Here is a 56,059-nt window from a genome sequence, read left to right on the forward strand (position 1 = left end):
ACCCAAGCAATTTGCTTGCTTCGAGCTGAAAGGCGAAAGAGCACCAGATTGCGGTGTGTGAAGACGAAACGAACCGAAAGTTCGATGTTCACAAAACACCTAGCTGTCACATACCCAATTTGCTGAAGCGAGGCCATCTGGTCACGACTCAGTACCCGAATTTCTTGACGACCATAGAGCGTTGGAACCACCTGATCCCATCCCGAACTCAGAAGTGAAACGATGCATCGCCGATGGTAGTGTGGGGTTTCCCCATGTGAGAGTAGGTCATCGTCAAGATTAAATTCCGAAACCCCAATTGCGAAAGCAGTTGGGGTTTTGTTTTGCCCGCAGGAAAGTTTCTTCAAGCAGATTCAAACAAACGCCTGCCCGGAAAAGCCTCGAGGCAAGCGCTGGAGCCCTGCCATTGCACTCAATCGCTCGATCCATTCATTCCGCCAGTTCGCTGGGCCGTGAGAGGCTTTTGCTTGCCGTGCGATGCGTCGAGCCGCATTGCGTTGATCTTTTCTTGCCTGTTTGAAGGCGTCGGTATTACGGCAACTGCGGCACTTCACGCGAGTGAGTTCTTTGCTCGACGTGAGTTGTTTGCCTTTATGGCCGCAGGCCAGATGCCCATCGACGCTGAAGTGGGTAACCATGAAATGTCTCCTTCGCGACATGTAAACGTTTGACAGTTCGTTTACAGCACCGTTCTGCGACTGGTCAGGCACACAAAAAAACACCCGCATGCGGGCGGGTGAGAGAGGTAATGCGCAAAGGAGTCATTCCAATGTATGCGCACAGATGTGATGGTTATGTGAAAGGAAATCCGTCATTGCAGCCAGAACAAGAAAATGCCGCACAGGCAACATCGCGGTGACGCTTGTACCACCGCTCATAAGTTCCGAGACCGGCGTTATCTGAATCGAGGCAACGGCCGATCGACAGGTTTAAGCGCCGACAGTGTGTTGCGAATCAGCGGGGCATCCTTCTCGATGTCATTCAGGCGATCACGGATGCGCAGGGCGGTCGGGTGCCCGCCTTGGTGGTCAACCCAGTCGGCGATCTCTTTGCAGGCAGCTGCGAGTCGCGCCTGTCGGGCGTCGAGCAGGGTGAGGAGGGTGGTGATGGACTCTTTTTCGGACATGGAACACCTCCGTTCAATGAAACCGCTGAGCGGCAGCAAAAAGCCCGCGAGTTGCGAGCCTTCTGCCGTTGGGGCGCTGCTCCTTCAGCTGGTTTCAGTATAGACCCGCTTCTGTTTGGCATCAGCCGGAAGACTCGCGGGCCGGAATGGGTGAACTGACTGCGTTGAGCCGATTACATTCGCGTCGCGCATCCTCTTCGGCGTCGTAGCCATCACCGATGAAACCATTTGTGCGTGTATCGCAAATGCGGAACCAGCCAATGGCTTCGGCGGGATCATGCTGGCTGTCACTGGCGCGTCGACCGTGAATGATGATCTTGTTGCAACGCTTCACGACGAAAATGTCTTCCATGGCGTCACCGCAGCTGATTCGTGTCACATCAACTATAGAAGCCCTCTGCAATCGTGCAAAAAATAGACAGGTCAACTCGTCGGTTGCAAGTTCCAGCCTCCGGCATGCCAATGCAAATCATGGGTTGGGTTTAACGCGCGTAGAAACGCCTGGTCGTGGGAAACCGCGACAATTGCGCCGGGAAATGTCTGCAAGGCCTGCTCGAAAGCTTCTACCGATGCCAGGTCAAGATGATTGGTCGGCTCATCAAGCAGTAACAATTGCGCCGGCACCTGACGCCACAACGCCAGGGCAAGAGCGGCTTTCAAGCGTTCACCGCCACTGAGAGAGGCGCAAGGCAAGGTGACGCGCTGCGCGTTAAGTTGCAGGTGTGCGAGATAACTGCGCAAGGTGCCTTCGTCCAACGGCGTTTGCTGCGCTTGTAGTTGTTCAACGATGGATGTCCGATCATCCAGTAGCGTTAGTTGCTGATCGAGAAAAGCAAACGGCACGTGAGTCATGCACTCACCTGACACCGGCGTCAGCTCACCGGCGAGCATGTTCAGCAGGGTTGATTTGCCGCAACCATTGGGGCCGCTGACGGCAATGCGCATCGGCCCGTGGATGGCGAGGTTCAGCCGGGTCGAGGGTGCGTCGTGCGGTAGCCACGGCAGGCAGGCATCGAGCAGCGTGCAGACTTGCCGGGCACTCGGGACAACGCTGCCCGGCAGGTTGATCAAGACCTCGTTGTCAGGCTCGACGTGTGCATAGGCATCGCGCACACGGGTGTCCAGATCGGTTTTGCGAGCCTGATGGCCGAGGCGAACATGCCCCATGATTTCCTTCGCAGCGGCTTTCATCGCTGCCCGCTCGAAGCCGGCAACATTAGCAGTTTGCGCATTACGTCGGCTGCCGGCGGCATGGCGCTGGATCGTATCGTGCTCGCGCTGCAGCCGCGAACGTTCGCGTTGGCGTTCGGCGCGGGCTTGATCAAGTTGTGCTTGCGCCGCTGCCCGGTGGGTTCGGCGCTGCTGCGTGAATTCTGAATAGCTCCCGGTGAAAACTGTCGCGCCCAAAGGTGTGAGCTCGACGATTCGCTGCATTCGTTCCAGCAACTGCCGATCATGGCTGACGACGATCAGTCCACCGCGCCATGCTTCAAGCGTGCTCATCAGCCATTGCCGACCATCGCTGTCGAGATGATTGGTCGGCTCATCCAGCACCAGTAACTGCGCTTGACTCAACAACGCGCCGATCAGATCGATCCTGGCCTGCTGGCCGCCGCTGAGCGCCAAGGTCAGATCGGTAGCCGCGATGTGGGGTAGCCCGGCGTCATCCAGTAACTGCCGCAAGCGATCCGGCAAATCCCAGCGCTCACCAATAAGGTCAAAATCATCGGCACTGGCGCAGCCCAGGTTAAGTCGCTGCAACGCCGCGAGTATCGGCGCCGCGCCTATTGCCTCTGCCACCGTTTGCCCGGGTGTGGTCACGAAGGCTTGCGATACGTAACTCACCGAAGCCGAATTCACCACTGTGCCGGCGGTAGGCTGCAACTGTCCGGCTATCAGTCGTGCGAGCACGCTTTTGCCGATGCCGTTGCGACCGACGATGGCGGTTGGCAGATAATCGAAGTTCAGATTCAGTGCATTGAAAATCGTCTCGCCGTTGGCGAATTGAAAACCCGTTTGATTCAGGGAGACGAGTGCAGGCGTACGCGAGACGTGAGTCATTGGCACCTCCGGAAAAATGTCGTAAAAACTGACAAGTGCCATTGAGCGGCTTGTCGCGATTACATTTTCAGAGAGCCGGGTTGTTCACTTCTGCGATCATCCTGAGGAGGGAAAGGTGGCTAGCCTAGAGGACGAAGCGCTGTCGATCAAGTCGCGTCGGTCACTTCACTCATTCGTTCAAGAAACATCGCCAGTGCCACTTCCTCGGCGCGCAGGCCTTTGCGCATGCGGGGGCGTGGTAATTCGGCGAGGGCACCGAGCATGAATTTTTCCACCACGGCCGGGTGGATGTAGCACTTGCGACATACCGCCGGCGTGTTGCCCAGCTGCTTGGCCACGCCTTTGACCATTTCCACGACATGCCGTTTGGCTTCGGTCTCGGACTCATGTTTGAGTTCGCGCAAAACCGCCAATGCCAGGGCACTTCCGGCCCAGGTGCGATAGTCCTTGGCGGTAAAGTCGGCGCCGGTCAGGGTTTGCAGGTACGTGTTGACGTCGGAAGAGCTGACGGTGTGCCGTTCGCCATGTTCATCCAGATACTGAAACAGGTTCTGACCGGGAAGCTCCAGGCAGCGCTTGATGATGCGTGCCAGACGGCGATCCTTCACGGTGATCTGGTGTTCGATGCCACTCTTGCCGCGGAACTGGAACAGAATCGCGCTGCCGTTGACCTCGACATGGCGACTGCGCAGGGTGGTCAGGCCGTAAGAACGGTTGTCCCGCGCATACTGCGTATTGCCGACCCGGATCAGAGTGGCGTCGAGCAGGGTAATCACCGTGGCCATGACTTTGTCGCGACTGAAACCGGGCGCCGCCAGCAGCGCTTCCAATTGCTTGCGCAGCTTCGGTAACGCGAGACCGAACTCGCGCAGCCGCGAGTATTTATCGGCATCGCGCACTTCGCGCCAGCGCGCGTGATAGCGGTATTGCTTGCGACCGCGGGCATCGCGCCCGGTGGCTTGCAGATGACCGCGCGGGTCCGGGCAAATCCACACATCGGTATAGGCCGGTGGCACCGCGAGGGCGTTGATGCGTTTGATTTCGTCCGCATCGGTAATGCGCTGACCCGACGGTTCAAAATAGTTGAATTTGCCGCGCAGCTTTTTGCGGGTGATACCGGGCTGCGTGTCATCGACGTAATGCAGATCGGATGGCAGGGCGTCGGTCAGCTCGGTGTCGGGCATGGCAGCTTCCTTGGATGGCGGCAGTCTGTAAAACGATTGACCGCACACCCACGCCGTCGTGCCGAATAATTTAAGCGAGTACCGCGACAGCCTTGATTTGCGCCCAGAGTTGCTGGCCCGGATGCACGCCCAATTGATCGCGGGAGAACCGCGTGATGCGCGCCAGCAGCGGCGTGCCGCCAGCGTCGAGGCGGATCAGCACATGGGCGGCATTGTCTGCCGCCTGCTCACTGACCACCGTGACCGGCAGACGATTGAGGATGCTGCTGAACTCGCTGTTTTGCAGGCTCAGGCTGATATCTCGCGCGTGTACCTTGCAACGCAAGGCCTGGCCGACCGACATGGGTTCGTGGGTCACGCGGATGTTCATTTCGGTGGCCGGCAGTTGCAGGCTCAACAACTGGTAATCCGCATCGTAGGCACTGACCTGGCCCTCGATGATCACGCCGGCGTCGTCGCCCATCGCCATCGGCAGATCGAGACGGGCGAGGGTTTCGCCGATCGGGCCACTGGCCAAGGCTTTGCCATCGCTCAGTAACACCAGATGATCGGCCAGACGGGCAACCTCGTCCTGTGCGTGGCTGACGTACAGCACTGGAATATCCAGTTCGTCATGCAGACGTTGCAGATACGGCAGGATTTCGTTTTTGCGCTGACTGTCGAGCGCCGCCAGTGGCTCGTCCATCAACAGCAGTTTCGGGCTGGTCAGCAGTGCCCGGGCGATGCCGACACGCTGACGCTCGCCGCCGGACAGATGTTGCGGATGACGCTCAAGCAAATGGCCGATGCCCAACAGTTCGGTAGCTTGCGCCAGGTCGACCCGCCGCTCGGATCTGGCGATGCGCTTGAGGCCGAACTGCAGATTGGCGAGGACCGACAAATGTGCAAACAAACTGGCTTCTTGAAACACGTAGCCCAGTGCGCGTTTGTGCGGCGGGACAAAAATGCCCTTGTCGCTGTCTTGCCAGACTTCATCGTTGATCCGGATAAAGCCATGTTCGGCACGTTCAAGACCGGCAATGCAGCGCAGGCAAGTGGTTTTACCGGATCCGGAGTGGCCGAACAGCGCGGTGACGCCACGCCCCGGCACATGCAGATCGACATCCAGGCTGAAGCCAGAATAAGCAAGTTGCAGACGTGCATCGATCATCAATCAGCTCCAGCCCGCGCGGGTCTTGCGGCTGGAGTACAGCGCCAGCAACACCAGAAACGAAAACACCAGCATCGCGCCAGCCAGCCAGTGAGCCTGGGCATATTCCATCGCTTCGACGTGGTCGTAGATTTGTACAGAGACGACACGGGTCTTGTCGGGAATATTGCCACCGATCATCAGCACCACTCCGAACTCACCGACGGTGTGCGCGAAGCCGAGAATGGCCGCGGTGACAAAACCGGGGCGAGCCAGTGGCAAAATCACGCTGAAAAAGGTGTCCCACGGATTGGCGCGTAATGTCGCGGCCACTTCCAGTGGGCGAGTACCGATCGCCGAGAACGCGTTTTGCAACGGTTGCACCACGAAAGGCATGGAATAGATCACCGAACCGATCACCAGTCCGGTGAAACTGAAGGTCAGAGTGCCAAGGCCCAGCCACTGAGTGAACTGGCCGAGGAAACCGTGCGGCCCCATCATCAGCAATAGATAAAAGCCGATGACGGTGGGTGGCAGCACAAGGGGCAGGGCGACGATGGCCCCGATCGGGCCGCGCAACCATGAGCGGGTGCGCGACAGCCACAGGGCAATCGGGGTGCCGACAACCAACAGGATCGCAGTGGTCAGAGACGCCAGTTTCAGGGTCAGCCAGATCGCCGCGAAATCGGCACTCGTCAGCGACATTTAGAGTTGGTAACCGTAAGACTTGATCACCGCAGCGGCTTTCGGGCCTTTGAGGTATTCAACCAGGGCCTTGGCTGCAGCGTTGTCCTTGCCTTTGTTGAGGATGACCGCGTCCTGTTTGATCGGGTCGTGCATGCTGGCTGGCACGATCCACGCCGAACCGCTGGTGACTTTGCCGTCCTTGTAGATCTGCGACAGCGCCACGAAACCCAGCTCGGCGTTGCCGGTGGAGACGAACTGGTAGGCCTGAGTGATGTTCTGGCCTTCAACGATCTTCGCTTTGGTCGCTTCGGTCAGCTTCAGTTTTTCCAGCACTTGCGTGGCGGCCAGGCCATAAGGCGCGGCTTTCGGGTTGGCAATGGACAGGTGCTGGTACTCGTTCTTCTTCAAAACTTCACCTTTGGCATCGACGTAACCGTCCTTGGCCGACCACAGCGCGAGGGTGCCGATGGCGTAAGTGAAGCGCGAGCCCTTGACGGTATCGCCTTCTTTTTCGAGTTTTTCCGGGGTGGTGTCGTCAGCCGAGAGGAACACTTCGAACGGTGCGCCGTTCTTGATCTGGGTGTAGAACTGTCCGGTAGCGCCGTAGGCTGCGACCAATTTGTGACCGGTGTCTTTCTCGAAGTCGGCGGCGATGGCCTGGATCGGTGCGGTGAAGTTGGCAGCAACAGCCACCTGCACTTCATCGGCCTGGGCAGCGCCGATGGTGAATACGGCGAGCAAAGAGGCCAGGCAGGTAGGGGCAAAACGTGAGGCACGAATGGTCATGTAACGGCTCCGTTGTTGGCAGGTGCAGGCGGCAGTTATTGTTGGAGGTGGGCTGCCTATGCGAGGGGTGAAATCGCTATATAGAGAAATATATAGCGAAATGCCGCCAAACAGGAAGTGCTGGCAAAAAATAGGGTGAGGCATTTTGTCCTCACCCTGTTCGATTTCAACGGCGCGTCAGCTTCGCCAACGCCCCGTCGGCCAACTGCCGAGTCAGTTCGGCGCTGCTGAGATCCCGGCCCAGCGTGAAAGCCTGGCCGGCCCAAAGGTTGGCAAATTGCGCATCATCTTTCGCTCGCAGCGGCATCAGCGCACCACCGGCCAAAGGAAATGCCGGCGCTTTCGGCGACATCGGGCCGAGTTCGCGCATCACGCGGTTGAGAATACCCCGCGCCGGGCGTCCGGTGAAAATGTTGGTGACGGCTGTTTCACTGTCCTTAGCCGTGCGCAGCGCCTTGTGATGCGACGCGCTGATTTTCGCTTCCGGGGTGAACAGGTACGCGGTACCGACCTGTACCGCCGAGGCGCCCAGCATGAATGCCGCGGCTACGCCTCGAGCATCGGCAATCGCGCCAGCGGCAATTACCGGTACTTTGACCGCGTCGACGATCTGCGGCACCAGCGCAAACGTGCCGACCTGGCTGCTCAAATCATCACTGAGAAACATTCCTCGATGGCCGCCAGCCTCATAGCCCATGGCGATAATCGCGTCGCAGCCGTTCTGTTCCAGCCAGATAGCCTCATCGACGGTGGTAGCAGATGAAAGGATTTTCGCGCCGGTCGCCTTGACTCGATCAAGCAGGGATTTTTCCGGCAGACCGAAATGGAAGCTCACCACCTCTGGCCGAAACTCTTCCAGTAACTCGCACGCTGCCGCATCAAATGGCGCCCGATTGGACACCGGAGTCGGTGCATCGAAGTCGACGCCCAATTCGCGATAGTACGGCTCCAGCAGGTTCTTCCACTCAATCGCGCGTTGCTCATCGGCGGCGGGTGGCTGATGGCAGAAGAAGTTCACGTTGAAGGGCTTGTCGGTGTGGGCGCGAATCGTCTTCAGCTCTTCACGCAGTTGTTCAATGCTCAGCATCGCCGCCGGCATCGAACCCAGGCCACCGGCGTTGCACACGGCGATTACCATGGAAGAATTCGTGGCACCGGCCATCGGGCCCTGGATGATCGGCAGTTCAATACCGAGCAGATCGAGAATGCGGGTGTCTGGCCATTGGCTCATTGAAGCGGTACTCCGAACGATGAAGCGGGGGCAGGGAGGCAGAGCCGGTTTTTTAACAGTAAAACCGGACTCAGGGCCACTCTGAAATTCAGAACACCGCGCGGTGCTGGCTGTCAGCGCCGATGGAGGCCATCTCCGCCGCCGCCAAAGGAATGGCCGAGACCACGGGAAACACTCGGTGAATTCCGGGATTGGCGGAAAGTCGAGTGTGGCAACGTGTTGCGATGTGATATTTGAATGGCATGCCCCCTGCAATCCATCCACGAGAGCCCATCATGTTCAACGGTATTTTGATCAATAAAGACGACAGCGGTTATCGCGCCACCCTGCAACAGATCAACGAAGAACAGTTGCCCGAAGGCGATGTGACGGTGCGCGTCGCCTACAGCACGCTGAATTTCAAGGATGGGCTGGCGATTACCGGCAGCAGCCCGGTGGTGCGCAAGTTTCCATTGGTGCCGGGGATCGATCTGGCAGGCACTGTCGAGGTCAGTTCGCACCCTGACTATAAGGTCGGCGATCAGGTGCTGCTCAACGGCTGGGGCGTGGGCGAGAGTCATTGGGGCGGTCTGGCGCAAAAAGCCCGGCTCAACGGCGACTGGCTGATTCCGCTGCCCAAGGCATTCTCTCCCGTACAGGCCATGGCTATCGGCACGGCCGGTTACACCGCCATGCTGTGCATTCTGGCGCTGGAACGTAACGGCGTGACGCCGGAGCAGGGCGAGGTGCTGGTGACCGGCGCGAATGGCGGTGTCGGCAGCTTCGCCATCGCCCTGTTGAGCAAGCTCGGCTATCGCGTGGTGGCGTCCACGGGCCGGGTGTCCGAGCACGAATATCTGAAGCAATTGGGCGCCAATGAAATCATTGATCGCGCAACCCTGTCCGAGCCGGGCAAACCGCTGGCCAAGGAGCGCTGGGCGGCGGTGATCGACTCGGTCGGCAGCCACACGCTGGCCAACGCCTGTGCCAGTACGCGCGCGGAAGGCACGGTGGCTGCGTGCGGCCTGGCTCAGGGCATGGATTTCCCCGCATCGGTTGCACCGTTCATTTTGCGCGGTGTCACCTTGGCCGGCATCAACAGCGTGACCCAGCCCAAGGCGCGCCGCCTGCAAGCATGGGATCGGTTGGCCAGCGATCTGAACTTCGCCTTGTTGCCATTGATCAGCCATGAGATCGCTCTGAGCGATGTCATCGATGCCGCACCGAAATTGCTCGCCGGGCAACTTCGCGGACGGGTTGTGGTTGACGTCAATCGCTGACAAAGTGAGCGCCATTGCGGCTCTGTGCGGCCGCACTTCTATAGAGGGAGTGGCACTTTCAATGGATTTGAAACGGCAACAGATCGAATCGTTCACGGTTTCAGGCGTGCGCGTACGCACGACCAACGCAGCCGAACACACACCCGATACAGCGAAAATCGGCCCGATGTGGGGTGAGTTTTTCAGTAAAGGTCTGGCCGAAGAAATTCCCGGCAAACAAACCGGTTCGCCGGTTTATGGCGTGTACTCGGCTTACGAGTCGGATGCTTCGGGACAGTTCGATGTCACGGCCGGCGTCGCGGTCAATAATCCGGCCGAGGGACTTGAGTCGATAGTAATCGAAGACGGCGACTATCTGGTCTTCGAAGCGCAGGGGCCATTGCCTGACGCAGTGATCTCGACGTGGGGCAAAGTCTGGAGCTTCTTCGAATCCAATCCGCAGATCCAGCGCCGATTCGTCACTGACTTCGAGGCCTACACCGGCCCCGAATCAGTGTCGGTCTACATCGGCGTGCACTAAGGCTGCGTCTCGCGCTCAAGCAGTTGCCGTTTACGCTCGACGCCCCAGCGATACCCGGAAAGATTGCCATCGCTGCGAACCACGCGGTGGCAAGGGATCGCCACGGCCAAGCAGTTCGCGCCGCAGGCCTGAGCCACGGCGCGCATCGACGTCGGTGCGCCGATGCGTTGGGCAATCTCGGCATAACTGGCGGTGCTACCAACCGGGATTTCCCGCAGCGCCTGCCACACCCGTTCTTGGAACGCCGTGCCGCGTACGTCCAGCGGCAGGTCCAGGCCAATGGCCGGGGCCTCGATAAACCCTACGACTTTGGCGATCAACTGCTCAAACCCGGAATCGGCACCAATCAGATTGGCTTTGCGGAATTGATCCTGCAGGTCGCACACCAGTTGGTGCGGATCGTCACCCAGCAGGATCGCGCAAACCCCGCGTTCGCTTCGTGCTACCAGAATGGCCCCGAGCGAGCATTGCCCGACGGCGAAACGAATGTCGTTGTTCTGCCCGGCAGCGCGGTAGTCGCCGGGCTTCATGCCCAGCAACTGATCGGCGGCCTCATAGAAGCGGCTGTTGGAGTTGAAGCCGGCATCGTACAGCGCGTCGGTCACTGAACCGCCGTCCGCCAGACGTTCACGCACTCGGCGTGAGCGATGAGCCGCTGCGTAACCTTTGGGCGTCAGCCCCGTCGCGGCTTTGAACACCCGATGAAAATGAAACGGGCTCAGACCTGCTGTTTCAGCCAACACATTGAGTGCGGGCAACGTTTCGGCAGACTCGATCTGGCGGCAGGCTGTCGCCACCGTGGCGGCGTGCTGCGCCGCGACAACCGTTTGATCCTTGCTGGCCCGTTTGCTCGGGCGATACCCGGCGGCTTCTGCCTCAAGGGCGGTGTCGAAAAACTCCACATTCTGTGGTTTTGGCAAGCGCGCAAGGCTGCTCGGACGGCAGTAGATACCAGTGGTTTTCACCGCGTAGACAAACTGCCCGTCCGCCCGCGGGTCGCGCGCAAGCACGGCAGCCCAGCGTGGATCGTCTTCGGTGTTGAGAGTGATCGACAGCGTTTTCATGAGCGTTAATCCGTTGACCTGTTTGATTCAGGTTAATCCGCGATGCTGGGCACAACACTCCGGGCCTTGCGGTCAAACTTTCCAGGTTCATCCAGCGACACGAAAGGTCAGATTGATCCGTTGTTCGCCGAGGCGCGGGTGCCGGCCCTGGCGGATCGGCAACACACCATGAAAGCGCAAGCGATCAACGCCGCCCCAGATCACCATATCGCCATGCAACAACGGGATCCGCCGGGTCTTGTCGCTGCGAGCGAAACCGCCGAACAGGAACATGGCCGGCAAGCCCAGCGACAGCGAAACGATCGGCGCTGCGTAGGCATTTTCGTCTTTGTCCTGATGCAATGACATCTTGGCGCCGGGGACATAGCGGTTGATCAGGCAGGAATCAGCCTTGAAACCTGCAAACCCGGCTTCCTGCGCCGCCGAGTGCGCCAAATCGGCAAACACCAGAGGCATCTGCGGCCAGGGCTGTCCGCTGAGCGGATCAACGCGCGAGTAACGATAGCCGCTGCGATCAGTGATCCAGCCCAGTTCCCCGCAACTGCTGGTGCCCACGGACATACTGAATCCGCCCGGTGTGACCATGTGGCGGAGCGGGGCTGCGATGAGAATGCTGTCCAGCGCTGGCAGCAATTGATCGATCAGCGGCAGCGCAAACCCGCGCAGCACCCACGATTGTTCGCCAATTTGCTCGGCGCGGGGCTGCTGTACAGGTTCGTTGCCGGCGAACAGATCGAAAGTGTGCGGGTACATGGCGGTCATTGGGCGTCGTGGAAGATGATGCCTAGGGTATGCCTTTTTCCACTGTGCAGGCGACTGACGCCATGACGCAGCGTCACCCGGTAGTCGCCACGCCCGCCCTGAATCGGGCGCTGATTCACGGCAAAAATCACTGCGTCGCCTTTCCTCAGGTCCAGCACCTGCGGCCGGGATTGCATGCGCGGACGTTGCTCGGTCAGCACGAACTCGCCACCGGTAAAGTCTTCCCCCGGTTCTGACAGAAGAATCGCTACTTGCAGCGGAAACAGCAGTTCGCCGTACAGATCCTGATGCAGGCAGTTGTAGTCCTGTGGACCGTATTGCAATAGCAGTGGAGTAGGGCGTACCTGGCCGGCGGCATGACAGCGCCGAAGAAGTTCGTCATGGCTCGGCGGGAAACGAGTCGCCAGGCGCATCCTTTCATACCAGCGGTTGGCTACTGCCACCAAGCGCGGATACAGCGCGGTACGCAGGCGTTCCACGGCGGTCGGGAGGGGATAGCTAAAATACTTGTACTCGCCGCGACCGAACCCGTGGCGGGCCATGATGACCTGCGATCGAAACGGTTCGGCCTGCGGATACAGCGCGCTCAGGCGATCACAGCTCTCGGCCAGCAGCAGATTGCGAATGATGGCGCAGCCGTCCTGATCCAGCTGCTGTTCCAGGCTCGCCCAATCGAGCGAATCCAGCCGGGAGGGTGACATCGACATGCTGACTCCGTTGACTCAAGGTCGAGGCAGTCAGTCTATGCGGGCCCTTGCGGCAGAACACTCCGCCGCTTGCGGTCGAATTCGTTTCGGTGCGTTACAGCGCTTTGCTGACGGTGATTTCGCTGATCACATCAGTCGCGTCGTGGATCTTGGCCAGAGCATCCTTGGCCTCTTCTACGCTGTTGCTTTCCAGTTGTGCGAACTCGAAGCGGCGCTCACCGTTGAGTTTGTACTTGATGACGTATTTGGTCGTTTGGGCCACGGTCATTTTTCCTGTCTGTAAAAGGCGGGGCGGCTCAGCTGAGTTTGGTGCTGGAGCGGCGGATGATCTTGATCGAATGCGTCAGCGTTGGTTTGCGCGTCACGCTGATTGCTCGGCGGTTGACGGTGTCGATGGTGATGTTCCAGAAACCGGTACTCGGCGCAGTGATACGGGCCGGGAACGTGTCGAAAGCGCCGCCGTGGTAGGTGTGACGACCACCATTTTTGAAGCTGCGGAAGTTGGCGTCGTTCATCAGACGGATGTTGCACATTTGCGAGCATTGGATGACGACGATGTCGTCTTCGTTGAGGTGCTCGCGCTGGTGAATGAATTTCATGGGCGCCTCCAGAAGGGCTTTTTCTACAAAATCAAAACGATAGCTTGTAGTTGCGCGCAGTTTATCAGCCCGCACGGGTTATTATCTGGCCGTCGGGCGTCGGTTTGACAATTTTGAACAGATATTCGCAATTGGATGCGGGTTAAATGCAGAAGGCCCCGGAGAAAAACGGCATTTGTGCTGTCGGACGGTCTTTAACGGAGGTTTTGTATGAAGTGGGGTGTGGTGTGTCTGCCGTTGGTTTTAGCAGTGGGTGGTTGTGCGAGTGTTTCCGAGATCAATGAAACGCTACCCACCATGAGCGTGATCTCCGGCAAAAAACCCCAAGAGTATGCGCAGTGCCTGACTGAAAAGCTCGCCAACAGCCGCGGCGCGCTGCAAATGCAGCCGCACAAGGACGGCGTTCGCGTGATTGTCCCGGGCAAACTGTCGTCAGGCCCGGCCGCCGTGTTTGATATCGAAGATCGCTCCGGTGGCAGCGCGATCAAGCTGCATGAGCGCATGTCCAATGTGCCAGTGCGCCCGCGTGATGTGCGTAACGCCGCCAACGCCTGCATTTCCGGCTGATAGACTACAGGTCATCAGCATCAGTGCCGTCACAGTCATGCTGTGACGGCATTTTTATTTCTGGAGTCGCGATGAAGCGAGAGCAAGTACGAGAGCGCCATGTAGAGGGCCTGATCTCTGCCACCCATGTCATCCAGAACCCGGCGAATTCGGGGGAGTGGATCGTGTTTTTCAAGAAAAGCGCCGGGCGCAGTTATTTCCTGGTGGACGATAACGACGAAGTCGAGTCATTCAATCGGCTCGACGATCTGATCGAAGTCGTACGCGGGCTCGGGATCAAGTTCGCTGAAATCCACATGTAGCGTCTATTTGCAGACCACCACCACGCTGCGGTTCTTGTAGTTGCCGACATCGACGCCCAGGGTCTTGTCGCTTTCCTTTGACGCCGGCGTGCCGTCAGTGCCGACGATGCGATAGCCGGTGCCGGCGCATGAGGCATCCGCCTTCTCGTAACAGGTGGCCCAGGAATTGGCTTCGCCGGAGCAATCGATGCTCAGGCCCTGTTCGCCGTTGTTCAGGGTGGTCGGCTGGGAGGTGGCACAGCCGCTCAGTGCCAGTACCGCAATCAGTGGCAAAAATTTGTTCATGTTCATGGTTTGTCGTCTTCAGCGTGGGGGACTAGACGCTCTGACAGCGCCAGTGTGAAAAGGTTATAGCGATTGGCCACTTGTTTGCACATGAGCACAAAAAAGCCCTGCGCAAGGGCAGGGCTTGAGCATGTGCAGCCGATCAGTCTTGATCTTTGCCACGGCGTTTTGCCGATGCCGGGGTGTCGGTGAACACCGCTGCTACATCAGTCGCCATCTGCTCGCTGTCGAAAGGCCCTGCGATGTGTTCGCCATTGGTAGTGGTCAGCGTCCACTTGCCGTCCTTCTTGTCGATCACATACCCGTTGACGATTTTAACTGCGGCCATCTATCTGTCTCGTTCACTGGTTCAAAGGCGCCATGATACCGGCAAATGCTCGCATTGGGGGGCGATGAGCGTATGGTGATCCTGTCTGGTGGCATCTTTGAGCTACGCTGATTTCGCGGTTCACATTCGCCGATGGAACTATCGGCGAGAATATTTCTCTATGTTGGCATCGGTTAGCCAGTGCGGGGCATTGTAAGGTGCACGCCGCCTGATTAGACTGCGCCGAAACTCGTACACACAGCCCTTTCAAGGACTTATATGATCAAGAAATGCTTGTTCCCAGCAGCCGGTTACGGTACTCGCTTCCTGCCAGCGACTAAAGCCATGCCTAAAGAAATGCTGCCGGTGGTAAACAAGCCACTGATCCAGTACGGCGTTGAAGAAGCTCTGGACGCTGGCCTGACTGAAATCTCCATCGTTACCGGTCGTGGCAAGCGCGCCCTGGAAGACCACTTCGACATCAGCTACGAGCTGGAAAACCAGATCAAAGGTACCGACAAAGAGAAATACCTGGTCGGCATCCGCAAGCTGCTGGACGAGTGCTCGTTCTCCTACACCCGTCAGACCGAAATGAAAGGTCTGGGCCACGCGATCCTGACCGGTCGTCCGCTGATCGGTGACGAACCGTTCGCCGTGGTGCTGGCCGACGACTTGTGCGTCAACCTCGAAGGCGACGGCGTGCTGACCCAGATGGTCAAGCTGTACAAGCAGTTCCGCTGCTCGATCATCGCCATCCAGGAAGTCGATCCACAGGAAACCAGCAAGTACGGCGTCATCGCCGGCGAGATGATCCGTGACGACATCTACCGCGTACACAGCATGGTTGAAAAGCCAAAGCCGGAAGACGCACCGTCGAACCTGGCGATCATCGGTCGTTACATCCTGACCCCGGACATCTTTGACCTGATCGAACAGACCGAGCCAGGCAAGGGTGGCGAAATTCAGATCACCGACGCCCTGATGAAACAAGCCCAGAACGGCTGCGTCATGGCCTACAAGTTCAAAGGCAAGCGTTTCGACTGCGGTGGTGCTGAAGGCTACATCGAAGCGACCAACTTCTGCTTCGAGAACTTCTACAAAACTGGCAAGGCTTACTAAGAGCGCTTGATCCGGTTGTAATGAAAAGCCACCTTCGGGTGGCTTTTTCATTTTCCGCCCCTATATGGATAGCAGTGCTTGCCCAATGGATGACGGCGGGTATGCTGATCGCCTGCCGAGGAGATAGAAATGGCCTACGATTTTGACCTTTATGTGATTGGTGCCGGTTCCGGCGGTGTGCGGGCTGCACGGTTTGCGGCCGGTTTTGGCGCGAAAGTGGCGGTGGCTGAGAGCCGTTATCTGGGTGGTACTTGTGTCAATGTCGGCTGCGTGCCGAAAAAACTGCTGGTGTACGGCGCGCACTTTGCCGAAGATTTTGAGCAGGCATCCGGTTTCGGCTGGAGCCTGGGCGAAGCCAATTTCGATTGGGCGACGCTGATTGCCAACAAGGATCGCGAGATCAATCGCCTCAACGGCATTTACCGCAACCTGTTGGTCAACAGCGGCGTGACCTTGCATGAAGCGCACGCGAAGATCACGGGCCCGCACGAGGTTGAGGTGAATGGCGAGCGCTTCACCGCGAAAAACATTCTGATCGCCACCGGTGGTTGGCCGCAGATTCCGGAAATTCCGGGGCGCGAGCATGCGATCGGTTCGAACGAAGCGTTTTTCCTGAAAGAACTGCCTAAGCGGGTATTGGTCGTGGGTGGTGGTTACATCGCGGTCGAATTTGCCGGGATCTTCCATGGTCTTGGCGCAAACACCACACTGCTGTATCGCGGTGATTTGTTCTTGCGGGGCTTCGATGGTTCGGTACGCAAGCATTTGCAGGAAGAGCTGACCAAGCGCGGCCTGGATCTGCAGTTCAATGCTGACATCGCGCGAATCGACAAGCAGGCCGATGGCAGTCTGAAAGCCACGCTCAAGGATGGTCGCGTGCTGGAAGCGGATTGCATTTTCTACGCCACCGGTCGCCGTCCGATGCTGGACAATCTGGGGTTGGAAAACACCGATGTGCAGCTCACCGACAAGGGCTTCATCAAAGTCGACGAGCAGTACCAGACCAGCGAGCCATCAATCCTGGCGCTGGGCGATGTGATCGGTCGCGTGCAATTGACGCCAGTGGCTCTCGCCGAAGGCATGGCGGTGGCACGACGCTTGTTCAAACCGGAGCAATATCGTCCGGTGGATTACAAGATGATCCCGACCGCAGTGTTCAGTCTGCCGAACATCGGCACGGTCGGCTTGACCGAAGAGGAAGCGCGCGAAGCCGGCCGCGACGTGGTGATCTTCGAAAGCCGCTTCCGGCCGATGAAGCTGACCCTGACCGAATGTCAGGAAAAAACCCTGATGAAACTGGTAGTCGACGGCAAGACCGATAAAGTCCTCGGTTGCCACATGGTCGGTCCGGATGCCGGCGAAATCGTCCAGGGACTGGCGATTGCGCTGAAGGCTGGCGCGACCAAGCGTGACTTCGACGACACAATCGGAGTGCATCCGACGGCCGCCGAAGAGTTTGTCACCATGCGTACACCGGTCGGCGCTTAAGCGTCTTTCGGTTTGGCCGAGTCTGGCGCTGCCGCGATGGTAGCTGCCAGGCGCTGGCTTTCTTCCAGGCTCGCCTGAGTGTTGCTCAATTCCTTTTTCAGTGACTGATTCAGCAGCGTTTGTTCGTCGACGCTCTGTTTGAGTGTCTGGCTTTCCAGCGTCGCCACGCGCAGCCGTTCCTGGAGGAGGGTGCGTTCGCTATCGACGCGGGCCGCTTGTTCGAGCAGTTGATCCTGACGCTGATTGCTGTGTTTGAGCTGGTCCTGCATCAGGTTCAGTTCGCGCTGGGTGCCACGGTTTTCCGTGAGCAGGCGTTCGTTGTCGCGGTGCAGTTGAGTGATTTCGTCCTGGCGTACCAGTGCACTTTGTTGTGCCTGACGCAGTTCGGCCTGAATCTGCTGCACTTGTGCTTCGTGGCGGCTCTGTTCCTGCTCGCGCTGTTCTTTGGTGGCGTTGCGGTAATGCTCCAGCGCATCGCGGGCATGCAGGTGCTTTTCTTCCAGCGACCGGATCTGCTCGTCCTTGTCCTGCAAGCGCAATTCAAAGTCTGCCAATGCCTGATTCAGACCAGCATTGCGGGTCTGTTCGGTCTGCAGCATCGAACGGGTGTTGCTCAGCGCCTCGGACTCGCGCTCCAGCGCGGCACCTTGAATGTCGTGCTCGTGTTCGAGCTTTTCCAGCGCCTGGCGAGTCTGTTTCAGCTCCAACTCCAGAGCCTCGCGCTGCTCCTCAAACTGTTCACGAGCCTGTTCAATGGGCTCTTGCGCCTGTTCTTTCAAGCGCTGAGCGAGGCGAGAGACGAGGGCGGCCAATTCATCATCGATGGGCTCTGCCGAAGCTTCTATGGGCTGAGCGCCGTCATCCAGCTCCTTCAGATAGCGATGGATCGTGGTTTTCGAGCCGGTATTGCCCATTTCAATGCGTACTGCATCGATGCTCGGGTGTTCGCCGCGGGCGAGGATCGCGGTGCGCGCGATCTGCACCAGGGCTTTGGTAATGCCGCCACGGGCCATGTGAACTCCTACGTTTACGTACTGTGGTACATGCCACTAAAGTACGCAGTGTACCACGCTGAAAATAAAGTTAAATCTTTGATATAAAAGACGCGGGATATACTGGTATTACCCAGTGTCAGGCGGCAAAATGCGCTTCTGCATTCTTGAATCAGTACGCCTGCGAGAAAACTGCCCATGAGCGATCTGGATCGCTATCTGCAAGCCGCCACCCGTGACAACACCCGCCGTAGCTATCGCGCCGCCATCGAGCATTTCGAAGTGAAGTGGGGAGGTTTCCTGCCGGCGACGGCCGATAGCGTCGCGAGGTATCTGGTGGCGCACGCCGGAGAGCTTTCAATCAATACGCTGAAGTTGCGTCTGTCGGCGTTGGCGCAATGGCACAACAGTCAGGGTTTCGCCGATCCGACCAAAGCGCCGGTGGTGCGCAAGGTGTTCAAAGGCATTCGCGCATTGCATCCGGCGCAGGAGAAGCAGGCCGAACCTTTGCAGTTACAGGATCTGCAACGAGTGAATGACTGGCTTGAACATGAAGCGCAAACCGCCAGAGAGCAGCAGGACCGCCCGTTACTGCTCAAGGCTTACCGTGATCGTGCATTGATTCTTCTGGGATTCTGGCGTGGCTTTCGCAGCGATGAGTTGTGTCGTCTGCAAATCGAACACGTGCAAGCGCACGCCGGCAAAGGCATTACTTTGTATTTGCCACGCAGCAAGGGGGATCGGGAAAACCTCGGGCAAACTTATCAAGCCCCGGCGCTGCTCAAACTCTGCCCGGTGCAGGCCTACATCGACTGGATTACCGAAGCGGCACTGGTGCGCGGCCCGGTTTTTCGCAGCATTGACCGCTGGGGCAACCTGAACGAGGAGGGGCTGCACGCCAACAGCATCATCCCGCTGCTGCGCCAGGCGTTGCAGCGCGCCGGCATTGCCGCCGAAAACTACACCAGCCATTCGCTGCGCCGCGGCTTTGCCACCTGGGCGCATCAAAGCGGCTGGGATCTGAAATCGTTGATGAGTTACGTCGGCTGGAAGGACATGAAGTCAGCCATGCGCTATGTTGAAGCCAGCCCCTTTCAAGGGATGGCTCGGATTACGGATAAACCGGCTTCGCCCTAGATATCGTTTTCTTCTATTAATACAGTCAGCTAATAGCGAAAACAAATCAGCAGCATCAGGTTTGCCAATGAGCCATCCGTCGAGTGAGTGGGTAGGATTCACCCCATCAACTTCACAACCCTGACGGAGAGTCATCAATGCCTATCATCAACAGCCAAGTAAAACCGTTCAAAGCTACCGCATTCAAAAACGGCGACTTCGTTCAAGTCTCGGACGCTGACCTGAAAGGCAAGTGGTCGGTCGTGTTCTTCTACCCAGCCGACTTCACCTTCGTTTGCCCAACCGAACTGGAAGACCTGGCTGACAACTACGCTGCCTTCCAGAAACTGGGCGTGGAAATCTACAGCGTTTCCACCGACACCCACTTTGCCCACGCTGCCTGGCACAACACTTCGCCAGCCATCGGCAAAATCGAATACACCATGATCGGCGACCCGACCCACGTCATCTCCCGCAACTTCGACGTACTGATCGAAGAAGCTGGTCTGGCTGACCGTGGCACCTTCGTGATCAACCCTGAAGGTCAGATCAAAATCGTTGAATTGAACGATGGCGGCGTTGGCCGTGACGCTTCCGAGCTGCTGCGCAAGATCAAGGCCGCTCAGTACGTTGCTGCTCACCCAGGCGAAGTTTGCCCAGCCAAGTGGAAAGAAGGCGAGGCCACTCTGGCTCCGTCGCTGGACCTGGTCGGCAAGATCTAAGTCCGTGACACGCAACTCAGGGCGGGACTCCGCACCTACTTAAGTACGCTGCACCGCCCAATAAAAACGCCCGGGCGAGATTCGCTCGGGCGTTTTTTTTCGCCTCAAATTTATTCAGGAGATCGCCCGTATGTTGGACGCCAATCTTAAAGCCCAGTTGAAATCGTACCTGGAACGGGTCACCCAGCCGATCGAGATCGTTGCCTCCCTCGACGACGGTGCGAAATCCCGTGAAATGCTGGAACTGCTGAAAGACGTTGCCAGTCTTTCGAGCCAAATTACCCTGATCGACAGCGGTGATGATGCGCGCAAGCCATCGTTTTCGATCAATCGCCCCGGTGCTGACATCAACCTGCGTTTCGCCGGCATCCCGATGGGGCACGAATTCACCTCCTTGGTGCTGGCCCTGCTGCAAGTCGGTGGCCACCCATCGAAGGCAAGTGTTGAAGTGATCGAGCAGATCCGCTCGCTCAAAGGCGAGTTCAGCTTCGAGACTTACTTCTCGCTGTCGTGCCAGAACTGCCCGGATGTGGTTCAGGCACTGAACCTGATGGCCGTGCTCAACCCGAACATCCGCCACGTCGCCATCGACGGCGCGCTGTTCCAGGACGAAGTCAACGATCGCAAGATCATGGCCGTGCCGAGTATCTACCTCAACGGTGAAAACTTCGGTCAGGGCCGCATGGGCCTTGAAGAAATCCTCGCCAAACTCGACACCGGCGCCATCGAGCGTCAGGCCGAGAAAATCAGCGCTAAAGAAGCGTTTGATGTGCTGGTGGTCGGCGGTGGCCCGGCCGGTGCGTCGGCAGCCATCTACGCGGCGCGTAAAGGCATTCGCACTGGCGTCGCCGCCGAGCGTTTCGGCGGTCAGGTGCTCGACACCATGGCCATCGAGAACTTCATTTCCGTGCAGGAAACCGAAGGCCCGAAACTGGCCACCGCGCTGGAAGAACACGTCAAACAGTACGACGTCGACATCATGAACCTGCAACGCGCCGATAAGCTGATCCCCGGCAAAAATGGCGAGCTGCACGAAGTCCGTTTCGCCAGTGGCGCGACCCTCAAAGCCAAGAGTGTGATTCTGGCGACCGGTGCGCGCTGGCGTGAAATGAACGTGCCGGGCGAACAGGAATACCGCAACAAAGGTGTGGCGTACTGCCCGCATTGCGATGGCCCGTTGTTCAAAGGCAAACGCGTTGCGGTGATCGGCGGCGGCAACTCCGGCGTTGAAGCGGCCATCGACCTGGCCGGTATTGTGTCGCACGTGACGCTGCTGGAGTTCGATGTGCAGTTGCGTGCCGATGCCGTGTTGCAGCGCAAGTTGCACAGTCTGCCGAATGTTACGGTGATCACCAGTGCGCAAACCACTGAAGTCACGGGCAACGGTGAGAAGGTCAACGGCCTGCGTTACAAGGATCGCAACACTGACGAACTGCGTACGGTCGAGCTGGAAGGGATCTTTGTGCAGATCGGTCTGCTGCCTAACACTGACTGGCTCAAAGGCACCATCGAGCTGTCGCCGCGTGGCGAGATCATTGTCGATAACCGTGGCGAGACGTCGATCCCGGGGATCTTCGCGGCCGGCGATGTGACCACCGTGCCGTACAAGCAAATCGTGATCGCAGTGGGCGAGGGCGCCAAGGCTTCGCTGAGTGCTTTCGATCACCTGATCCGCACTTCGGCTCCGGCGTAAGCGTCAGCCGTTGAAATGAAAAACCCGTGAGCGATCACGGGTTTTTTGTGCCTGACACAAATCCAAATGTAGGAGCGAGCCTGCTCGCGAAAGTGGTGTGTCATTCAGCGATCATGTTGGCTGAACGGACGCCTTCGCGAGCAGGCTCGCTCTTACAGGGGGATTGTGCTGTCAGTTACAACGGCGTTGGCTGGATGATTTCGACCCAATAACCATCCGGATCCTTGATAAACGCCAGGCTCTTCATGCGGCCATCGGTCAGGCGCTTCTGGAAGTCGCAGCCCAACTCTTCAAAGCGTGCGCAGGCCGCGACAATATCCGGTACCGAGATGCAGATGTGGCCGAAACCACGCGGATCCGTATTGCCATTGTGATAGGCAAAATCAGCATCGTTTTCCGTGCCGTGGTTATGCGTCAGCTCCAGAATGCCCGGGATCGACTTCATCCACTCGGTGCGGGCAGCGGCATCGGCCGGGATCTGCGCTTTGTCGACCAGGGCGAGGAAGTACAGGCTGAACTCGGCTTCCGGGAAGTCGCGCTTCTCGACCAGCGAGAAGCCCAGTACGCGGGTGTAGAAATCCAGGGACTTGGTGATGTCTTTCACACGCAGCATGGTGTGGTTGAAAACGAAGTTGCGGGTTGCGCTGTCTGGCGTGGCGGTGACGCCGGGGAAAGTGTTCAGTTCGTGCAGGCTCATGGGCCCTCCAATAACTATGGGCGAGTGAATGGGCGCAATGATACGCATGCCTGCCGGCATCGCCAAATGAAAGGGCGGGCTTGCCCTGCGCCCGGGCGGGGGTTCAGACTTTATGACTCAATCCGCGAGTGTGTCCGGCAATGATCCGACTGTGCCAAACCCCGTTAGTTTTCTTTGCTTTGTGGCTTGTCTCGACTGCGGTGCTGGCCGATGCGCCGGGCATCACTTGGCCCGCTGGCTGGGAGGTCGAGGCGTTGCCCGATACGTCTGCACAAGTTTCCAGGCAACGCGCGGTCAAGAACGATGCCGATGGCAATCAGGTCATGGTGATGGAATTGACCATGACCCGGGTCGAAAGTGATCATCAGGTCAACTTGCAAGGCGTGCTGCTGGAGATGCGTAAGTCAATCCAGAAGGACTTTTTTCAGGGCGGCTATCAAAGTGTCTGCAACAAGGTGCACGCAGCGACGCTTGGTTCTTTGCCCGCGCTGGAAACGACTTGTACGGTGACCGAGAATGGCCGGCACGTGTTATCGCAAACGCTCGTAGCGGCAGTCGAGGCGGATAAGGCTTATGTTCTTTCCTATGCCGGTCAGGCCGAGGTGTATAAGGCAAGCGCCGAGGAAATAACGGCGGCTAGAAACAGCTTGAAACTTTAAGCGTCTGTACTCTTCGCGCCCCGGTTAGATACCCGAAGGGATTAAGCACAAAGTTTAAGGTTGGGCTGCAGTCGCAACAGGATGCAGCAAAATGTTTAGGTATCTGGCTCAGAGACGTTACAGAAAAATCGCAACTTGCTCGATGAAATTCATTTCATTTGTTAGATATTGTCAATAAAAAAGCCCTGCATCATGCAGGGCTTCATGTTGGCGAGGGATTAACCGCGCAACCAGGAATCAACGGTAGCGGCACCGTATTGTTCCTTCCAGGCTTTCAGGCCACGGTGGTTGCCGCCCTTGGTCTCGATCAGTTCGCCGGTGTGCGGGTTCTGATAGACCTTGACCACGCGAGCGCGGCGGGTTTTAGGCGCTGCAGACGTTTGCAGAGCGGATTTAGCCGGATTCGGGTCGAGAATGGCGATGATGTCTTTCAGGCCTTTGCCGTAGTTTTTCATCAGCCCCTGGAGCTTTTCTTCGAATTCGATTTCTTTCTTGAGCCCGGCATCGTTCTTCAGCGATTCCAGCTGCTTGAGCTGTTCCTGAAGGGCCTTTTCAGCTGCACGAAATTCAGCGAGTCTGGACAATATCTTTACTCCAATAGTGTATTTGGCTGATACCAACCGCAAACAAAGCTATAAGCCAAGAGCCTTGTAGCGACTCGGTGATAATTGGCTCACCTGCCAATCTTTGCGCAGGCAAGAAAAATTGTAGTTGTTAATGCGTCTGGAGTAAATCCTGAAGTTGTCTTCATGTAACAACAGTGGTCTTTTGTATCAATTTGGTGCGGCTTGCCAGCCGGTCTGCGCTTAATTCCATTTAGTTAATGGTCACTTAATGCACTAATGAAGTCTGCCGCTGGCATGGGTTTGCCGTAGAGATAGCCCTGCAGAAAGTTGACGTTATGCGCGGTCAGATAATCGGCCTGTGCCTGAGTTTCGACACCTTCGGCAACAATGCCCAGATCAAGCTTGGCCGAGAGTTCGATGATGGTGTCCAGAATATGCCGTGAAAGCGCATCGATGCCGATCATGGCGACGAAACTCTGGTCGATCTTGAGGAAATCCACATTGAATTTGCGCAAGTAACCCAGGCTTGAATGGCCGGTACCGAAGTCGTCGATGGCGATCATCACTCCCAGGGCGTGCAGTTGTTCAAACAGTTGCCGAGTCGTGTCGGTCGGCTCGATCAGCTCGCGCTCGGTCAACTCCAGCACGAGATTGATGCTGCCGGGTGCAAAGGCTGCGAGAAACTCACGGCAGTCCTTCACCAGTTCCAGATCCTGGCAATGGTTGGCGGTGATATTGATGCCGATGTGAAAGGGCGTGGTGAAGCTCGATGATTGAGGTCCTAGCAACGCTGCGGTCTGCTGCATCAAGGCGCGGGTCATCGGCACGATCAATCCCGAATGTTCGGCAAACGGAATAAACAGATCCGGGCGCACCAGACCCTCCTTGGGATGATTCCAGCGCATCAAGACCTCGGCGCCCGACCATTTTTTGGTGTCGCCATGAACCACGGGCTGGAAGTATGGAATGAACTCGCCGGCCTCCAGCGCACGGAGCATTTCATGGCTCGGCGAGGTGGAACGCTTTTGCAAGACATGGCCGATCGCGCCCGAAATCACACCAAAAAAGATCAATAAGCTGAACAGCGGCGGGTAGGCGTCGGCCATGTAGCGCCAAGTCTCGCCCTTGGGAAAACCGGCCGATACGCTGAACGCATAGCGCGACGAGTTGAGCATGCTTTGTGCGACTGGCAGGGCGGGCAGGGCACCTTGATGGACTTTGCCATCAGCGGACAGCCAGTTATCGCCCACTTGCAGCAACAGCAGCGTCTGCCGGCCGATCAAGCGCAGCACGTTGCTCAGGTGATAGCCGTCCAGCGTTGTCAGTGCACCGCCGCGACCTTCGCTGAGCCGGTAGACCAGCAGCGCGGTATTTGGGGTTACCGGATTGCCGTTCATCAGCCACAACTTGCCCTGGGTATAGTCGCCCGCGTTAACGGCTTCCTTATAGTCGCCGAACAACGAGCTGCAATAGAGATTGTCGTCCCACACCAGATTGGTCGAACGCACGAAAGGGCGGCGAGTCACTTGCTCGCGCAGCGCCAGTTTGACGTCTTCGCACGTTTGTCCGGCCAGCGGCAACAGCTCCCGGGCGGCTTGCGCGGTGTTATCGAGCATCAACTCGAATTGGCGCAACGCTTCTTCGGCGGTGAGCTGTGAACTCTGCTGGAGCGTGCGTTCGGCCTGCATGTAGAGAATCATGCTGCCCAGTAACACCGGCAGCAGGCCGCTGAGCAGAGTTGCGGTTATGCGGGCGCTGTGTTTGCGGCGGGGTCTGATGGTTAACGGCATGGGCGCATCCTGTCGCGAAAAAGTGTGGCTCTCGAATGCAGCCGGGCACTGGCATGCCGCTGAATAGCAGGCGAGCCAGACGAGATGATAGATGGCGCAAGTGGCTTGCGCTGCTGATCGGCTCATTGAAGCTCTGGACATTGTCAGCGATGCGTGATGAACGGTGTGCAACAAACCCCTTGCACCCTCGCCAGAAAAGCGGATTTTATAGAGAGGGCAGACAACCCTATTTACGCTGTGTAGAATCGGGTTACGCATACAATAATAATCGTCTTCTGGCAGCAGAAGCCTCGCCCGCAAGAGCCTTGGGTCGACAATGAAGATATTCGGGTTTCAACTGATCTACGGTGACTTCCTCGCCCGCAGTGTGCGCGGCATCTCCTGTGCGCCACCCTCCGGTCTCAGCATTTACTGACAAATAACCCTGGTTAATTGATAAGAAATGATGAGGCGCCACCATGGCAGATTTATACGAAAACCCAATGGGCCTGATGGGCTTTGAATTCATCGAGCTCGCTTCGCCGGTCCCTGGCACCCTGGAGCCGATCTTCGAGATCATGGGCTTCACCAAAGTCGCGACCCACCGCTCCAAGAACGTGCACCTGTATCGTCAGGGCGCGATCAACCTGATCCTCAACAATGAACCGAACAGCGTCGCTTCGTACTTCGCGGCCGAGCACGGCCCGTCGGTGTGCGGCATGGCGTTCCGGGTCAAGGATTCGCAAAAGGCCTATAACCGCGCACTGGAACTCGGCGCCCAGCCGATTCACATCGAAACCGGTCCAATGGAACTGAATCTGCCGGCGATCAAAGGCATTGGCGGCGCGCCGCTGTACCTGATCGACCGTTTCGGCGAAGGCAGCTCGATCTATGACATCGACTTCGTGTTTATCGAAGGCGTTGACCGCAATCCGGTCGGTGCCGGCCTGAAGATCATCGACCACCTGACACACAACGTGTATCGCGGTCGCATGGCCTACTGGGCGAACTTCTACGAGAAGCTGTTCAACTTCCGCGAGATCCGTTACTTCGACATCAAGGGCGAGTACACCGGCCTGACCTCGAAAGCCATGACCGCACCGGACGGCATGATCCGCATCCCGTTGAACGAAGAGTCGTCCAAAGGCGCGGGCCAGATCGAAGAGTTCCTGATGCAGTTCAACGGTGAGGGCATCCAGCACGTTGCGTTCCTCACTGATGACCTGATCAAGACCTGGGATCAACTGAAGAAAATCGGCATGCGCTTCATGACCGCGCCGCCGGACACCTACTACGAAATGCTCGAAGGCCGCCTGCCAAACCATGGCGAGCCGGTTGATCAACTGCAATCGCGCGGCATCCTGCTCGATGGCGCTTCGGAGCAGGGCGACAAGCGTCTGCTGTTGCAGATCTTCTCGGAAACCCTGATGGGCCCGGTATTCTTCGAATTCATCCAGCGCAAAGGCGACGATGGTTTCGGCGAGGGCAACTTCAAGGCACTGTTCGAGTCGATCGAGCGTGACCAGGTGCGCCGTGGTGTGCTTGCCACCGAGTAATCCGCAACAGAAATGAAAAATCCCGGCCTGCAGTGATGCAGCGCCGGGATTTTTTTGCTTCACACAAACTCCCATATTTTGAGCCGTGCAAGGCTTAAGGCCGGCGTTGGCGCATCAAATGTTTAAACCCTTCAAACACCAACACCACTACAGCCAGCCAGATCGGAATGTAGGTCAGCCATTCTCCGGACTTGATGCTCTCACCGAGCAACAACGCCACACCGAGCAGCAACACCGGCTCAACATAACTCAACAAACCAAACAGACTGAACGGCAGCAAGCGGCTGGCAATGATGTAAACCACCAGCGCCGAGGCACTGATCAGACCGAGCAGCGGGATCAGCCACATCAGCCCGGGGTATTGATCGAACACGCCGAAGCCTTGCTCGCCACCGTGCACAAACCAGTAGGCGATCGGCAGCATCAAGGTCATGTCGACCCACAGGCCGCCGAGGTGGTCGGTCTTCAGATATTTGCGCAGCACGAAATACAACGGATAGCCGATCACGACCACCAGGGTCGCCCAGGAAAACCCGCCCACCTGATACAGCTCGTTCAACACGCCCAGACTTGCGAAGAACACCGCGACCTTTTGCAGGTACGACAGGCTTTCGCCGTAGGCAATGCGACCGGTCAGCACCATGGCCAGCGGCAACAGGAAGTAGCCCAGCGATACATCGAGACTGTAACCGTTGAGCGGCGCCCACATGAACAGCCACAACTGCACGCCGAGCAAGGCTGCCGAGACGATCAATCCGCCGATCAATTTCGGCTTCGCCACCATCAGACGCACCAGCTCCAGCACCCGCCGCCATTCACCGGATACCAGCATGAACACGGTCATGCACGGCACAGTCAGCAGCATCCGCCAGCCAAAGATTTCCACGCCGCTCAACGGGGTGAGCAGCGAGGTGTAGTAATACATGACGGCAAACAGCACCGAGGCTGAGACCGATAAAGCGATACCTTTAGACAAACTGTCCTCGCGGGTGGGTGATCAAACGGGGCGCGAAGGATACGTGGTTTTTGTGCTGAATATTGTTCGGATGCTCATTATTTACAACATCACTGAGTGCCTTTCAACGGATTGCCGAAACGCTTGAGGTACATTTCGCCAAGCTTATAAGAGGCATAGTCGGTTACGTGACCAATGTCACGATAGACCGGCAATCCGTCGATGGTTGTTACACAAGTGCCGTCCTCGCATTGCACTCCTTTCGGGTCAATCAGGATCAACGTGGGATATTCCGCCTGCAGATTGCTGAACAACTTCGCCAATACCGGGTCTTCACTGCCCGACCATGTCGACGAGGCGCAAAGACTGCTTTGTTCGGCACTGCCCATCCAGCCCCGCAACTTCACCTGTCTCAACAGGCATTCATTGATACCCGCCGGCATTGGCAGCGTGTTCATCAGGAAGATGGGGGTGGCGCCCGACGCTACAATGATATCCAGGGCATCGCGGATTGCTGCGCCAAGGCGTTGTTGGGATAGTTCCAGGCTGCGCGGATCATCCACTTCAGTGACGATATCCGCGCTGAGATAGGCCTCCCAAAATTGACCAATGATTACATATTGAAAATGGCTCTTCGTGATGAGGTCGTAGTAGCGCTGTGTTGCGTCGTGGCATTTTTGATACAGCCCGTTTTTATATTTTTTCGAGTCGTAGAGAAAGACCTTGGGCAACGCCAGACATGCCGGATAACCCTGTGAGAGCACCGAAAGGTTGGCGTCTTTGGCCAGCGTTTCAACAAACCCCCAGTAGTGGTTCGAAAATGAATCGCCCAAAAGAAAGGCTTTTGCGGTTGGCTGCACAGCGCCCATTACACAGCCTGGATCAGCTTCATCACTCACACCCAGGCATTTCTCCCGGTGGACGGGTACAGAAGCTTTCAAACCACTGAAGACGTAACTCGAATCCTCGCCAAATCGCTCAGGCCATCCCTCGTGCTTCTTGGCGTTAGAGTGAAGTAGCGACAGTCCGACCGCGGGCAGAATCATCAGCAGCACCAGGGTTTTGGTAAAGCCGGTCCTTGCCTTGCGAAATCTGTTTTCGATCAATACGAAGCAACCCCAGGCAGCCACAAAAGTGACAGCGAAGTAGACGACCTTCACCATCGGGGTGAGGGGTATGCCCATGTAACTGATGACGGCGAGGATCGGCCAATGCCACAAATACAAGGAGTAGGAGAGAGTGCCGACAAATACCAACGGTTTCAGCGCCAGTAGTCTTGAGGTGATGCTGGCATCGCCTATCCCGCGACAAAGCAGGGCAGCTGTGGCGATACACACCGCGATGGCGTAGTAGTTCGGAAAACCGGCGAGGATGTTTTCGCGAGTGGCGCAGTAGGCAATCGTGGCCAGCGACAACAGGCAAATCAGAGAGGCGCTCAGGCGATCAAGCTTGAACTTGTCCGTGCTGAAGATGACGGCGCAGGAGCCGATCATCAATTCGAAAACTCGAGCGGCGAAGAAGTAGTAATTTTTATCGGCAAGCGTTTCCGACAGATATGACGCGAGTGCGATGGCAGCCACGGTCAGGCCGAGGACGCTCGCCTTGAAAGCCTGTTTCGCCACATGGCGATGGAGCAACCATAGGCCCAGCGGCAGGACCAGATACCACTGCCATTCGATTGCCAGCGACCAGGTGTGCAGCAGAGGCAAGCTCGCCGCATCGGGCGTGGCGTACCCGGATGTCGCATTGGCAAAGTACTGGTTTGAGAGAAGTAAAGACGTGTACTTGGCACTTTTCAGAAAGTCGACATAGTCATCGGGCAAGTACAGCAACGTTGTGATGATCAGCGTTGCTATCAACAACGCAATTATCGCCGGTTGTAATCGCCAGATACGTCGGGTGTAAAACCCGGTGAAGCTGAACGTGCCGTTATCCAGCGATTTCATGATGATCGAGGTCGTCAGATACCCCGAGATGACAAAGAAAATATCGACGCCAATAAAACCGGAAGGGAATAACGAAAAACCACCGTGAAAAATCAACACCAGCAGAACGGCAATTGCCCGAAGTCCGTCAACATCCGCGCGGTATTCAATGGCAGGTGCGCCATATCCGCGAGCCGGAATCGCAGTGGCTAAAGGGTGTTGGCCCAAGCCCTTTTTATCGCCGAGTATGTTGAACCACATCGCGCGCAAAGGCTTCCACGCGAACTCCAGAGTGCGACTGAGCATTTATCTATCCTTGGCCTTGATCGAGTGTTCAACCGGTGGCTCACGGCTGATCGCACTCTTGTCCATTCAAGCGGCTGATTACAGGGGCTGAAGCAATATCGCCAGGCTTCTTCCATTCGAGGCCCTCTCATTCGCAAGAGGGCTGTGCGCAGGAGGAAACATCAGGCCCGATGGGGTTTGCGACCCGACACAAAATGGCTTACATCGTTGAAGCCCGGCGTCGAGGCATGCCCCGGCGTGACCAGCGAATCAATAAACGCCTCATCCTCCGCCGTGATCTTCACTGCCTGCGCCTTGGTATACGCATCCCACTGCGCCTCGGTGCGCGGCCCGACAATCGCCGAAGTCACGGCGCTGTTGTTCAGCACCCAAGCAATCGCAAACTCGACAATGCCAACGCCTCGTCCCTCGGTGTATTGCTGGATCTGCTGGGCGATGCGCAGCGATTCTACGCGCCATTCGGTTTCCAGAATGCGCTTGTCTTGACGCCCGGCGCGGCTGTTGGCGTCCGGTGTCACGTCCGGTACGTACTTGCCACTCAGCACGCCACGGGCCAGCGGGCTGTAAGGCACGACGCCCAGGCCATAAGTCTGCGCAGCGGTAATCTGCTCGGTTTCGGCCTGACGGTTGACGATGTTGTACAGCGGCTGGCTGATCACCGGGCGATCGACACCCAGTTGGTCGGCAATACGAATCACCTCGGCAATCCGCCAACCGCGGTAGTTCGACAGTCCCCAATAACGAATCTTGCCCTGACGGATCAGGTCACCGATCGCCGACACCGTGACTTCCAGCGGCGTGTTGTGGTCTTCGCGGTGCAGGTAATAGATGTCGAGATAGTCGGTGCCCAAACGGGTCAGGCTGGCATCGAGGCCATTGAAGATGTGTTTACGGCTCAAACCGCTGCGGTTCGGCACACCGTCCACCGGGCCGAAACCGACCTTGGTCGCCAGCACCCATTCATGACGATTACCGGCAATCGCTTCGCCGACGATCTCTTCAGAGCGGCCATTGGTGTAGACGTCGGCGGTGTCGATGAAGTTGATGCCTTGATCCCAGGCCTTGTCGATGATGCGCAGCGATTCCTCGGTGCTGGTCTGTTCGCCAAACATCATCGTGCCGAGTGTCAGGGTGGACACCTGCAACCCTGAGTGACCCAGTGTGCGATAGCTCATGCCGAAATCCTTTTGCCTGTGGGAAACCCTGATCAAATACCAGAAGCGTGCGACGTGGCAAAGTGAATTATCGGCTCAACGCCTGGCAGCGCTCCTGCAAAAACGCCTGCAATACCTTGACCCGCTCCGACACTTGCACCCGATGCGGGCAAAACAGGTTGAACGGCGCATGCTCACCTCGCCAGTCATCAAACAGTGTCACCAGGCGTCCGGCGCGCACGTCTTCGGCAACGTCGAGCCAGACCTTGTAGGCGATGCCATGCCCGGCCAACGCCCAGCGGCGGGCCACTTCGCCGTCGTCGCTGAGGTAGTCGCCGTGGACTTCAACTTCCAGCACCTCATCCGCACGACTGAACTGCCAGGTGTTGTATGGCCGACCGTTGCGCAGATAGAGCAGGGCGCTGTGTTCGCACAATTCGGCGGGGTGTCGGGGGGTGCCATGCCGTGCCAGATAGTCTGCACTGGCGCAGGCCACGCGGCGGTGTTGCGGCAGAATCGGTAATGCCACCAGTGTCGAATCGCTCGGCACTCCGAAGCGCAGTGCCACGTCCACGGTCTCGCGAAACAGATCGGAATGGCGGTCGTTGAGCAGCAATTGCAATTGGATGTTCGGGTGTTCGCGCTTGAACTCGTCCAGCCACGGCAGCAACACATTGCGTCCGAAATCCGACGGTGCCGCCAGTTGCAGCACGCCGCTAAGGCCTTCGGTCTGCTGCTTGAGCGCCTGCTCGCCATCGGCCAGTGTGGCCAGCGCCAAGCGCACGCTTTCCAGATAGCGCCGACCTTCTTCGGTCAACCGCATGCTGCGGGTGGAGCGGGCGAGCAGGCGGATACCAAGTCGGGTTTCCAGACGCTTCAGGGCAATGCTGGCGGCGGCCGGCGTCAGTTCCAGGGCGCGGGCAGCGGCGGAAATGCTCCCGGAGTCGGCCACGCGGACGAAGATCTCCAGATCGAGAATCGAGCTCATTGGTAAAAATCCTTTAAAGATCTTTGCGTTTTAGCGGGATTTTTCCGTGATTGGCAAGGGTAGACACTGCAATCAATGAATTACCACGGGAGATACGCATGACCTGGACATTCGATCATCTGGCGTTCAACACCGCTGACGGCCAGAGTTTGCAGGACAATTTCGCGGCGTTGCTCGGGCTCACGCCGGGCCGTCGGCCGCCGTTTCCGTTTCCCGGACGCTGGCTGTATCAGGATGCGCACGCGCTGGTGCATGTGATCGAGCAGCCGCTGCCGGAAAACACTGAATTGAGCCACATTGCTTTTCGTACCGATGAGTTGGCCGAAACAGTGTTGCGGCGGGTGCGCGAAAGTGGTTTGCCGTACCAGTTGGCACAGGTGCCGGGTGAGGGGATCGCGCAGATTTTCGTGCAAATGCCGGGTGGTCTGGTGATTGAACTGGATGCCAAAGTACAGCCCTCACCCTAACCCTCTCCCAGAGGGAGAGGGGACTGACCGAAGTGTTTGAGCGAGGTACGCCGACGTGCAATACCGAGTCGAACGCAGGTCTTGAAAAGCCCGCAGATCGGCTCCCTTTCCCCCTCGCCCCCTTGGGGGCGGTCCGACGTTTCGGGAGGGCTGGGGTGAGGGGGAAAAGATCCTCAGAACACCACAAAAAACCAAGCCGAAACCCCAATAAAAAACGGCCCTGAAAAGGGCCGCTCTTCCTTGCATCAACTCAAGCCCGCAATGTCCGCGTCATGCGCAACGCCAGCAAGCTGCCGCCGACAATCACCCCGGCCAGCAGGTACAACGCCGCATCGGTCGAACCGGTGCTGTCCTTGACCCAACCCACCAGGTACGGGCTAAGGAACCCGGCCATCTGCCCCATCGAGTTGATCAGCGCCAGACCACCGGCGGCAGCGCCTGCACTCAACATGGCGGTCGGCACTGGCCAGAACATCGGCAGACCGGTCAGCGCCCCCATGGTTGCAAGGGTCAGACCGAGAATGGCAATCGCCGGATTGGCCGCGAAATTCACCGCGATGATCAGGCCGATCGCACCCATCAGCATCGGCACCACCAGATGCCAGCGCCGCTCTTTGCGCAGGTCCGCCGAGCGCCCGACCAGCAGCATGAACACCGCCGCCAGCAGATACGGAATGGCGCTCAACCAGCCGATCACCAGGTTGTCGCTGAAGCCGAGGTTCTTGATGATCGACGGCAGCCAGAAATTGATCGCGTACACGCCACTCTGGATGCAGAAATAAATCAGGCCAAACGCCCAGATCGCCGGGTTCTTGAACACCGCAATCAGCGAGTCGGAAGTGGCTTTCGGCTTGTTCGCCAAGTCTTCGGCCTGATCGGCCTCCAGAACCGCGCGTTCATGCGGGGTCAGCCATTTGGCATTGGCGAAGTTGTCGCTGAGCAGGAAATACGCCAGTGCGCCCAAGACAACGGTCGGAATACCTTGTAGCAAAAACATCCATTGCCAGCCGGCGAGGCCGCCCTGGCCCGCAGCGAAGTGATTGAGAATCCACCCGGAAAACGGGCTGCCGAGCAAACCCGAGACCGGGATCGCCGACATGAACAGCGCCATGATCCGGCCACGGCGGAACGTCGGGAACCACTGCGAGAGATAGAGCACGACGCCCGGGAAGAATCCGGCTTCGGCCGCACCGGTAAACAGGCGCAGGGTGTAGAACTCGGTCGGCGTGGTGACGAACAACAGGCAGGTCGACAGCGTGCCCCAAGTGATCATCATCACGGCAATCCAGCGCCGTGGACCGAACTTGGTCAACGCCAGGTTGCTCGGTACGCCGCACAGCACGTAGCCGATGAAGAAAATACCGGCCCCGAGGCCGTAGACGGTTTCGCTGAATTTCAGCGCATCAAGCATCTGCAGTTTGGCGAATCCAACGTTGACCCGGTCGAGGTAGTTGAACAGGTAGCAGATGAAGATGAAGGGGATTAAACGCAGGGTGATGCGTTTATAAACGGCGTTTTTATCGTCTTCGATGGTCTGGGTAGCTGCGGCGCTCTGCGACATAGCGGCTCTCTCTTTATTATGATTTTTTGCGATGCAAAGGGTAACGTTGATCGCCCTGAGAGTCTCGGCCACCTTTGGCCGGATTGTCTTTGTGCCTGAGCACAGGGTTTTGCGCCAAGCCCTGTGCGGGTGAACAACCGTCCGTGCCTGTCTATAAGGATTTTCTCCGTTATGTTCGAACTCGATCACGACCTCGCGCAGGACATCGTCGACCGGGCCATGGCCATTTTGCCGTACAACGTCAACGTCATGGACAGCCAGGGGCTGATCCTCGGCAGCGGCGAACCGGAGCGCATCAACACTCGCCACGAAGGCGCGCAACTGGTGCTGGCCAACGGGCGGGTCGTGGAGATAGACGGGCCGACCGCCCAGCACCTGAAAGGCGTGCAGCCCGGGATCAACCTGCCACTGCTGCTCGATCAGCGTTTGATCGGCGTACTCGGTATTACCGGCGAGCCGGAACAACTGCGCACTTACGCCGAACTGGTGCGGATGACGGCGGAGATGTTGGTCGGCCAGCGCAATCAGCAAGCCGAACAGCAATGGCGACGGCAGCGTTGCGATGACTTGCTGGCGTTGCTGTTGAGTGAAACGGGGGACTCGCCACGTTTGCTCGATGAAGCGCAGCAACTCGGGCTCAAGCCGCAAATGACCCGAGTGCCGTATCTGTTCGAATTGGGGCCCGAACACGGGCCGGGGCAAACCGTCGATGCCCTGAGTGCCTGGCTGACGTCGCGCTTCCCGGACAGTTGGTGCGTGACGTCGGCGAAGTCGTCGTTGCTGTGGTGCCGGCCGGCGAGTCTGACCATCGAACATGATCGGTTGCTGGAAAAGCTCGACGCCTTGGGCTGGAACATTCTGCGCATCGCCGCGGGCGGGCAGGCGGATGGGCTGGCCGGATTGCGTCGGTGTTATCGGCGCGTGGCGGATTTGCTCGCCTATGGCCGCGAAGTGTTGCCGCACTCGCGTTTGCTGATCCTCAATCGCTACCGCTTGCCGGTGATGTTGTGGCGTCATCGCAACGATGATGCGCTGGACGAATTGCTCAAACCGCTGCGCAAAGTGATCGCCAAGGACGGCAACGGCCAGTTGCTGGCGACGCTGCGCAGTTGGTGTGACCACGATGGACAGAGTCAGGCGTGTGCTGATGCGCTGGGGATTCACCGCAACAGCCTGCGTTACCGGATGGAGCGGATTGCCGAGATCAGCGGGGTTGATCCGTTACGGCTGGAGGGGATGTTGGCCCTCTACCTTGGCGTGCAACTGCTACCGCAGACTGATCCGAATTAAGCGGGTGATGTCACTGACGCCATCGCTGGCAAGCCAGCTCCCACAGGGGTTTATGTGTTGCCCTCGATGCTGGGCACGCCTTTGAACCTGTGGGAGCGGATTGCCGAGATCAGCGGTGTTGATCCGTTACGGCTGGAGGGGATGTTGGCCCTCTACCTTGGCGTGCAACTGCTACCGCAGACTGACCCGAATTAAGCGGGTGATGTCACTGACGCCATCGCTGGCAAGCCAGCTCCCACAGGGGTTTATGTGTGCCCTCGATGCTGGGCACGCCTTTGAACCTGTGGGAGCTGGCTTGCCAGCGATGAGGCCGGGACATTCGCCATCCATTTCAGGGTTTTTGTAGAAATGAACAATAAACCCCCGCGCCATTTGTGCAGCGGACAGGCGTCAATGCGCATGCCGACTGGCAGCATGAGGGCATTCGAACAGGAGAATTCGCATGAAAATCGTCATCGCCCCCGATTCATTCAAGGACAGCCTGAGTGCCCAAGGCGTTGCCGAGGCCATTGCGCTGGGCCTGGCGCAAGTCTGGCCACACGCCACACTGGTCAAGTGCCCAATGGCCGATGGCGGGGAAGGCACCGTCGAATCGATTCTCGCCGCGTGTGAAGGCGAACTGCGCCGCACCCGCGTGCGCGGCCCGTTGGGCGTACCGGTTGACGCCGCATGGGGCTGGTTGCCGCACAACCACACGGCAATCATCGAAATGGCCGAGGCCAGCGGTCTGCAATTGGTGCCGCTGGGTCAGCGCGATGCGTGCATCAGCAGCACCTTCGGCACCGGCGAACTGATTCGTGCGGCGCTGGATGCCGGTGCGCAGCGGGTGATTCTGGCGATTGGCGGCAGCGCAACCAACGATGGCGGCGCCGGGGCGATGCAGGCACTGGGGGTGAAATTGCTCGACGCTCAAGGGCAAGCGCTGGTGCCGGGTGGTTTGGCATTGGCGCAATTGGCGCGACTGGATCTGAGCGAGCTGGACCCACGCCTGGCGCAGGTGCGTTTCGACATCGCCGCCGACGTCAACAATCCGCTGTGCGGACCCCATGGTGCTTCGGCGATTTTCGGCCCGCAGAAAGGGGCGTCGCCCGTGCAGGTCCAACAACTCGATCAGGCCCTCGGCCACTTCGCCGAGCTGTGCGCGCAAGCGTTGGGCAAAGACGTGCGCGATGAGCCGGGCAGCGGCGCGGCAGGTGGTTTGGGTTTCGCGGCCAAGGCGTTTCTTGGCGCGCAGTTTCAGGCCGGTGTCGAAGTGGTCGCCGAGCTGGTCGGATTGGCTGAGGCGGTCAACGGCGCAGATCTGCTGATCACGGGCGAAGGTCGCTTCGATGCCCAGACCTTGCGCGGCAAAACCCCGTTCGGCGTCGCGCGGATTGCCAAGCAGGCGCAGGTTCCAGTGATCGTGATCGCCGGGACCCTGGGGGAGGGCTATCAGGAACTCTACGCGCACGGCATCGATGCCGCATTCGCCGTGACCAGCGGCCCGATGACACTGGAAAAGGCCTGCGCCGAAGCGCCACGCTTGCTGCGCGAACGCGCCACCGACATCGCCCGCGTCTGGCAACTGGCCAGACACCCGTCCTGAACGGCACCGAGAACCTTGTGGCGAGGGGATTTATCCCCGATCGGCTGCGCAGCAGTCGCCAATCCTGTGTATGCGAAGTGCCTGAAGGGTTGTAAGGGGCCGCTTCGCAGCCCAACGGGGATAAATCCCCTCGCCACAGGAGCCGGAGAAGCTTCAAGATGTTTCATTGTCGTAACACCCTGAAAAATATTTGCTCTTGACCCACAATCTTCCTAAAGCCTGGCCGATACAGCTATCAGGCGCGCACAAAACTCCCTAATAACAGTGACGCCGGACCGAAGCCCGCCCCACGGGTCAGTGATCACGGCATGGATGCTCGTAGTTTCTATCTTCCGAGAGTCCAACTATGTCCTTGCGTAACCTCAATATCGCGCCCCGTGCCTTCCTCGGTTTTGCCTTTATTGCCTTGCTGGTGATCGTGCTTGGCGTGTTCGCCGTCAACCGCATGTCGGTCATCCGCCAGGCTTCAGTCGACATGGATTCGACGCAACTGCCCAGCGTGACGCAACTCAGCGTGGTGACGGAAAACGTCCTGCGCCTGCGGATTTTGTCGTTCCGCGTGCTGGTCAATCGCGAGGCCGCCGGTTTGCAGGAGGCGCAGACCCGCATTGGCGTGCTGGTCGACAAGGTGCGCAGTGCCCAGGCCGCTTACGCCGCGCTGCCGGCCGGTCCGGAAGAGCGGGCGCTGTATCAGTCTTTCGCGACGACCCTGGACAACTACCTGCAAGCGCAAAACCAGATGATGGACCTGTCGCGCCAGGACAAGCTCGACGAGATGCGCACCCTGATCAACACGCGGATCAAGGACGGCACCGACCAGATGGGCGAGCAGCTCAACAAGCTGATCGCGATCAACGCCGCTGACGCCAAAACCGCGTCCATGCAGGCGGGCGAGCATTACGACAGCGCCATCACTGGCATCGTCATCGTTGCGGTTGTCGCTGCGCTCGCTACAGTGTTGCTGGCGTTGTTGCTGACGCGCAGCATTGTCACTCCGCTGAACCGTGCCGTTGAGGCGGCGCAAACCATCGCCGGTGGCAACCTGACCAAACTCATCGAAGTCGATGGCAAGGACGAACCGGCGCGCCTGCTCGCCGCCCTCGCCGCGATGCAGACCAACCTGCGCAAAACCATTGAGCAGATCGCTGGTTCCGCCACGCAACTGGGCGCCGCCGCCGAAGAACTCAGCGCCGTGACTGAAGAAGCGTCTCGCGGCCTGCAACAGCAAAACGACGAAATCGAACAAGCCGCCACCGCCGTCAACGAGATGACCGCGGCGGTCGAGGAGGTTGCACGCAACGCCGTGTCGACGTCCGAAGCCTCGAACCAGTCGACCCACGCCGCCCGTGAAGGTCGCGATCAAGTGGTGAAAACCGTCGACGCGATCCAGACCATGACCCACGACGTGCAGAACACCGCGCAAATGATCGAAGGCCTGGCCGCGCAAGGTCGTGATATCGGCAAAGTGCTTGACGTGATCCGCGCCATTGCCGAACAGACCAACCTGCTGGCGCTGAACGCGGCCATCGAAGCGGCGCGTGCCGGTGAGGCCGGGCGCGGTTTTGCCGTGGTCGCGGACGAAGTGCGCGCACTGGCCCATCGCACCGCGCAGTCGACTCAGGAAATCGAAAAAATGGTCGCCGGCATCCAGAACGGCACCGGTGAAGCGGTTTCGTCGATGCAGCAAAGCAATCAACGCACCCAGTCCACCCTGGAAATGGCCCGCGCTGCCGGCGTTGCCCTGGAGCAGATCACCCAGTCGATCCACCAGATCAACGAACGCAACCTGGTCATCGCCAGCGCTTCGGAAGAGCAGGCGCAAGTCTCGCGTGAAGTCGACCGCAACCTGGTCAACATCCGCGATCTGGCCACGCAATCGGCCGCAGGCGCCAACCAGACCAGCGCCGCGACTCACGAACTGTCGCGTCTGGCGGTGGATTTGAACGCCATGGTGGCGCGTTTCGTGATTTGAGATACGGTGAAGGCTGGAGACTGCGCAATCAGGAGACGTACATGCGCTATTCAGCCTTGACCCAACGAATCGCCGGGGAGGGAGCAGCGGCCTGGCAGATTCACGACCGAGCGCTGGAGTTGCGCGCCGAGGGTGTCGACATATTGCTGCTGAGCGTGGGCGACCCGGATTTTGATACACCACTGCCGATCGTCCACGGCGCCATCGACAGCCTGCTGGCGGGCGATACGCATTATTCCGAAGTCCGTGGCCGGCTGGCGCTGCGTCAGTTGATTGCCGCACGCCACCGGCAACGCAGCGGTCAGGCAGTCGACGCCGATCATGTGATTGTCATGCCCGGAGCGCAGTGCGCGGTGTATTCGGTGGCGCAATGCTTGCTCGACCCGGGCGACGAGGTGATCGTCGCCGAGCCGATGTACGTCACCTATGAAGGGGTGTTCGGCGCTTGCGGCGCGACCGTGGTGCCGGTGCCGGTGCGTCCGGAAAACGGCTTTCGCGTCGACCCCGCCGATGTCGCCGCGCGGATCACGCCGAAGACCCGCGCCATGCTGCTCAACAGTCCCAACAACCCTTGCGGCGCGAGCCTGCCGCTGCTGATCTGGCAGGAACTGGCGGCGCTGTGCATTCATCATGACCTGTGGCTGATCAGCGACGAGGTCTACAGCGAACTCCTTTACGAAGGCCAACACATCAGCCCGGCGAGCCTGCCGGGGATGGCCGAACGCACGGCGACGATCAACAGCCTGTCGAAATCCCACGCCATGACCGGGTGGCGTATCGGCTGGACGATCGGCCCGAAATCGTTGGCCGAACATCTGGTCAATCTGTCGTTGAGCATGCTGTTCGGCTTGCCGGACTTTGTCCAGAAAGCCGCGGAAGTCGCGCTGGCTTCAGACCTGCCGGAAGTGTCGCAGATGCGCGAGGAATATCGCCTGCGCCGGGACCTGGTGTGCGAACGCTTGCGCGGGTGCCCGGGATTGCAGCCGATACGACCGGATGGCGGGATGTTCGTCATGGTCGATGTGCGCCAGACCGGATTGGGCGCGCAGGCGTTTGCCGAGCGGTTGCTCGAAGGTTACGGCGTGTCGGTGCTGGCCGGAGAGGCGTTCGGGCCGAGTGCGGCGGGGCATATCCGCCTCGGGCTGGTGCTGGACCGGGTGAAACTGGCGGATGCCTGTGCGCGGATTGCCCTGTGCGCGGCGCAGCTGTTACAGGCGCGCAGTGCCTGATGGTTTTGCAGCGTGTTCACTGGCCCCATCGCTGGCAAGCCAGCTCCCACAGGGTTTTGATGAACACTGAAGCATCTGTGGGAGCTGGCTTGCCAGCGATGGGGCCAGATCAGGCCATGCAGATCTCAGCCCTGCCAGGCAGGCAGCTCCCACAGAGTTTTGTGTCGCTCACCGATTTGATGAACACTGAAGAATCTGTGGGAGCTGGCTTGCCAGCGATGAGGCCAGCTCAGGCCATGCAGATCTCAGCCCTGCCAGGCCAATGGATTCACTAGATTCGCAGGTTTATCGCCAGCCAACGCCACCAGCAGATTCTCCACCGCACAGCGCGCCATCGCCTCCCGCGTTTCATGGGTCGCCGAGCCCATATGCGGCGTCGCCACCACATTGTCGAACTGTAACAACGGCGAGTCATGATTCAGCGGCTCACGTTCGAACACATCCAGCCCAGCCGCACGAATCCGTTGCTGGCTCAGCGCGTCGATCAGTGCTGCCTCATCCACCACCTTGCCCCGCGAGATGTTGATGAAAATGCTCTCCGGGCGCATCAGCGCAAATTGCTCAGCGCCGATCAAGCCTTCGGTCTGTGCGGTCAGCGGCAAGGTCAGACAGATGAAATCGGCTTGCTGCAAGAGCTCCTCAAGGCTGCGGTACTGCGCAGCAAACCGCTCTTCGACCGCCGGTTTGCGCGACTGGCTGTGATACAGCACCGGCATGCCGAAACCGAAATGCCCGCGCTGGGCCAACGCCTCGCCAATCCGGCCCATACCGATAATCCCCAGTGTCTTGCCATGCACATCGGTGCCGAAATGGGCCGGGCCGATATTGCGCTGCCACTGACCGCTGCGCACCATGTTGGCCAGTTCCACCACACGCCGGGCCGTGGCCAGAATCAAGGCGAAACCGGTGTCGGCAGTGGTTTCGGTGAGCACGTCGGGGGTGTTGGTCAGGAGGATCTTGCGCCGGGTCAGATAGTCGATGTCGTAGTTATCGACGCCCACCGAGACGCTGGCAATCGCTTCCAGCTGCGGCGCCAGATCGAGCAACGCGGCGTCGAGTTTCAGGCTGGCACCGAGCAAGCCGTGGGCGTGGGGCAGGGCATCGCGCAGTTGCATCAGGCCTTGGGCGTCGAGGCTTTCAATCAGCGTTACATCAAACTGTGCTTGCAGCCGCGCCATCAGCGCGGGCGAGAGTTTCTTGTACAGCACGACGTGTTTTTTCATGGCAAAAGTCTCTTCAGGAATGCGCCGGCACGGCACGCGTGGCAACGGCTTTGGCCACGACGCGATCACTGGCGCCGGGCTTGAGGAAAATTGTCAGCACCACCGACAGCAGCAGCGCGCCGCTCATCAGCAGGTACGAAGCACCCGGCGATCCGGTGGAGCTGTTCAGATAACCGACCAGATACGAGCCGCCGAACGAACCGAGCGCACCCATGCTGTTGATCAGCGCCATCGCGCCACCGGCGACGTTGGCCGGGAGGATCTCCGGAACGATGGCGAAGAACGGTCCGTAAGGCGCATACATGCAGGCGCCGGCGATCACCAGCAGCGTGTACGACCACCAGAAATGCTCGGCACCGAGCGCGTAGGAGCCGTAAAAGGCAATCGAGGCAATCAACAGGGGCGGCCAGACAAAGCGTTTGCGTTTTTGCAGTTTGTCCGAGCCCCACGAGACCAGGAGCATGCCGATCACCGCCGCCAGATAGGGCAGCGCCGACAGCCAGCCGGCCTCGATCATGTCCATTTGCGCGCCGGCCTTGAGAATCGACGGCAGCCACAACACGAAGCCGTAAACGCCGATGCTCCAGCAGAAAAACTGCAACGCCAGAATGATCACCTTCGGCGAACGAAACGCCTCGGCGTAGTTTTTCACCGCTTTGATGCCCACCTGTTCGGCGGCGAGGGCACTTTCCAGATCGTGCTTTTCTTGCTCGCTGAGCCACTTGGCCTGGGCCGGACGATCATCGGCGAGTTTCCACCAGATAAACGCCCAAAGCACCGCCGGCAGACCTTCGATGATGAACATCCAGCGCCAGCTGAAATGCTGCACCAGATAACCCGAAACCACCGACATCCACAGCATGGTCACCGGGTTGCCGAGGATCAGAAAGGTGTTGGCCCGCGAGCGTTCGGCACGGGTGAACCAGTGACACAGGTAGACCAGCATCGCCGGCATTACCGCCGCTTCGACCACGCCGAGCATGAAGCGGATAACGATCAGCCAATAGGCGTTGGAGACCACGCCGGTCAATGTGGCCAGGCCACCCCAGAGGATCAGGCTGACGAAAATCAGCTTCTTCACGCTGTGTTTTTGCGCGTAGATCGCGCCCGGCACCTGGAAGAAAAAGTAGCCGAGGAAGAACAGCGCACCGAGCAATGAGGACAGCCCCGGCGTGATCATCAGGTCGGCGGCCATGCCCGATGCGGCGGCGAAGCCGTAGTTGGCGCGATCGAGATACGCCAGGCTGTAGGTGATGAACACGATCGGCATGATGTACCACCAGCGGCGGGCGGCGAGGGTTGCAGTTGTCATGGTGTTGCTCCTGAGCTTGTTGTTTTTGTCGCAGCAGGTTCAATAAAGCGTTGGTCTGTCAGGGCCTCATCGCTGGCAAGCCAGCTCCCACAGGTTTTGTCTGCACCACGGTCAATGTGGGAGCTGGCTTGCCAGCGATGGCGTGTTCAAATTCAGCAACGAGTTCGGATCGGGTCGGCAACCCCTCCATATCCCCGCGACTCTGCACCGCCCGACTGCCAATCCAGTTCGCCCGTTGCACCGCCTCGGCAAAACTCTGCTGCTCCAGCAGGGCACTGATCATCCCCACCGCAAAGCCGTCACCCGCGCCCACCGTATCGACGACATGGGCTACCGGCACGCCGGCGACAAAGCCCTGATCCAGTTGCGTGCGGTAATAGGCGCCCTGCGGCCCAAGCTTGATCGCCACCGCTTCGGCGCCCTGATCGAGATAGAACGCGGCGATGTCCGCCGGGTCCTCGAAACCCGTGAGCAAACGACCTTCACTCAAGCCCGGCAAGACCCAGTGGGCGAGGGCGGCGAGACGGTTGATCTCGCTGATCATTTCGCGCTCGCTGGCCCACAGGCTCGGGCGCAGATTAGGGTCGAACGACACGCTGCGTCCGGCATGGCGCATGCGCGTCATCAGCTCCAGCGACATCTCCCGCGCCGAGGCCGACAGCGCTGGCGGAATCCCGGTGGCGTGCAAATGCCGGGCGCTCAGCAGGCTTTCATTGATCGACTGCGGCGACAGATGACTGGCCGCCGAACCGCGGCGGAAATACTCGACCTGCGGATCGCTGCCATCGTCGGTGCGGGATTTGAACTGGAAACCGGTCGGATGCTGGTTGTCGACCTCGACGTTCCAGCAATCCAGACCTTCGCGCGTCAACGTGTCGACGACAAAACGGCCGAGCGAATCGTTACCCACTCGGCTCAGCCACGCGACATCGAAACCCAGGCGTGAAAGGCCGATCGCCACGTTGCTATCGGCACCGGCAATGCGCTTGTGGAATTGCTCGACCCGCGCCAAGTCACCGCATTGCTCGGCCACCAGCATCGCCATGGTTTCGCCAAACGACAGAATATCGATCTCAGACATGGGCAGGCTCCAGACGGGATTGGCCGAGACGGGCGAGGGTGGCGACGTGTTCGCGGGTCAACGCGACCAGATCATCACCTTGCAACGGATACTCGGCCGCACGCATAACGCCTTGGGCCATGTGCCGCAGCAGTTGTTCCCACAGATGCAGGTCGCTGACGTCCGGCGGCGTCGCCACCAGTTTGCCGTCGGCACGCCGGGCCACAGCCTTGCAGTGCACGTAGCCGACATGGCGACCGAGCAGGCGGGCGGCGTTGGCGGCGGACTGGTCCTGCCACTGCCAGTTGCCGATGTCGAACGTCATCTTGATCGGCAGGCTGTGCTGTTCCACCGCCGTGAAGAAGCGCTGGAACGGTTCGATGCGGCCGCCGTGCAAGGTCTGGTCGTTTTCCACCAGCAGTTGCATCGGGCTGCTGTCGAGCAGTTGTTTCAGAGCTGTCAGATCACAGTTGTCGGTGAAATAGCCGAGCGAGACTTTCAGCCACTTTGAACCGAACGCCTCGGCGTGTTGCAGGGAGGTGATCAGTTCGGGATTAGCGCGTGACTGGCCGGCGAGCCACAGTTCGGTCGGCGACGAATAGATGCTTTGCAGGCCCAGCGCGGCGGTGGCTTCGCTCAATTGCGCGGGATTTTCCCGGGTTAGAAGTTCTTCGCGCCATTCAATGCGATCGGCGCCGGCAGCGGCGAGCACATCGATAAAAAAGTCTTGCCCGCGCTGGCGCACAAGCTCGGCGCCGTAGCTGGACAGGCTGATGGAAACGGCAGTTTTATTCATTGTTGTGTACCTCTGAAACCGGTTTCATTTTTGTTCAAGTTTTTTTAGATGTTTCTATGGTGTTCTTTTGGGCCTCATCGCTGGCAAGCCAGCTCCCACAGGTTTTGTGTGCGCCACGGACACTGTGGGAGCTGGCTTGCCAGCGATGACGTCAGATCAATCAGCGCAAAATCTCAAGGTCGACCCACGCTCAACCAGCACCGGCGCAAAATCCAGCACCCGCGCCGCCTTATCATCTCCCCGCAGTCGCCTGAGCAAACACTCGAACGCCCGCGCGCCAATCTCTTGCGTCGGCTGGGCCAGCGCCGTAATCCCGCTGCCCACCAACGGATACCAGTCCAGGTCATCCAGGGCAATCAGCCCGACATCCTCAAACAACTGCGAGCCGATCTTGCGCAAGGCATGAGTCGCGGCCAGCGCCGCCACACCGTTGGCGCAAAACAGCGCTTTCGGCCCCGGCCCTGGAGTGTTTAAAAAAGTTTGCAGGTGAATGGCCAGATCGTCGCCCGTTTCCAGCACCGCCCCGGTCAACCCGGAACGCTGCGCAACCTGCGTCTGAAAACTGCTGACCCGCTCGATCCGCGAACTGGTGCCGTCAAACGGTTCGGTGACCAGCAGCACATCGCGATAGCCACGCTGCTCAAGATGGGCGAGGGCCATTGCCACGGCCTGCGGGTTGTTCAACCCGACCATGTCGCTGTCGAGCCCGTCGACCTTGCGATCCACCAGTACCAGCGGCATCTCGCGGTGCAATTCATGCAATTCGTCACGGTGATGGCCGAGGGTATTCACGATCAGGCCTTCGATGTTGTACGAGCGCAGGAGGGCCAGATGCTGACGCTCTTGCTCGTCATCGCGGTCGGTGTTGCACACCACCAGGCTGTAGCCGTGCGCACGGCAGGCGGTTTCCACCCCGTGCATCACGGCAATCGAATAAGGGTTACGGATGTCGGCGACCAGCATGCCGATCAAGCGAGTACGCCCGCGTTTGAGGCCGCGGGCCATCTGGTTTGGGCGATAGCCCAGTTCGGCAATCGCCTGCTCGATGCGCAAGGCAATGGCATCGGAGAGCAGGGCGCGGTCATCGCCGATGAAACGCGAGACGCTGGCCTTGGAAACACCGGCGCGTTCGGCGACATCGAGCATGGTCACGCGGCTGCGCTGGGCGGCGGAAAAGTCGTTCACGGTGTGAAACCTTGTTATTGGATTTATAGGGCGTCAGTCGTTACATGTGACTGAAACCGGTTTCAGGAAACACCAGAATCAAATCTTTCGTCAAGTGAATGATCGTTCCGCTCGACCCAAGTGCCGACGGGCGGCACCGGGATCAGGCGCTCGTCAGCCGAACAAACCGGCCGCGATATTGATTGAAAAACCCAGAATGGCCGTGTTGAACACGAAGCCGATCAACGATTGTGCCAACACGATTTTGCGCATGTCCCGCGTTGCTACGCCGACATCGGCCGTTTGCACCGCAACGCCGATGGTGAACGAGAAATACAGGAAGTCCCAGTAGTTGGGCGTGGTCAGGCCTTCGGAAAAACGCAACGCGGGTTCCTTGCCATCCCATGTGTAATACAGGCGGGCGTAATGCACGCAAAAGATCACCCCGATCAATAACCATGAGCCGATCACGGTCAGTGCGGTGAAACCGTAGTGCAGCAGTTTGCTAGAGGCTTCCAGATCCTTGCTGCCGGCGAGTTCGAAGGTGATGGTGGCGAGACTGGCCAGCGCGGCGATGCACACCACGAACAACACCAGACCGGCGTTTTCATCTTCGACTTCGGCGATGCGTTTGACGTCCGGTGCCTTGGAACGCGCAGTAAGCCAGAGCATCAGGATCAGGTAAGTCCAGACGCCTGCGTTCCAGCCGATGAGGATTTTGCTGACGATGGAGTCGGCGGGGGCCAGAAGACCTGTGGCAAGGCCGAGCAGGGCAGCGGCGGAAAGGCGAGGATGGGTGCGGGCGAGGAAGCGCATGGGGACTCGAGGGCCAGGATGGTTCAGACACCTTAGCCATGTGGGAGCTGGCTTGCCAGCGATGACGGCGGCACAGTCAACATTGATGTTGGCTGACCCATCGCTATCGCTGGCAAGCCAGCTCCCACAGGACTCAATGGTGCTTGGTGAAGCGTTTTACGAGTTTCATGACCACGACGAAGAACACCGGCACGAAGATCACCGCCAGCGTCGCGGTGATCATCCCGCCGATAACCCCGGTGCCGATGGCCTGCTGGCTCGCCGAGCTGGCGCCGGTGGCGATGGCCAACGGCACCACACCAAGGATGAACGCCAGCGAAGTCATCACGATCGGCCGCAAACGCAGGCGTGCCGCTTGCAGCGTGGCGTCGATCAGGTCGTGGCCTTCGTCATACAGACTCTTGGCGAATTCGATGATCAGGATCGCGTTCTTCGCCGACAGACCAATGATGGTAATCAACCCGACCTTGAAGAACACATCGTTGGGCATCCCGCGTAGCGTCACCGCCAGCACCGCACCGAGCACACCCAGCGGCACCACCAGCAACACCGAAGTCGGAATCGACCAGCTCTCGTACAACGCGGCCAGACACAGGAACACGATCAGCAGCGACAGGCCGAGCAGTATCGGCGCCTGGCTGCCGGACAAACGCTCCTGCAACGACAGGCCCGTCCATTCCTGCCCGAGACCTTTCGGGCCCCGCGCGACCAGACGTTCAATCTCGGCCATGGCCTCGCCGGTGCTATGGCCCTGCGTTGGCTCGCCGGAGATCGCAATCGCCGGATAACCGTTGTAACGGGTCAATTGCGCCGGGCCCTGAATCCATTTGGCCTGGACGAATGCCGACAGCGGCACCATTTTTCCGGCGTTGTTGCGCACGTGCATTTTCAGCAAGTCATCGACCTGACTGCGCTGATCGCCTTCAGCCTGCACCACCACACGATGCATCCGGCCCTGATTGGGGAAGTCGTTGATGTACGCCGAGCCCACAGCGGTGGACAGCACATTGCCAATCTCGGCAAACGACACACCCAAGGCATTGGCCTGTTTGCGGTCCACTTCCAGTTGCACCTGCGGCGCTTCGGCCAGTGCGCTTTCGCGGACATTCATCAGCACCGGGCTTTTCTCGGCGGCCGCGAGCAATTCCGTGCGTGCCTGCATCAACGTCGCGTGCCCGAGGCCGCCGCGATCCTGCAAACGGAACTCGAAACCGCTCGACGTACCGAGGCCGTCCACGGGCGGCGGCAGCACCGAGAACGCCATGGCGTCCTTTATCTCGCTCAGTGCGATATTGGCGCGATCGGCAATCGAGCTGGCCGAATCATCGCTGCTGCGCTGCGACCAATCCTTCAGCGTCGAAAATGCCAACGCTGCGTTCTGCCCACTGCCAGAGAAGCTGAAACCGAGAATCACCACACTGTCGCTGATTCCCGGCTCGCTGGCGTTATGCGCCTCAAGCTGTTCAGCCACGGCCACCGTACGGTTCTTGGTCGCGCCGGGCGGCAGTTGAATGTCGGTGATGGTGTAACCCTGATCTTCCACCGGCAGGAACGAGGAGGGCAGACGCGCAAAGCACAGGCCCAGGCCGACCAGCAACACGACGTAGATCAGCAGATAGCGCCCGGTACGCTTCAGCGCGTAACCGACCCAGCCCTGATAGCGATTGGTCAGTTGCTCGAAGCGGCGGTTGAACCAGCCGAAGAATCCGGATTTCTCGTGATGCTCACCCTTGCCGATCGGCTTGAGCAGTGTTGCGCACAACGCTGGAGTCAAGGTCAGGGCGAGGAAGGCCGAGAACAGAATCGACGTCGCCATCGACAGCGAGAACTGCTGGTAGATCACCCCGACCGAACCCTGCATGAAGGCCATCGGAATGAACACCGCCACCAGCACCAGCGTAATGCCGATGATCGCACCGGTGATCTGCGTCATCGCCTTGCGCGTGGCTTCCTTGGGCGACAGGCCTTCGGTGGCCATGATCCGCTCGACGTTCTCCACCACGACAATCGCGTCGTCCACCAGAATACCGATGGCCAGCACCATGCCGAACATGGTCAGCACGTTGATCGAGAAACCCAGTGCCAGCATGGTCGCGAACGTGCCCATCAACGCCACGGGCACTACCAGCGTCGGGATCAGCGTGTAGCGGACGTTTTGCAGGAACAGGAACATCACCGCAAACACCAGCAACATCGCCTCGCCCAAGGTGTAAACCACTTTGGTGATCGAGACCTTCACGAAGGGCGAAGTGTCGTAGGGAATCTTGTATTCAACGCCGGCAGGGAAGTAGCGCGACAGTTCGTCCATCTTCGCCCGCACCAGTGTCGCGGTGCTCAGCGCGTTGGCGCCCGGCGACAACTGCACACCAACAGCGGTGGACGGCTTGCCGTTGAGACGGGTGCCGAACTGATATTCCTGGCTGCCGATCTCGACCCGCGCCACATCGCTGACGCGCACGGTAGAGCCGTCGGGGTTGGCCTTGAGCACAATGTCGGCGAACTCTTCCGGTGTCGACAACTGGCCTTTGACCAGAATGGTCGCGGTGATTTCCTGGCTGGACGGGTTCGGCAGATCGCCGATGCTGCCGGCCGAAACCTGCGCATTCTGTGCGACGATGGCGGCGTTGACGTCAGCCGGGGTCAGGTTGAAGCCGATGAGTTTCTGCGGGTCGATCCAGATGCGCATGGCCCGCTCGGCACCATACAACTGCGCCTTGCCGACACCGTCGAGACGCTTGATCTCGTTCATCACGTTGCGCGCCAGATAATCACTGAGCGCGACGTCGTCGAGCTTGCCGTCACTGGACGTCAGGCTGATCAGCAAGAGGAAGCCGGAGGAAACCTTTTCTACCTGCAAACCCTGCTGATTCACCGCTTGTGGCAGACGCGACTCGACCACCTTGAGGCGGTTTTGCACATCGACCTGCGCCAGTTCCGGGTTGGTGCCCGGCTGGAACGTGGCCTTGATCGTGGCGCTGCCCAGGCTGCTTTGCGATTCGAAATACAACAGGTGATCGGCGCCGTTGAGTTCTTCCTCGATCAGGCTGACCACGCTTTCATCGACGGTCTGCGCTGAAGCGCCGGGGTACACGGCATAAATTTCGATTTGTGGCGGGGCGACATCGGGGTACTGCGCCACCGGCAATTGCGGGATGGCCAGCGCACCGGCCAAGAGGATGAACAGCGCGACCACCCAGGCAAACACCGGGCGGTCGATAAAGAACTGCGGCATATAAAAGCGTCCTGCTTACTGACCAGAGGTCTGGGCAAGTGGAAGAGGGGTGTCGTCAATCTGGACTTTCTCGCCGGGGCGGGCGTGTTGCAGGCCTTCAATCACAATGCGGTCGCCCGGTTTCAGGCCGCCGGTGACGATCCAGCGATTGTTCTGCACCGCGCCCAGTTGCACCGGCTGCTCGGCAACGCGCATTTGCTCGTCGACTGTCAGCACCTGGGCGACGCCGGCGCTGTCTCGTTGCACGGCGCGTTGCGGCACGGTGATGCCGTGCGCAATCGTGGCCTGTTCCAGACGCACGCGGATGAAGCTGCCGGGCAACAGGTCGAGATCCGGGTTGGGGAATTCGCTGCGCAGAATGATCTGGCCGGTGCCCGGGTCGACGGTGATGTCGCTGAACAACAGTTTGCCCGGCAACGGATAGAGGCTGCCGTCATCCTGAATCAGCGTGGCCTTGACCTGATCCTGCCCGACTTCCTGCAACTGCCCGGAACGGAAGGCGCGGCGCAGTTCATTGAGTTCGCGGGTCGACTGGGTGAGGTCAGCGTGAATCGGGTTGAGTTGCTGAATCAGCGCCAGCGGCGTGGTTTCGTTCTGCCCGACCAGCGCACCTTCGGTGACCAGCGCGCGACCGATGCGCCCGGAAATCGGCGCAGTGACGGTGGCGTAACCCAGATTCAGCTTCGCCCGCTCCACGGCGGCCTTGTTGGCGGCGACATCGGCCGCCGTTTGCCGGGCATTGGCGCGGGCGTTGTCGTAGTCCTGAGCGCTGATGGCCTTGTCGTCGATCAACTGGGCGTAGCGCTGCTCTTGCAGCTTTGCCTGGAACGCATTGGCTTCGGCCTTGCGCAACGCCGCTTCGGCGCTGTCCAGGTCAGCCTTGAACGGTGCCGGGTCGATGCGAAACAGCACGTCGCCCTTTTTTACGTCGCTGCCTTCGCGATAGGTGCGTTGCAACACCACACCGGCAACCCGAGCGCGCACTTCGGCGATGCGCGGCGCGGCGATGCGGCCGCTGAGTTCACTGCTGATCGACAGGGGGCGGGCTTCGATGGTCTCGGTGCGCACAGTGGCTGGCGGTGCCTGCTCTTCGGCGTTCGAAGAAGAGTCACAGGCGCTCAGCGTCAGCGCCATGGCAATCAGGCCGAGCCCGGCCAGCAGTTTGTTCGACATTTACTACCCCCAATATTGATGCCCGCATCCTACGGGCAGTCGCCGAGAGTAGCGGTGAAGCTTTGTAGGCGCTGTGTGAAATTGTGTAAGGGTTTTACTCAGGGAAGGGCGAGGGCGTATATCCTTAAGCCCTTGAAATTTATTGCGACAGATATATCGCTATCGCGGGCAAGCCCGCTCCCACAGTGATTGGTGGTGTTCACATCAAAGTCTCTGTGAGGGCGGGCTTGCCTGCGATGAGGCCCGACCCGTCGCCACAGCACTTTCTGGATCACCCATGCCCAACATCCTCTTGGTCGAAGACGACACCGCCCTCGCCGAACTGATTTCCAGCTACCTGGAGCGCAACGGTTATTCCGTCAGCGTCATCGGCCGTGGCGACCATGTGCGTGAACGGGCGCGGGTCAGTCCACCGGATCTGGTGATCCTCGACTTGATGCTGCCCGGCCTCGACGGGCTGCAAGTCTGCCGTCTGCTGCGCGCCGATTCAGCGACGCTGCCGATCCTGATGCTCACCGCCCGTGATGACAGCCACGATCAGGTGCTGGGCCTGGAAATGGGCGCCGATGATTACGTCACCAAACCCTGCGAACCGCGCGTGCTGCTGGCCCGGGTGCGCACCCTGTTGCGCCGCAGCAGCCTCGGCGAACCGCTGACGGTCAATGACCGTATCGTCATGGGCAATCTGTGCATCGACCTGTCCGAACGCACGGTGACCTGGCGTGATCAGCCGGTCGAACTGTCCAGCGGTGAGTACAACTTATTGGTGGTGCTGGCACGACACGCCGGCGAAGTGCTCAGCCGCGACCAGATTCTGCAACGCCTGCGCGGCATCGAATTCAACGGCACCGACCGTTCGGTGGACGTGGCGATTTCCAAGCTGCGGCGCAAGTTCGACGACCACGCTGGCGAAGCTCGCAAGATCAAGACGGTGTGGGGCAAGGGCTACCTGTTCAGCCGCTCCGAATGGGAATGCTGAGCTGATGTTTCGCATCCTGTTTCGCCTGTATCTGGTGACGATTGTGTCGTACAGCGCCGCGATCTATCTGGTGCCGGATCTGGTGGTCATGGCGTTCCGCGATCGTTTTGTCACCTACAACCTTGATTATTCCCGTGGCCTGCAATCGCTCATCGCCAAGCAGTTCCGCGCGGTGCCGCACGACCAGTGGCCAGCGCTGGCGGCGGCGATGGACAAGGACTTCCAGCCGTTGCACATCGTCCTTGCGCGTATCGACGATGCTGACTTCAGCGCTATAGAAGGTGAGCGTCTGCGTCGTGGCGAGAACATCGTGCGCATCGGCGACTGGGGCTGGCGCACGCTCGCGGTCACACCGCTGGACGACACCACCGTGGTGCAAATGGTCGTGCCGCCGGACCCGATGGACGTCAATCTGTTGTACTGGAGCATCAACGTATTGATCGGCGCGACGCTGCTCGCCTGCCTGTTGATCTGGTTACGCCCGCACTGGCGTGATCTGGAACGCCTCAAAGGCACTGCCGAGCGCTTCGGTAAAGGCCATTTGAGCGAACGCACGAAAATCGCCCCGAGTTCGAACATTGGCAGCCTGGCCAATGTGTTCGACACCATGGCCGGTGACATCGAGAACCTGCTCAACCAGCAACGCGACCTGCTCAACGCGGTATCCCACGAACTGCGCACGCCCTTGACGCGTCTGGACTTCGGCCTGGCGCTGGCGCTGTCCGACGACTTGCCGGCCGCCAGCCGCGAACGCTTGCAAGGCCTGGTCGCGCATATTCGCGAGCTGGATGAGCTGGTGCTGGAGCTGCTCTCTTATAGTCGCTTGCAGAATCCGGCGCAGTTGCCGGAACAGGTTGACGTGTCACTGGATGAGTTCATCGACAGCATTCTGGGCAGTGTCGATGAAGAACTGGAGTCGCCGGACATCGTGATTGACGTGCTGCTGCACGGTCAGCTCGAACGCTTTTCCCTCGACCCGCGTCTGACCGCGCGGGCGATCCAGAACCTGCTGCGCAACGCCATGCGCTATTGCGAAAGGCGTATCCAGATCGGCGTGCAGGTCAATGCGGGCGGTTGTGAAATCTGGGTGGACGATGATGGCATCGGCATTCCCGACGATGAACGCGAGCGGATTTTCGAGCCGTTCTATCGACTGGACCGCAGCCGTGACCGGGCAACCGGTGGTTTCGGCCTCGGCCTGGCCATCAGCCGCCGGGCCTTGGAAGCGCAGGGCGGAACGCTCACAGTAGAATCCTCGCCCTTGGGCGGCGCTCGATTCCGATTGTGGTTACCGACACCCGTCTGATTGTGGCGAGGGAGCTTGCTCCCGCTCGGCGGCGCAGCCGTCGTAAAACCAGCCCCCGCGATTTGATTGCAAGAACGCAGGGGGCTGCTTCGCAACCCAGCGGGAGCAAGCTCCCTCGCCACAGGGAAAGGGTGGGTGTCAGGAAATTTCGGTGGATTGAATCAAGTGGACTCCGGCGCTCTGCATCCGGTCCATCGCTGCCGCCAATGAACCGTCCATATCAATCGCCCGGCAGGCGTCCAGCACCACAAAGGCATTGAACCCCGCCGCCCGCGCATCCAGCGCCGAGAACATCACGCAAAAATCCAGCGCCAGACCGACCATGTAGACCGTGTCGATTCCGCGCTCTTTCAGATAACCGGACAGCCCTGTGGTGGTGCGCCGATCGGCCTCAAGAAATGCCGAATAACTGTCGATGTCAGGGTTGCAGCCCTTGCGGATGACCAGTTGTGCGTGGGGCAGGTCCAGGCCCGAGTGGAACTCGGCCCCGCCGGTTGCTTGCACGCAATGCTCAGGCCAGAGCGTCTGCTCGCCGTATGGCAGTTGAATCACATCGTAGGGTTTGCGGCCGGGGTGGCTGGAGGCGAAAGAAGCGTGCCCCTTCGGATGCCAATCCTGGGCGATGACGACCTGTTTGAACTGGCGCGAGAGCTTGTTGATCAGCGGTACGATCTGATCACCCTCAGGCACCGGCAGTCGGCCGCCGGGGACGAAATCGTTTTGAACGTCGATCACCAATAATGCAGTGCGAGAAGATACGGACATCGGTGGATCCTCCTTGGAAATCACGTGTTCAGCATAGAAGTGGTTTTCCTATACAGCCAAACGGCTGTTCGGCAAATTCGGGCGGGATGTTTCCGCGCATTCCGACCAGCGGTAGCGTTTTGCGCTGAATTATGCGGTTTACCTGTCAGATCTGACAGTAGGCGAACACGGGCAATGCGTGTCTCATGCGCATATCACGACTCCTGTTCCGACATCGCATTGGAGTCCTGTTCCAGAAAGGATAACCGCTATGGACGCCAAGACCCTTGTTAAACCACGTATTCCCGGCATGACTCAGCCGGTCCTCGGGCCTGAAAATGCCGACGCCGGACTGCCGCTGGCACTGACTTATCTTTACCCGCAAGGGGTAAAGGTTTTCATCGAACCAGCGTCCACCGCCCAGGACGGTGACGTCTACGTGGTTCGACTGAACGGTGAGCGGGTGACGTCGGCAATCATCGCCGCCGGCGAGGCGACGCTACGTGTGATCGTGTACGTGGCGCTGGGCAAGTGGAAGACCCCACTGAATGTCCTCGAATACGCCTTGGAGCGGGGGGACGGGAGGTTGAGGCGTCAGCGCCATTGACCGTTATTTATCACGACAAGCGTCCGGGGAATGTTGATCGGTTTCCTGAGGAGGAGGGCCATTCGGAGCTGATGCTTGAAGTGCCGCCGGATGCACTGGATGAAGGTGTCGATCCCGACCGGGCGCGTGCAGGTGTCAATGTCAGAGTCGCCTACCCGTTGATGAGAGCGTTCGACACCGTTGTGTTGTATTGCAATGGTAAAACCCTGAGCCATGCGGTCAGTGCGGATGAAGCGGATCGACAGCAGCCCATCCAGATGACCATCGATGAGGCGACATTTCGCGCTGGCGGGGACAACCCGCGTTTCGAGTTGCGTTACACGGTGCTCGATCGTGTCGGGAACAGCCCGGATGTCAACAGCCCGAATTCGGCCAGCCAGTACCTGTACGTCAACCTCGATGGCACTTGGTACGACCCGCCGATCATCACTGAAGACCCCAATGATCCTGACGATGACGCCAGCATCATCGAGCTGGAAAAACTGGCCGGCAAACCGGCAACCGCACAAATCTATGTATCGCGGAGCTGGCTCAGAGACGATGAGATCCGCTTGACGGGGCGTTTCTATGGTGAGGACGGAGCGTTGCTGGAGCACCTGACATTTAAGGAACTGGTGAAGAACGCGCCGTTCTCCTACTCGATTCCTTTGCCTTACGCAGCGTTTGCCGGTGCCGCGAAGGGGCACGCAGTGTTCAGCTATCAGCGCGTGAGCCAAGGGAGCGAGCTCGACCGGTCATACGTGCAAAAAGTCGACATTATCGGTGAACCCGCTGCGGACCTTCTGGCGCCTGTGCTTGTGGGCTCCGGTTACGTGATTGATCCTCTGGCTGTGCCTGACGGCGTAACAGCGCGAGTGGAATACCTCGAAGACAAACCCGGGGACAAGGCACGGCTGGTGATCCAGGGTGCCGCCGGGCTGGGTTCGCCGGCATTTGCGGCGAGCGCTTTCAACAAGAATCACCGGGCCAACTTCCTGATTGCGTCTCCGGTGTTCGCGGCCAGTCATGGCAAGACAGTGCAACTTGCGTGGCAGTTGCTCCGTGGCGCGACCACTCAACCCTCCGCGCATCGTGACGTGACAATCAAGCGGATCGAGGATCGGGATCCACGGCTGCCGATACCCACCATTCCTCAAGCCAGGAACGGCGTGCTCGATCTGGGTGATTTCCCCGCCGGTGCGCAAGCGCAATGTGCGGTCTGGCCGTCCATGGCGGTGGGGCAGTTACGCTGGTTTCGCTTGCACGGCACCGATCGCAACGGA

Annotated in this window: 56 protein-coding genes and 1 rRNA gene (1 of these 57 cut by a window edge); 22 read left to right on the forward strand and 35 right to left on the reverse strand. The window is 59.2% G+C overall.

Features of this window, described 5'->3' with window-relative positions; translation table 11 throughout:
• Positions 1–163 precede the first annotated feature (163 nt).
• A 5S ribosomal RNA gene (gene rrf, locus ACIONG_RS00005) occupies positions 164–279 on the forward strand.
• A gap of 74 nt (positions 280–353) precedes the next feature.
• Here the strand turns inward: rrf and ACIONG_RS00010 are convergent.
• The 10 genes from ACIONG_RS00010 to ACIONG_RS00055 all read right to left on the reverse strand — a co-directional run bounded on the left by ACIONG_RS00010 (position 354) and on the right by ACIONG_RS00055 (position 8,448).
• Complete coding sequence (locus ACIONG_RS00010; protein WP_103307191.1) at positions 354–638, reverse strand: hypothetical protein; 285 nt, start codon at positions 636–638, stop codon at positions 354–356.
• A 257-nt stretch (positions 639–895) separates the two neighbouring features.
• A complete protein-coding gene (locus ACIONG_RS00015; RefSeq protein WP_008082703.1) occupies positions 896–1,126 on the reverse strand; it encodes a hypothetical protein in 231 nt (76 codons plus the stop codon).
• A gap of 121 nt (positions 1,127–1,247) precedes the next feature.
• Positions 1,248–1,478, reverse strand: coding sequence for a hypothetical protein (locus ACIONG_RS00020; protein ID WP_401295731.1), 231 nt, complete (start codon positions 1,476–1,478; stop codon positions 1,248–1,250).
• 71 nt (positions 1,479–1,549) lie between these two features.
• Positions 1,550–3,187, reverse strand: a complete 1,638-nt coding sequence (locus ACIONG_RS00025; protein WP_401295734.1) for an ABC-F family ATP-binding cassette domain-containing protein — start codon at positions 3,185–3,187, stop codon at positions 1,550–1,552.
• A 146-nt stretch (positions 3,188–3,333) separates the two neighbouring features.
• Positions 3,334–4,371, reverse strand: a complete 1,038-nt coding sequence (locus ACIONG_RS00030; protein WP_103307185.1) for a DNA topoisomerase IB — start codon at positions 4,369–4,371, stop codon at positions 3,334–3,336.
• A 70-nt stretch (positions 4,372–4,441) separates the two neighbouring features.
• Positions 4,442–5,521 (reverse strand): molybdenum ABC transporter ATP-binding protein, encoded by a 1,080-nt coding sequence (gene modC, locus ACIONG_RS00035; RefSeq protein WP_213028508.1) that lies wholly within the window; start codon positions 5,519–5,521, stop codon positions 4,442–4,444.
• A 3-nt stretch (positions 5,522–5,524) separates the two neighbouring features.
• A complete protein-coding gene (gene modB, locus ACIONG_RS00040) occupies positions 5,525–6,205 on the reverse strand; it encodes a molybdate ABC transporter permease subunit (RefSeq protein ID WP_008082690.1) in 681 nt (226 codons plus the stop codon).
• Positions 6,206–6,973, reverse strand: a complete 768-nt coding sequence (gene modA, locus ACIONG_RS00045) for a molybdate ABC transporter substrate-binding protein (RefSeq protein ID WP_401295739.1) — start codon at positions 6,971–6,973, stop codon at positions 6,206–6,208.
• A gap of 166 nt (positions 6,974–7,139) precedes the next feature.
• Positions 7,140–8,204: an NAD(P)H-dependent flavin oxidoreductase gene (locus ACIONG_RS00050; protein ID WP_401295742.1), complete on the reverse strand. Its 1,065-nt coding sequence runs from the start codon at positions 8,202–8,204 to the stop codon at positions 7,140–7,142.
• 88 nt (positions 8,205–8,292) lie between these two features.
• Complete coding sequence (locus ACIONG_RS00055) at positions 8,293–8,448, reverse strand: hypothetical protein (protein ID WP_158249188.1); 156 nt, start codon at positions 8,446–8,448, stop codon at positions 8,293–8,295.
• Between the two features lie 31 nt (positions 8,449–8,479).
• Here ACIONG_RS00055 and ACIONG_RS00060 point away from each other — a divergent pair, with 31 nt between their 5' ends.
• Positions 8,480–9,463 (forward strand): MDR family oxidoreductase, encoded by a 984-nt coding sequence (locus ACIONG_RS00060; RefSeq protein WP_401295746.1) that lies wholly within the window; start codon positions 8,480–8,482, stop codon positions 9,461–9,463.
• A 61-nt stretch (positions 9,464–9,524) separates the two neighbouring features.
• Positions 9,525–9,983, forward strand: coding sequence for a GyrI-like domain-containing protein (locus ACIONG_RS00065; protein ID WP_401295749.1), 459 nt, complete (start codon positions 9,525–9,527; stop codon positions 9,981–9,983).
• Here the strand turns inward: ACIONG_RS00065 and ada are convergent.
• From ada to ACIONG_RS00090, 5 genes are all read right to left on the reverse strand, one after another.
• Complete coding sequence (ada, locus tag ACIONG_RS00070; RefSeq protein ID WP_401295752.1) at positions 9,980–11,047, reverse strand: bifunctional DNA-binding transcriptional regulator/O6-methylguanine-DNA methyltransferase Ada; 1,068 nt, start codon at positions 11,045–11,047, stop codon at positions 9,980–9,982. The two genes, ACIONG_RS00065 and ada, sit on opposite strands and share 4 nt — an antisense overlap.
• 87 nt (positions 11,048–11,134) lie before the next feature.
• On the reverse strand, positions 11,135–11,800 hold the full coding sequence (gene alkB / locus ACIONG_RS00075) for a DNA oxidative demethylase AlkB (RefSeq protein WP_103307193.1): 666 nt from the start codon (positions 11,798–11,800) through the stop codon (positions 11,135–11,137).
• 5 nt (positions 11,801–11,805) lie between these two features.
• The gene (locus ACIONG_RS00080) at positions 11,806–12,516 is read right to left on the reverse strand and encodes a 2OG-Fe(II) oxygenase (protein WP_103307172.1); all 711 of its coding nucleotides are present in this window, start codon (positions 12,514–12,516) and stop codon (positions 11,806–11,808) included.
• A 94-nt stretch (positions 12,517–12,610) separates the two neighbouring features.
• Complete coding sequence (locus ACIONG_RS00085) at positions 12,611–12,778, reverse strand: hypothetical protein (RefSeq protein ID WP_177431470.1); 168 nt, start codon at positions 12,776–12,778, stop codon at positions 12,611–12,613.
• A 34-nt stretch (positions 12,779–12,812) separates the two neighbouring features.
• Complete coding sequence (locus ACIONG_RS00090) at positions 12,813–13,115, reverse strand: DUF1883 domain-containing protein (RefSeq protein ID WP_007912251.1); 303 nt, start codon at positions 13,113–13,115, stop codon at positions 12,813–12,815.
• Between the two features lie 210 nt (positions 13,116–13,325).
• On the opposite strand from ACIONG_RS00090, the gene ACIONG_RS00095 reads away from it, so the two are divergent.
• Together ACIONG_RS00095 and ACIONG_RS00100 are read left to right on the forward strand one after the other, a co-directional pair.
• Positions 13,326–13,682 carry a hypothetical protein gene (locus ACIONG_RS00095; RefSeq protein WP_103307171.1) on the forward strand — a complete coding sequence of 119 codons (357 nt, stop codon included), beginning with the start codon at positions 13,326–13,328 and terminating at the stop codon, positions 13,680–13,682.
• Between the two features lie 71 nt (positions 13,683–13,753).
• Positions 13,754–13,984: a hypothetical protein gene (locus tag ACIONG_RS00100; protein ID WP_103307170.1), complete on the forward strand. Its 231-nt coding sequence runs from the start codon at positions 13,754–13,756 to the stop codon at positions 13,982–13,984.
• Positions 13,985–13,987: 3 nt separating this feature from the next.
• Here the strand turns inward: ACIONG_RS00100 and ACIONG_RS00105 are convergent, their stop codons facing one another.
• Positions 13,988–14,269: a hypothetical protein gene (locus ACIONG_RS00105; protein ID WP_177431471.1), complete on the reverse strand. Its 282-nt coding sequence runs from the start codon at positions 14,267–14,269 to the stop codon at positions 13,988–13,990.
• A gap of 142 nt (positions 14,270–14,411) precedes the next feature.
• A complete protein-coding gene (locus tag ACIONG_RS00110; protein WP_090283267.1) occupies positions 14,412–14,597 on the reverse strand; it encodes a hypothetical protein in 186 nt (61 codons plus the stop codon).
• A 258-nt stretch (positions 14,598–14,855) separates the two neighbouring features.
• Here ACIONG_RS00110 and galU point away from each other — a divergent pair, with 258 nt between their 5' ends.
• Together galU and gorA are read left to right on the forward strand one after the other, a co-directional pair.
• Positions 14,856–15,695, forward strand: a complete 840-nt coding sequence (gene galU / locus ACIONG_RS00115) for a UTP--glucose-1-phosphate uridylyltransferase GalU (protein ID WP_007912230.1) — start codon at positions 14,856–14,858, stop codon at positions 15,693–15,695.
• Between the two features lie 129 nt (positions 15,696–15,824).
• Positions 15,825–17,183, forward strand: coding sequence for a glutathione-disulfide reductase (gene gorA / locus ACIONG_RS00120; RefSeq protein ID WP_401295757.1), 1,359 nt, complete (start codon positions 15,825–15,827; stop codon positions 17,181–17,183).
• Here gorA and ACIONG_RS00125 read toward each other — a convergent pair.
• Positions 17,180–18,196 carry a DNA-binding protein gene (locus ACIONG_RS00125; protein ID WP_401295760.1) on the reverse strand — a complete coding sequence of 339 codons (1,017 nt, stop codon included), beginning with the start codon at positions 18,194–18,196 and terminating at the stop codon, positions 17,180–17,182. The two genes, gorA and ACIONG_RS00125, sit on opposite strands and share 4 nt — an antisense overlap.
• Before the next feature lie 177 nt (positions 18,197–18,373).
• Between ACIONG_RS00125 and ACIONG_RS00130 the strand changes: the two genes are divergently transcribed.
• The 3 genes from ACIONG_RS00130 to ahpF all read left to right on the forward strand — a co-directional run bounded on the left by ACIONG_RS00130 (position 18,374) and on the right by ahpF (position 21,706).
• Entirely contained in the window at positions 18,374–19,312 is a 939-nt protein-coding gene (locus tag ACIONG_RS00130; RefSeq protein WP_401295763.1) for a site-specific integrase, read from the forward strand.
• A 137-nt stretch (positions 19,313–19,449) separates the two neighbouring features.
• Complete coding sequence (gene ahpC / locus ACIONG_RS00135; protein WP_003224621.1) at positions 19,450–20,013, forward strand: alkyl hydroperoxide reductase subunit C; 564 nt, start codon at positions 19,450–19,452, stop codon at positions 20,011–20,013.
• Positions 20,014–20,143: 130 nt separating this feature from the next.
• Positions 20,144–21,706: an alkyl hydroperoxide reductase subunit F gene (gene ahpF / locus ACIONG_RS00140; protein ID WP_103307164.1), complete on the forward strand. Its 1,563-nt coding sequence runs from the start codon at positions 20,144–20,146 to the stop codon at positions 21,704–21,706.
• A 175-nt stretch (positions 21,707–21,881) separates the two neighbouring features.
• On the opposite strand, the gene gloA is transcribed toward ahpF, so the two are convergent.
• A complete protein-coding gene (gene gloA, locus ACIONG_RS00145; protein ID WP_103307162.1) occupies positions 21,882–22,403 on the reverse strand; it encodes a lactoylglutathione lyase in 522 nt (173 codons plus the stop codon).
• 140 nt (positions 22,404–22,543) lie between these two features.
• Between gloA and ACIONG_RS00150 the strand changes: the two genes are divergently transcribed.
• A complete protein-coding gene (locus ACIONG_RS00150; protein ID WP_401295767.1) occupies positions 22,544–23,062 on the forward strand; it encodes a DUF4946 domain-containing protein in 519 nt (172 codons plus the stop codon).
• A 218-nt stretch (positions 23,063–23,280) separates the two neighbouring features.
• Here the strand turns inward: ACIONG_RS00150 and ACIONG_RS00155 are convergent, their stop codons facing one another.
• Entirely contained in the window at positions 23,281–23,646 is a 366-nt protein-coding gene (locus tag ACIONG_RS00155; protein WP_103307159.1) for a histone-like nucleoid-structuring protein, MvaT/MvaU family, read from the reverse strand.
• A 236-nt stretch (positions 23,647–23,882) separates the two neighbouring features.
• Complete coding sequence (locus ACIONG_RS00160) at positions 23,883–25,418, reverse strand: EAL domain-containing protein (RefSeq protein ID WP_401295770.1); 1,536 nt, start codon at positions 25,416–25,418, stop codon at positions 23,883–23,885.
• 458 nt (positions 25,419–25,876) lie between these two features.
• Between ACIONG_RS00160 and hppD the strand changes: the two genes are divergently transcribed.
• Complete coding sequence (hppD, locus tag ACIONG_RS00165; RefSeq protein WP_007912211.1) at positions 25,877–26,953, forward strand: 4-hydroxyphenylpyruvate dioxygenase; 1,077 nt, start codon at positions 25,877–25,879, stop codon at positions 26,951–26,953.
• 94 nt (positions 26,954–27,047) lie between these two features.
• Here the strand turns inward: hppD and rarD are convergent, their stop codons facing one another.
• The 4 genes from rarD to ACIONG_RS00185 form a co-directional block, all read right to left on the reverse strand.
• A complete protein-coding gene (gene rarD / locus ACIONG_RS00170) occupies positions 27,048–27,929 on the reverse strand; it encodes an EamA family transporter RarD (RefSeq protein ID WP_103307156.1) in 882 nt (293 codons plus the stop codon).
• Positions 27,930–28,018: 89 nt separating this feature from the next.
• Entirely contained in the window at positions 28,019–30,139 is a 2,121-nt protein-coding gene (locus ACIONG_RS00175) for an acyltransferase family protein (RefSeq protein ID WP_401295774.1), read from the reverse strand.
• A 161-nt stretch (positions 30,140–30,300) separates the two neighbouring features.
• Positions 30,301–31,314: an aldo/keto reductase gene (locus tag ACIONG_RS00180; RefSeq protein ID WP_401295776.1), complete on the reverse strand. Its 1,014-nt coding sequence runs from the start codon at positions 31,312–31,314 to the stop codon at positions 30,301–30,303.
• 67 nt (positions 31,315–31,381) lie between these two features.
• Entirely contained in the window at positions 31,382–32,281 is a 900-nt protein-coding gene (locus tag ACIONG_RS00185) for a LysR family transcriptional regulator (RefSeq protein ID WP_401295779.1), read from the reverse strand.
• Between the two features lie 98 nt (positions 32,282–32,379).
• Between ACIONG_RS00185 and ACIONG_RS00190 the strand changes: the two genes are divergently transcribed.
• Positions 32,380–32,748, forward strand: a complete 369-nt coding sequence (locus tag ACIONG_RS00190; RefSeq protein WP_401295782.1) for a hypothetical protein — start codon at positions 32,380–32,382, stop codon at positions 32,746–32,748.
• A gap of 250 nt (positions 32,749–32,998) precedes the next feature.
• Here the strand turns inward: ACIONG_RS00190 and ACIONG_RS00195 are convergent, their stop codons facing one another.
• Positions 32,999–34,309 carry an MFS transporter gene (locus ACIONG_RS00195; RefSeq protein WP_401295785.1) on the reverse strand — a complete coding sequence of 437 codons (1,311 nt, stop codon included), beginning with the start codon at positions 34,307–34,309 and terminating at the stop codon, positions 32,999–33,001.
• Between the two features lie 171 nt (positions 34,310–34,480).
• Between ACIONG_RS00195 and ACIONG_RS00200 the strand changes: the two genes are divergently transcribed.
• From ACIONG_RS00200 to ACIONG_RS00220, 5 genes are all read left to right on the forward strand, one after another.
• Positions 34,481–35,599 (forward strand): sugar diacid recognition domain-containing protein, encoded by a 1,119-nt coding sequence (locus ACIONG_RS00200; protein ID WP_401295788.1) that lies wholly within the window; start codon positions 34,481–34,483, stop codon positions 35,597–35,599.
• Between the two features lie 57 nt (positions 35,600–35,656).
• On the forward strand, positions 35,657–35,794 hold the full coding sequence (locus tag ACIONG_RS00205) for a hypothetical protein (protein WP_213028528.1): 138 nt from the start codon (positions 35,657–35,659) through the stop codon (positions 35,792–35,794).
• A 247-nt stretch (positions 35,795–36,041) separates the two neighbouring features.
• Positions 36,042–37,184: a glycerate kinase gene (locus ACIONG_RS00210; protein WP_401295791.1), complete on the forward strand. Its 1,143-nt coding sequence runs from the start codon at positions 36,042–36,044 to the stop codon at positions 37,182–37,184.
• 346 nt (positions 37,185–37,530) lie between these two features.
• Positions 37,531–39,156, forward strand: coding sequence for a methyl-accepting chemotaxis protein (locus ACIONG_RS00215; RefSeq protein ID WP_401295794.1), 1,626 nt, complete (start codon positions 37,531–37,533; stop codon positions 39,154–39,156).
• Positions 39,157–39,197: 41 nt separating this feature from the next.
• Positions 39,198–40,385, forward strand: coding sequence for a pyridoxal phosphate-dependent aminotransferase (locus tag ACIONG_RS00220; protein ID WP_103307419.1), 1,188 nt, complete (start codon positions 39,198–39,200; stop codon positions 40,383–40,385).
• 245 nt (positions 40,386–40,630) lie between these two features.
• Here the strand turns inward: ACIONG_RS00220 and ACIONG_RS00225 are convergent, their stop codons facing one another.
• From ACIONG_RS00225 to ACIONG_RS00260, 8 genes are all read right to left on the reverse strand, one after another.
• A complete protein-coding gene (locus ACIONG_RS00225) occupies positions 40,631–41,608 on the reverse strand; it encodes a 2-hydroxyacid dehydrogenase (RefSeq protein ID WP_401295796.1) in 978 nt (325 codons plus the stop codon).
• A 13-nt stretch (positions 41,609–41,621) separates the two neighbouring features.
• The gene (locus tag ACIONG_RS00230; RefSeq protein ID WP_103305042.1) at positions 41,622–42,920 is read right to left on the reverse strand and encodes an MFS transporter; all 1,299 of its coding nucleotides are present in this window, start codon (positions 42,918–42,920) and stop codon (positions 41,622–41,624) included.
• A gap of 58 nt (positions 42,921–42,978) precedes the next feature.
• On the reverse strand, positions 42,979–44,001 hold the full coding sequence (locus tag ACIONG_RS00235) for a sugar kinase (protein ID WP_401295799.1): 1,023 nt from the start codon (positions 43,999–44,001) through the stop codon (positions 42,979–42,981).
• Entirely contained in the window at positions 43,994–44,776 is a 783-nt protein-coding gene (locus ACIONG_RS00240; protein WP_401295802.1) for a sugar phosphate isomerase/epimerase family protein, read from the reverse strand. Before ACIONG_RS00240 ends, ACIONG_RS00235 begins: the two co-directional genes overlap by 8 nt.
• A 156-nt stretch (positions 44,777–44,932) precedes the next feature.
• Positions 44,933–45,961, reverse strand: coding sequence for a LacI family DNA-binding transcriptional regulator (locus ACIONG_RS00245; protein ID WP_401295804.1), 1,029 nt, complete (start codon positions 45,959–45,961; stop codon positions 44,933–44,935).
• 153 nt (positions 45,962–46,114) lie between these two features.
• Positions 46,115–46,756 (reverse strand): DUF1345 domain-containing protein, encoded by a 642-nt coding sequence (locus ACIONG_RS00250; RefSeq protein WP_103305038.1) that lies wholly within the window; start codon positions 46,754–46,756, stop codon positions 46,115–46,117.
• Positions 46,757–46,889: 133 nt separating this feature from the next.
• Positions 46,890–49,988, reverse strand: coding sequence for a multidrug efflux RND transporter permease subunit (locus ACIONG_RS00255; protein WP_401295809.1), 3,099 nt, complete (start codon positions 49,986–49,988; stop codon positions 46,890–46,892).
• Between the two features lie 15 nt (positions 49,989–50,003).
• Positions 50,004–51,161, reverse strand: coding sequence for an efflux RND transporter periplasmic adaptor subunit (locus ACIONG_RS00260; protein ID WP_103305036.1), 1,158 nt, complete (start codon positions 51,159–51,161; stop codon positions 50,004–50,006).
• Between the two features lie 277 nt (positions 51,162–51,438).
• Between ACIONG_RS00260 and ACIONG_RS00265 the strand changes: the two genes are divergently transcribed.
• Both ACIONG_RS00265 and ACIONG_RS00270 read left to right on the forward strand, forming a co-directional pair.
• Complete coding sequence (locus ACIONG_RS00265; protein WP_103305035.1) at positions 51,439–52,140, forward strand: response regulator transcription factor; 702 nt, start codon at positions 51,439–51,441, stop codon at positions 52,138–52,140.
• A gap of 4 nt (positions 52,141–52,144) precedes the next feature.
• On the forward strand, positions 52,145–53,446 hold the full coding sequence (locus tag ACIONG_RS00270) for an ATP-binding protein (RefSeq protein ID WP_401295813.1): 1,302 nt from the start codon (positions 52,145–52,147) through the stop codon (positions 53,444–53,446).
• Between the two features lie 138 nt (positions 53,447–53,584).
• Here the strand turns inward: ACIONG_RS00270 and pncA are convergent, their stop codons facing one another.
• On the reverse strand, positions 53,585–54,211 hold the full coding sequence (pncA, locus tag ACIONG_RS00275; RefSeq protein ID WP_401295816.1) for a bifunctional nicotinamidase/pyrazinamidase: 627 nt from the start codon (positions 54,209–54,211) through the stop codon (positions 53,585–53,587).
• Between the two features lie 250 nt (positions 54,212–54,461).
• On the opposite strand from pncA, the gene ACIONG_RS00280 reads away from it, so the two are divergent.
• Positions 54,462–54,797 (forward strand): hypothetical protein, encoded by a 336-nt coding sequence (locus tag ACIONG_RS00280; RefSeq protein WP_401295819.1) that lies wholly within the window; start codon positions 54,462–54,464, stop codon positions 54,795–54,797.
• A protein-coding gene (locus tag ACIONG_RS00285; protein ID WP_401295821.1) for a hypothetical protein crosses the window boundary here: on the forward strand, positions 54,794–56,059 show its 5' portion. 669 nt of this gene lie beyond the right edge of the window; only the first 1,266 of its 1,935 coding nucleotides appear in the window; its start codon is at positions 54,794–54,796; the stop codon falls past the right edge of the window. Before ACIONG_RS00280 ends, ACIONG_RS00285 begins: the two co-directional genes overlap by 4 nt.

The sequence above is a fragment of the Pseudomonas sp. NPDC087817 genome (assembly GCF_044742875.1).
GTDB lineage: Bacteria > Pseudomonadota > Gammaproteobacteria > Pseudomonadales > Pseudomonadaceae > Aquipseudomonas.

What these genes read in the sequence shown, in the direction of transcription:
- ACIONG_RS00050 (WP_401295742.1), bottom strand. Translation starts at nt 8,204, where the DNA reads ATGAGCCAATGGCCAGACACCCGCATTCTCGATCTGCTCGGTATTGAA.
- ACIONG_RS00110 (WP_090283267.1), bottom strand. Translation starts at nt 14,597, where the DNA reads ATGGCCGCAGTTAAAATCGTCAACGGGTATGTGATCGACAAGAAGGAC.
- ACIONG_RS00255 (WP_401295809.1), bottom strand. Translation starts at nt 49,988, where the DNA reads ATGCCGCAGTTCTTTATCGACCGCCCGGTGTTTGCCTGGGTGGTCGCG.
- ACIONG_RS00260 (WP_103305036.1), bottom strand. Translation starts at nt 51,161, where the DNA reads ATGTCGAACAAACTGCTGGCCGGGCTCGGCCTGATTGCCATGGCGCTG.
- ACIONG_RS00215 (WP_401295794.1), top strand. Translation starts at nt 37,531, where the DNA reads ATGTCCTTGCGTAACCTCAATATCGCGCCCCGTGCCTTCCTCGGTTTT.
- ACIONG_RS00180 (WP_401295776.1), bottom strand. Translation starts at nt 31,314, where the DNA reads ATGAGCTATCGCACACTGGGTCACTCAGGGTTGCAGGTGTCCACCCTG.
- ACIONG_RS00200 (WP_401295788.1), top strand. Translation starts at nt 34,481, where the DNA reads ATGTTCGAACTCGATCACGACCTCGCGCAGGACATCGTCGACCGGGCC.
- modB (WP_008082690.1), bottom strand. Translation starts at nt 6,205, where the DNA reads ATGTCGCTGACGAGTGCCGATTTCGCGGCGATCTGGCTGACCCTGAAA.
- ACIONG_RS00105 (WP_177431471.1), bottom strand. Translation starts at nt 14,269, where the DNA reads ATGAACAAATTTTTGCCACTGATTGCGGTACTGGCACTGAGCGGCTGT.
- ACIONG_RS00030 (WP_103307185.1), bottom strand. Translation starts at nt 4,371, where the DNA reads ATGCCCGACACCGAGCTGACCGACGCCCTGCCATCCGATCTGCATTAC.
- ACIONG_RS00060 (WP_401295746.1), top strand. Translation starts at nt 8,480, where the DNA reads ATGTTCAACGGTATTTTGATCAATAAAGACGACAGCGGTTATCGCGCC.
- ahpF (WP_103307164.1), top strand. Translation starts at nt 20,144, where the DNA reads ATGTTGGACGCCAATCTTAAAGCCCAGTTGAAATCGTACCTGGAACGG.
- ACIONG_RS00185 (WP_401295779.1), bottom strand. Translation starts at nt 32,281, where the DNA reads ATGAGCTCGATTCTCGATCTGGAGATCTTCGTCCGCGTGGCCGACTCC.
- gloA (WP_103307162.1), bottom strand. Translation starts at nt 22,403, where the DNA reads ATGAGCCTGCACGAACTGAACACTTTCCCCGGCGTCACCGCCACGCCA.
- ACIONG_RS00235 (WP_401295799.1), bottom strand. Translation starts at nt 44,001, where the DNA reads ATGTCTGAGATCGATATTCTGTCGTTTGGCGAAACCATGGCGATGCTG.
- hppD (WP_007912211.1), top strand. Translation starts at nt 25,877, where the DNA reads ATGGCAGATTTATACGAAAACCCAATGGGCCTGATGGGCTTTGAATTC.
- ACIONG_RS00230 (WP_103305042.1), bottom strand. Translation starts at nt 42,920, where the DNA reads ATGACAACTGCAACCCTCGCCGCCCGCCGCTGGTGGTACATCATGCCG.
- ACIONG_RS00015 (WP_008082703.1), bottom strand. Translation starts at nt 1,126, where the DNA reads ATGTCCGAAAAAGAGTCCATCACCACCCTCCTCACCCTGCTCGACGCC.
- ACIONG_RS00190 (WP_401295782.1), top strand. Translation starts at nt 32,380, where the DNA reads ATGACCTGGACATTCGATCATCTGGCGTTCAACACCGCTGACGGCCAG.
- ACIONG_RS00130 (WP_401295763.1), top strand. Translation starts at nt 18,374, where the DNA reads ATGAGCGATCTGGATCGCTATCTGCAAGCCGCCACCCGTGACAACACC.
- ACIONG_RS00270 (WP_401295813.1), top strand. Translation starts at nt 52,145, where the DNA reads ATGTTTCGCATCCTGTTTCGCCTGTATCTGGTGACGATTGTGTCGTAC.
- ACIONG_RS00240 (WP_401295802.1), bottom strand. Translation starts at nt 44,776, where the DNA reads ATGAATAAAACTGCCGTTTCCATCAGCCTGTCCAGCTACGGCGCCGAG.
- modC (WP_213028508.1), bottom strand. Translation starts at nt 5,521, where the DNA reads ATGATCGATGCACGTCTGCAACTTGCTTATTCTGGCTTCAGCCTGGAT.
- ACIONG_RS00160 (WP_401295770.1), bottom strand. Translation starts at nt 25,418, where the DNA reads ATGCCGTTAACCATCAGACCCCGCCGCAAACACAGCGCCCGCATAACC.
- ACIONG_RS00025 (WP_401295734.1), bottom strand. Translation starts at nt 3,187, where the DNA reads ATGACTCACGTCTCGCGTACGCCTGCACTCGTCTCCCTGAATCAAACG.
- ahpC (WP_003224621.1), top strand. Translation starts at nt 19,450, where the DNA reads ATGCCTATCATCAACAGCCAAGTAAAACCGTTCAAAGCTACCGCATTC.
- ACIONG_RS00225 (WP_401295796.1), bottom strand. Translation starts at nt 41,608, where the DNA reads ATGAAAAAACACGTCGTGCTGTACAAGAAACTCTCGCCCGCGCTGATG.
- ACIONG_RS00100 (WP_103307170.1), top strand. Translation starts at nt 13,754, where the DNA reads ATGAAGCGAGAGCAAGTACGAGAGCGCCATGTAGAGGGCCTGATCTCT.
- ACIONG_RS00095 (WP_103307171.1), top strand. Translation starts at nt 13,326, where the DNA reads ATGAAGTGGGGTGTGGTGTGTCTGCCGTTGGTTTTAGCAGTGGGTGGT.
- ACIONG_RS00265 (WP_103305035.1), top strand. Translation starts at nt 51,439, where the DNA reads ATGCCCAACATCCTCTTGGTCGAAGACGACACCGCCCTCGCCGAACTG.
- ACIONG_RS00280 (WP_401295819.1), top strand. Translation starts at nt 54,462, where the DNA reads ATGGACGCCAAGACCCTTGTTAAACCACGTATTCCCGGCATGACTCAG.
- ACIONG_RS00175 (WP_401295774.1), bottom strand. Translation starts at nt 30,139, where the DNA reads ATGCTCAGTCGCACTCTGGAGTTCGCGTGGAAGCCTTTGCGCGCGATG.
- ACIONG_RS00020 (WP_401295731.1), bottom strand. Translation starts at nt 1,478, where the DNA reads ATGGAAGACATTTTCGTCGTGAAGCGTTGCAACAAGATCATCATTCAC.
- ACIONG_RS00195 (WP_401295785.1), bottom strand. Translation starts at nt 34,309, where the DNA reads ATGTCGCAGAGCGCCGCAGCTACCCAGACCATCGAAGACGATAAAAAC.
- ACIONG_RS00220 (WP_103307419.1), top strand. Translation starts at nt 39,198, where the DNA reads ATGCGCTATTCAGCCTTGACCCAACGAATCGCCGGGGAGGGAGCAGCG.
- ACIONG_RS00080 (WP_103307172.1), bottom strand. Translation starts at nt 12,516, where the DNA reads ATGTCGATGTCACCCTCCCGGCTGGATTCGCTCGATTGGGCGAGCCTG.
- ada (WP_401295752.1), bottom strand. Translation starts at nt 11,047, where the DNA reads ATGAAAACGCTGTCGATCACTCTCAACACCGAAGACGATCCACGCTGG.
- alkB (WP_103307193.1), bottom strand. Translation starts at nt 11,800, where the DNA reads ATGTACCCGCACACTTTCGATCTGTTCGCCGGCAACGAACCTGTACAG.
- ACIONG_RS00210 (WP_401295791.1), top strand. Translation starts at nt 36,042, where the DNA reads ATGAAAATCGTCATCGCCCCCGATTCATTCAAGGACAGCCTGAGTGCC.
- ACIONG_RS00250 (WP_103305038.1), bottom strand. Translation starts at nt 46,756, where the DNA reads ATGCGCTTCCTCGCCCGCACCCATCCTCGCCTTTCCGCCGCTGCCCTG.
- pncA (WP_401295816.1), bottom strand. Translation starts at nt 54,211, where the DNA reads ATGTCCGTATCTTCTCGCACTGCATTATTGGTGATCGACGTTCAAAAC.
- gorA (WP_401295757.1), top strand. Translation starts at nt 15,825, where the DNA reads ATGGCCTACGATTTTGACCTTTATGTGATTGGTGCCGGTTCCGGCGGT.
- modA (WP_401295739.1), bottom strand. Translation starts at nt 6,973, where the DNA reads ATGACCATTCGTGCCTCACGTTTTGCCCCTACCTGCCTGGCCTCTTTG.
- ACIONG_RS00065 (WP_401295749.1), top strand. Translation starts at nt 9,525, where the DNA reads ATGGATTTGAAACGGCAACAGATCGAATCGTTCACGGTTTCAGGCGTG.
- ACIONG_RS00150 (WP_401295767.1), top strand. Translation starts at nt 22,544, where the DNA reads ATGATCCGACTGTGCCAAACCCCGTTAGTTTTCTTTGCTTTGTGGCTT.
- ACIONG_RS00055 (WP_158249188.1), bottom strand. Translation starts at nt 8,448, where the DNA reads ATGCCATTCAAATATCACATCGCAACACGTTGCCACACTCGACTTTCC.
- galU (WP_007912230.1), top strand. Translation starts at nt 14,856, where the DNA reads ATGATCAAGAAATGCTTGTTCCCAGCAGCCGGTTACGGTACTCGCTTC.
- ACIONG_RS00010 (WP_103307191.1), bottom strand. Translation starts at nt 638, where the DNA reads ATGGTTACCCACTTCAGCGTCGATGGGCATCTGGCCTGCGGCCATAAA.
- ACIONG_RS00125 (WP_401295760.1), bottom strand. Translation starts at nt 18,196, where the DNA reads ATGGCCCGTGGCGGCATTACCAAAGCCCTGGTGCAGATCGCGCGCACC.
- ACIONG_RS00090 (WP_007912251.1), bottom strand. Translation starts at nt 13,115, where the DNA reads ATGAAATTCATTCACCAGCGCGAGCACCTCAACGAAGACGACATCGTC.